General features: G+C 68.6%; 34 protein-coding genes and 2 pseudogenes (1 of these 36 cut by a window edge). 18 read left to right on the forward strand and 18 right to left on the reverse strand.

Annotated features, from left to right (window positions below):
- The 6 genes and pseudogenes from OM960_RS17215 to OM960_RS17240 all read left to right on the forward strand — a co-directional run.
- Positions 1–484 (forward strand): annotated as a pseudogene (locus OM960_RS17215) (carbohydrate ABC transporter permease) (it extends 388 nt beyond the left edge of the window).
- Complete coding sequence (locus tag OM960_RS17220) at positions 485–1,336, forward strand: carbohydrate ABC transporter permease (protein WP_264772819.1); 852 nt, start codon at positions 485–487, stop codon at positions 1,334–1,336.
- 24 nt (positions 1,337–1,360) lie between these two features.
- Positions 1,361–1,633 carry a DUF2160 domain-containing protein gene (locus OM960_RS17225; RefSeq protein WP_263339479.1) on the forward strand — a complete coding sequence of 91 codons (273 nt, stop codon included), beginning with the start codon at positions 1,361–1,363 and terminating at the stop codon, positions 1,631–1,633.
- A gap of 82 nt (positions 1,634–1,715) precedes the next feature.
- The gene (locus tag OM960_RS17230; RefSeq protein WP_264772820.1) at positions 1,716–3,434 is read left to right on the forward strand and encodes an ABC transporter substrate-binding protein; all 1,719 of its coding nucleotides are present in this window, start codon (positions 1,716–1,718) and stop codon (positions 3,432–3,434) included.
- A gap of 80 nt (positions 3,435–3,514) precedes the next feature.
- Positions 3,515–5,002, forward strand: a complete 1,488-nt coding sequence (gene glpK, locus OM960_RS17235) for a glycerol kinase GlpK (protein ID WP_264772821.1) — start codon at positions 3,515–3,517, stop codon at positions 5,000–5,002.
- A gap of 3 nt (positions 5,003–5,005) precedes the next feature.
- Positions 5,006–6,163: an iron-containing alcohol dehydrogenase gene (locus OM960_RS17240; protein WP_263339486.1), complete on the forward strand. Its 1,158-nt coding sequence runs from the start codon at positions 5,006–5,008 to the stop codon at positions 6,161–6,163.
- A 91-nt stretch (positions 6,164–6,254) separates the two neighbouring features.
- Here OM960_RS17240 and OM960_RS17245 read toward each other — a convergent pair whose 3' ends face one another.
- The 8 genes from OM960_RS17245 to leuB all read right to left on the reverse strand — a co-directional run bounded on the left by OM960_RS17245 (position 6,255) and on the right by leuB (position 16,241).
- On the reverse strand, positions 6,255–7,103 hold the full coding sequence (locus OM960_RS17245; protein ID WP_263339489.1) for an HTD2 family dehydratase: 849 nt from the start codon (positions 7,101–7,103) through the stop codon (positions 6,255–6,257).
- Between the two features lie 3 nt (positions 7,104–7,106).
- Positions 7,107–8,426 carry an MmgE/PrpD family protein gene (locus tag OM960_RS17250; RefSeq protein ID WP_264772822.1) on the reverse strand — a complete coding sequence of 440 codons (1,320 nt, stop codon included), beginning with the start codon at positions 8,424–8,426 and terminating at the stop codon, positions 7,107–7,109.
- Entirely contained in the window at positions 8,423–9,466 is a 1,044-nt protein-coding gene (locus tag OM960_RS17255) for an Ldh family oxidoreductase (RefSeq protein ID WP_264772823.1), read from the reverse strand. The genes OM960_RS17250 and OM960_RS17255 overlap by 4 nt, the downstream gene beginning before the upstream one ends.
- Before the next feature lie 10 nt (positions 9,467–9,476).
- Positions 9,477–10,313 carry a 3-methyl-2-oxobutanoate hydroxymethyltransferase gene (locus OM960_RS17260; RefSeq protein WP_264772824.1) on the reverse strand — a complete coding sequence of 279 codons (837 nt, stop codon included), beginning with the start codon at positions 10,311–10,313 and terminating at the stop codon, positions 9,477–9,479.
- A gap of 81 nt (positions 10,314–10,394) precedes the next feature.
- Positions 10,395–11,876 (reverse strand): aldehyde dehydrogenase family protein, encoded by a 1,482-nt coding sequence (locus tag OM960_RS17265; RefSeq protein WP_264772825.1) that lies wholly within the window; start codon positions 11,874–11,876, stop codon positions 10,395–10,397.
- Positions 11,864–13,471: a 5-guanidino-2-oxopentanoate decarboxylase gene (locus OM960_RS17270; RefSeq protein ID WP_264772826.1), complete on the reverse strand. Its 1,608-nt coding sequence runs from the start codon at positions 13,469–13,471 to the stop codon at positions 11,864–11,866. The genes OM960_RS17265 and OM960_RS17270 overlap by 13 nt, the downstream gene beginning before the upstream one ends.
- Entirely contained in the window at positions 13,468–15,159 is a 1,692-nt protein-coding gene (locus OM960_RS17275) for a GMC family oxidoreductase (protein ID WP_264772827.1), read from the reverse strand. Before OM960_RS17275 ends, OM960_RS17270 begins: the two co-directional genes overlap by 4 nt.
- On the reverse strand, positions 15,156–16,241 hold the full coding sequence (gene leuB / locus OM960_RS17280; RefSeq protein ID WP_264772828.1) for a 3-isopropylmalate dehydrogenase: 1,086 nt from the start codon (positions 16,239–16,241) through the stop codon (positions 15,156–15,158). The genes OM960_RS17275 and leuB overlap by 4 nt, the downstream gene beginning before the upstream one ends.
- Before the next feature lie 103 nt (positions 16,242–16,344).
- Here leuB and OM960_RS17285 point away from each other — a divergent pair, with 103 nt between their 5' ends.
- A complete protein-coding gene (locus tag OM960_RS17285) occupies positions 16,345–17,268 on the forward strand; it encodes a LysR substrate-binding domain-containing protein (protein WP_263339506.1) in 924 nt (307 codons plus the stop codon).
- A 2-nt stretch (positions 17,269–17,270) separates the two neighbouring features.
- Here the strand turns inward: OM960_RS17285 and torT are convergent, their stop codons facing one another.
- Positions 17,271–18,254 carry a TMAO reductase system periplasmic protein TorT gene (torT, locus tag OM960_RS17290; RefSeq protein WP_263339509.1) on the reverse strand — a complete coding sequence of 328 codons (984 nt, stop codon included), beginning with the start codon at positions 18,252–18,254 and terminating at the stop codon, positions 17,271–17,273.
- On the opposite strand from torT, the gene OM960_RS17295 reads away from it, so the two are divergent.
- Positions 18,253–21,021, forward strand: a complete 2,769-nt coding sequence (locus OM960_RS17295; RefSeq protein WP_264772829.1) for an ATP-binding protein — start codon at positions 18,253–18,255, stop codon at positions 21,019–21,021. The genes torT and OM960_RS17295 overlap by 2 nt on opposite strands.
- Here OM960_RS17295 and OM960_RS17300 read toward each other — a convergent pair.
- Positions 20,991–21,695, reverse strand: a complete 705-nt coding sequence (locus OM960_RS17300; RefSeq protein ID WP_264772830.1) for a response regulator — start codon at positions 21,693–21,695, stop codon at positions 20,991–20,993. The genes OM960_RS17295 and OM960_RS17300 overlap by 31 nt on opposite strands.
- A gap of 114 nt (positions 21,696–21,809) precedes the next feature.
- Here OM960_RS17300 and OM960_RS17305 point away from each other — a divergent pair, with 114 nt between their 5' ends.
- The 3 genes from OM960_RS17305 to OM960_RS17315 all read left to right on the forward strand — a co-directional run bounded on the left by OM960_RS17305 (position 21,810) and on the right by OM960_RS17315 (position 26,027).
- Complete coding sequence (locus OM960_RS17305; protein WP_264772831.1) at positions 21,810–24,476, forward strand: molybdopterin-dependent oxidoreductase; 2,667 nt, start codon at positions 21,810–21,812, stop codon at positions 24,474–24,476.
- A 71-nt stretch (positions 24,477–24,547) separates the two neighbouring features.
- Positions 24,548–25,591 (forward strand): GTP 3',8-cyclase MoaA, encoded by a 1,044-nt coding sequence (moaA, locus tag OM960_RS17310; protein WP_432759526.1) that lies wholly within the window; start codon positions 24,548–24,550, stop codon positions 25,589–25,591.
- 118 nt (positions 25,592–25,709) lie between these two features.
- Positions 25,710–26,027, forward strand: coding sequence for a carboxymuconolactone decarboxylase family protein (locus OM960_RS17315; protein ID WP_263339519.1), 318 nt, complete (start codon positions 25,710–25,712; stop codon positions 26,025–26,027).
- 22 nt (positions 26,028–26,049) lie between these two features.
- Here OM960_RS17315 and OM960_RS17320 read toward each other — a convergent pair whose 3' ends face one another.
- Positions 26,050–26,757: a response regulator gene (locus OM960_RS17320; RefSeq protein ID WP_264772832.1), complete on the reverse strand. Its 708-nt coding sequence runs from the start codon at positions 26,755–26,757 to the stop codon at positions 26,050–26,052.
- A gap of 156 nt (positions 26,758–26,913) precedes the next feature.
- On the opposite strand from OM960_RS17320, the gene OM960_RS17325 reads away from it, so the two are divergent.
- The 4 genes from OM960_RS17325 to OM960_RS17340 all read left to right on the forward strand — a co-directional run bounded on the left by OM960_RS17325 (position 26,914) and on the right by OM960_RS17340 (position 31,556).
- Entirely contained in the window at positions 26,914–27,855 is a 942-nt protein-coding gene (locus tag OM960_RS17325) for an ABC transporter substrate-binding protein (RefSeq protein WP_264772833.1), read from the forward strand.
- Positions 27,856–27,919: 64 nt separating this feature from the next.
- A complete protein-coding gene (locus OM960_RS17330) occupies positions 27,920–28,948 on the forward strand; it encodes a quaternary amine ABC transporter ATP-binding protein (protein WP_264772834.1) in 1,029 nt (342 codons plus the stop codon).
- The gene (locus tag OM960_RS17335) at positions 28,948–30,915 is read left to right on the forward strand and encodes an ABC transporter permease (protein WP_264772835.1); all 1,968 of its coding nucleotides are present in this window, start codon (positions 28,948–28,950) and stop codon (positions 30,913–30,915) included. Before OM960_RS17330 ends, OM960_RS17335 begins: the two co-directional genes overlap by 1 nt.
- Before the next feature lie 74 nt (positions 30,916–30,989).
- Entirely contained in the window at positions 30,990–31,556 is a 567-nt protein-coding gene (locus OM960_RS17340) for a tetratricopeptide repeat protein (RefSeq protein WP_264772836.1), read from the forward strand.
- Here OM960_RS17340 and OM960_RS17345 read toward each other — a convergent pair.
- From OM960_RS17345 to OM960_RS17370, 6 genes are all read right to left on the reverse strand, one after another.
- Positions 31,544–32,239, reverse strand: coding sequence for a hypothetical protein (locus OM960_RS17345; protein ID WP_264772837.1), 696 nt, complete (start codon positions 32,237–32,239; stop codon positions 31,544–31,546). The genes OM960_RS17340 and OM960_RS17345 overlap by 13 nt on opposite strands.
- A 9-nt stretch (positions 32,240–32,248) precedes the next feature.
- Entirely contained in the window at positions 32,249–33,076 is an 828-nt protein-coding gene (locus tag OM960_RS17350; RefSeq protein ID WP_264772838.1) for an ABC transporter permease, read from the reverse strand.
- On the reverse strand, positions 33,073–33,936 hold the full coding sequence (locus OM960_RS17355) for an ABC transporter permease (RefSeq protein ID WP_264772839.1): 864 nt from the start codon (positions 33,934–33,936) through the stop codon (positions 33,073–33,075). The genes OM960_RS17350 and OM960_RS17355 overlap by 4 nt, the downstream gene beginning before the upstream one ends.
- 39 nt (positions 33,937–33,975) lie before the next feature.
- Positions 33,976–34,473, reverse strand: coding sequence for a hypothetical protein (locus tag OM960_RS17360; RefSeq protein WP_264772840.1), 498 nt, complete (start codon positions 34,471–34,473; stop codon positions 33,976–33,978).
- Complete coding sequence (locus OM960_RS17365; RefSeq protein WP_264772841.1) at positions 34,470–35,597, reverse strand: ABC transporter ATP-binding protein; 1,128 nt, start codon at positions 35,595–35,597, stop codon at positions 34,470–34,472. Before OM960_RS17365 ends, OM960_RS17360 begins: the two co-directional genes overlap by 4 nt.
- A 72-nt stretch (positions 35,598–35,669) precedes the next feature.
- Positions 35,670–36,791 (reverse strand): extracellular solute-binding protein, encoded by a 1,122-nt coding sequence (locus OM960_RS17370; RefSeq protein WP_264772842.1) that lies wholly within the window; start codon positions 36,789–36,791, stop codon positions 35,670–35,672.
- Between the two features lie 253 nt (positions 36,792–37,044).
- Here OM960_RS17370 and OM960_RS17375 point away from each other — a divergent pair, with 253 nt between their 5' ends.
- The 3 genes from OM960_RS17375 to OM960_RS17385 all read left to right on the forward strand — a co-directional run bounded on the left by OM960_RS17375 (position 37,045) and on the right by OM960_RS17385 (position 40,208).
- On the forward strand, positions 37,045–38,604 hold the full coding sequence (locus tag OM960_RS17375; RefSeq protein ID WP_264772843.1) for an HD domain-containing phosphohydrolase: 1,560 nt from the start codon (positions 37,045–37,047) through the stop codon (positions 38,602–38,604).
- A 103-nt stretch (positions 38,605–38,707) separates the two neighbouring features.
- Positions 38,708–38,980 (forward strand): hypothetical protein, encoded by a 273-nt coding sequence (locus OM960_RS17380; protein ID WP_264772844.1) that lies wholly within the window; start codon positions 38,708–38,710, stop codon positions 38,978–38,980.
- Between the two features lie 82 nt (positions 38,981–39,062).
- A complete protein-coding gene (locus OM960_RS17385) occupies positions 39,063–40,208 on the forward strand; it encodes a substrate-binding protein (RefSeq protein WP_264772845.1) in 1,146 nt (381 codons plus the stop codon).
- Between the two features lie 93 nt (positions 40,209–40,301).
- Here OM960_RS17385 and OM960_RS17390 read toward each other — a convergent pair.
- Positions 40,302–40,410 (reverse strand): annotated as a pseudogene (locus OM960_RS17390) (IS481 family transposase); the annotation flags it as partial.

A 40,410-nucleotide genomic window follows, 5' to 3' on the forward strand; every position in this document is an offset into this window, starting at 1 on the left:
TTCTGGGCCATACGCTCGACGCGTTCGGCATCGACTACAACTACACGCAGGGCTTCATCGCCGCCTGGGCCACGGTCATCGTGATGGATGTCTGGCACTGGACCTCGCTGGTCGCGCTGCTCGCCTATGCCGGCCTCCAGTCGATCCCCGACGCCTATTACCAGGCCGCCAAGATCGACCAGGCGAGCCGCTGGAAGGTGTTCCGCTACATCGAGCTGCCGAAGATGCAGGGCGTCCTGATGATCGCGATCCTGCTGCGCTTCATGGACAGCTTCATGATCTACACCGAGCCTTTCGTGGTCACCGGCGGCGGTCCGGGCAACTCGACCACGTTCCTCTCGATCGACCTCGTGAAGATGGCGCTCGGCCAGTTCGACCTCGGCCCCGCGGCCGCCTCTCGATCATGTACTTCCTGGTGATCCTGCTGATCTCCTGGGTGTTCTACACCGTGATGACCAACCTCGACAAAAGCGAGGGCAAGTAAATGGCCGACATGACGCTCAACCAGACCGCGCCGCGCGGCCTCGGCCTTCCCCGCGTGAACGGCCGGGCCGTCGTGATGACGCTCTATCTCGTGTTCCTGCTGCTGCCGATCTACTGGCTGGTGAACATGAGCCTCAAGACGAACACGGAGATCCTGAACGTCTTCTCGCTCTGGCCGCGTAACCTTACCTTTGCGAACTACGCGAAGATCCTCACGGATTCGAGCTGGTACATGGGCTACGTCAACAGCCTGATCTATGTGGTGATGAACACCGCCATCTCGATCACGGTGGCGCTGCCGGCGGCCTACGCCTTCAGTCGCTACTCGTTCCTCGGCGACAAGCACCTGTTCTTTTGGCTGCTCACCAACCGCATGGCGCCGCCCGCCGTCTTCGCGCTGCCGTTCTTCCAGTTCTACTCGTCGGTCGGGCTCTTCGACACCCATATCGCGGTGGCGCTGGCGCACTGCCTCTTCAATGTGCCGCTGGCGGTCTGGATCCTCGAAGGCTTCATGCGCGGCGTCCCGAAGGAGATCGACGAAACCGCCTATATCGACGGCTACAGCTTCGGGCGCTTCTTCATCCGCATCTTCACGCCGCTGATCGCCAGCGGGATCGGCGTCGCCGCCTTCTTCTGCTTCATGTTCTCCTGGGTCGAACTGCTCCTGAGCCGCACGCTGACCTCGGTGAACGCCAAGCCGATCGCCGCGACGATGACCCGCACGGTCTCGGCCTCGGGGCTCGACTGGGGGGTGCTGGCCGCGGCGGGCGTGCTGACAATCGTTCCCGGCGCGCTCGTCATCTACTTCGTCCGCAACTACATCGCCAAGGGCTTCGCCCTCGGCCGCGTGTGATCCCGGGAAAGGGAGGAAAACCGCATGAGCTGGATGGCTTGGACCGTACCGACCGCGATCTTCTTCGCCGTCATCGCCTGCCTTCTCGTCACCTTCACGATCCTCGCGATCAGATCTCCCGAGACGCCGCGCGTCGGCGTGCTCCGGATCGAAACGACCCGTGGTGACCGCCTGTTCATCACGCTTCTGGGCTCGGCCTTCATCAACCTGGCCTGGCTCGGTCTTGTCAGTGCGCCGCAATGGGGCGCCCTGATCGTCTGCCTGATCTACGCCGCAGCGGTGTTCCGCTGGGTCTGAAAGGGCGCTGTCAAGGAGGTGGTCCGCCGGCGGGCAAACCGGCGGGCTGCTTGATAATATCAACGTTCTAAGGGAGGAACACATGAAATTGCCATTCAAGTCGACGACAGCGATGGGCATGGCGCTCGCGCTCCTGTCCGGTCCGGCCTTTGCCGGCATGGACGAGGCGAAGGCCTTCCTCGATGCCGAGATCGGCGACCTCTCGACGCTGAGCCGCGCGGAGCAGGAAGCCGAGATGCAGTGGCTCGTCGATGCCGCGGCGCCCTTCGCCGGCATGAGCATCAAGGTGGTGTCCGAGACGATCCCCACCCATGAATACGAATCCAAGGTTCTCGCTGCCGCCTTCACCGCGATCACCGGCATCCAGGTCACCCACGACCTGATCGGCGAGGGCGACGTCGTCGAGAAGCTGCAGACCCAGATGCAGTCGGGCGAGAACATCTACGACGCCTACGTCAACGACAGCGACCTGATCGGCACCCACTGGCGCTATCAGCAGGCACGCAGCCTGACGGACTGGATGGCGGGTGAAGGCGCCGACGTCACTTCTCCGACGCTCGACCTTGAAGATTTCATCGGGCTTCAGTTCACCACCGCGCCGGACGGCGAGCTTTACCAACTCCCCGACCAGCAATTCGCCAATCTCTACTGGTTCCGGTACGACTGGTTCAACGACGCGAAGAACAAGGAGGACTTCAAGGCCGCATACGGCTACGACCTCGGTGTTCCGGTCAACTGGTCGGCCTACGAGGACATCGCCGAGTTCTTCACCGGCCGCGATCTCAGCCACATGGGCGTCGAGGGCGAGATCTACGGCAACATGGATTACGGCAAGAAGGACCCGTCGCTCGGCTGGCGCTACACCGACGCCTGGATGTCGATGGCCGGTATGGGCGACAAGGGCGAGCCGAACGGCCTGCCCGTCGACGAATGGGGTATCCGCGTGGACGAGAACTCGCGTCCCGTCGGGTCCTGCGTTGCGCGGGGCGGCGCCACCAATGACGCGGCGGCGGTCTATGCGGTCACCAAGGCGATCGAGTGGCTACAGAAGTATACACCGCCGGCGGCGATGGGCATGACCTTCTCGGAGGCCGGCCCGATTCCAGCACAGGGCAACATCGCCCAGCAGATGTTCATGTACACCACCTTCGTGCCTTCGCTTGTCGAGGAGGGCATTCCGGTCATGAACGAAGATGGCACGCCGAAGTGGCGTCTGGCTCCGTCGCCGCATGGCGTCTACTGGTCGGAAGGCACGAAGATCGGCTACCAGGACGTCGGATCGTGGACCATTCTGAAGTCCACTCCGGACGACCGCGCCAAGGCGGCCTGGCTCTATGGACAGTTTGTCACCTCCAAGACCGTCGACGTGAAGAAGTCGCATGAGGGGCTGACCTTCATCCGAGAGTCCACGATCCAGCACCAGAGCTTCACCGACCGCGCGCCAAAGCTCGGCGGCCTGATCGAGTTCTACCGCTCGCCGGCCCGCGTGCAGTGGTCGCCGACCGGCACGAACGTGCCTGACTATCCGAAGCTGGCGCAGCTCTGGTGGCAGAACATCGGCGATGCGATGTCCGGCGCCAAGACCCCGCAGGGTGCCCTCGACGCGCTTTGCGAGGAGCAGGAGAAGGTGCTCGAGCGGCTCGAGCGTGCCGGCGTCCAGGGTGACATCGGTCCGAAGATGAACGAGCCGAAGGATCCGCAGGAATGGCTCGACGCGCCCGGCGCGCCGGTCGCCAAGATCGACGAGGATCCCACCCCGGAGACGATCGGCTATGATGAACTGATCGCCTCCTGGCAGTAACCTGCCCCTGGCCGGGGCTTTCGGGCCCCGGCCATCCGGTCCTTCCAACCGGCCAGTTCACAAATTGACAGGGCGGCCCCATGACCCATGTTCTCGCCATCGACCAGGGCACGACATCGAGCCGCGCCATCGTCTTCGACAGCACGATGCGCATCGTTGCGGCAGCCCAGGAAGAGTTCCCGCAGCATTTCCCGGCCAGCGGCTGGGTCGAGCATGACCCGGCGGACCTCTGGTCGACGACCGCCGGAACCTGCCGCGCCGCCATCGAGCGGGCTGGGCTGAAGCCTTCCGACATTGCCGCCGTCGGCATCACCAACCAGCGCGAGACGACCCTTGTTTGGGACGCGAAGACCGGTCAGCCGGTTTACAACGCGATCGTCTGGCAGGACCGCCGGACGTCGGATTTCTGCAAGGAGCTGCGCGACACCGGCTTCGCCGAGACGATCACCGCGCGGACCGGGCTGCTGGCGGACCCGTATTTCTCCGGCACCAAGCTCAGATGGATTCTCGACCATGTCGACGGCGCGCGTGAGCGCGCGGCGCGGGGCGAGCTGAAGTTCGGTACCGTCGACTGCTTTCTGATCTGGAAGCTCACCGGCGGTGCGGTTCATGCCACCGATGCGACCAACGCCGCGCGGACGATGCTCTACGACATCCACAAGGGCCGCTGGAGCCGCACCATCTGCGAGCGGTTCGGCATCCCGATGGCGATGCTGCCCGAGGTGCGCGACAGCGCGGCCGACTTCGGCCACACGCGCGCCGATCTTTTCGGTCGTGAATTGCCGATCCTCGGCGTGGCCGGCGACCAGCAGGCGGCGACGGTCGGACAGGCCTGCTTCGCACCCGGAATGATGAAATCGACCTACGGGACCGGGTGTTTCGCGCTTCTGAATACCGGCGCGACGCCGGTGGCCTCGAAGAACCGGCTGCTCACGACCATCGCCTACCAGCTCGACGGCAAGCCGACCTACGCGCTCGAAGGCTCGATCTTCATCGCCGGCGCGGTGGTGCAATGGCTGCGCGACGGGCTGAAAATCATCCGCGCGGCCGCCGAGACCCAGCCCCTGGCAGAGCAGGCCGATCCGACCCAGGAGGTGATCCTCGTGCCGGCCTTCACCGGCCTCGGCGCGCCCTACTGGAACGCGGAAAGCCGCGGCGCGATCTTCGGGCTCTCACGCAATTCCGGACCGAACGAGCTTGCCCGCGCGGCGCTCGAAAGCGTCGGCTACCAGACCCGCGACCTTCTCGACGCGATGTATGCGGACTGGTCGCAGGACGGCGCCAGCAGCGTGCTGCGCGTCGATGGCGGGCTCAGCGCCTCGGATTTCGCGATGCAGTTCCTGGCCGACATCATCGGGGCCCCGGTCGACCGGCCGCGCGTCCTCGAGACCACCGCGATGGGGGCGGCCTGGCTCGCCGGCCAGCGCGCCGGCCTCTATCCCGGGCGGGAGGAATTCGCCAAGGGCTGGGCGCTCGAGCGCCGCTTCGAACCCGCGATGGGCGACGCCACCCGCGCCGCCAAACATGCCAACTGGAAACGCGCGGTGCAAAGCACCCTGGGGTATTGACCGATGGCCGATGCCCCGGCGTTCTCGATCGCCTGCCCGACCCGCATCCGCTTCGGCCCCGGCACACATCGCGAATTGCCCGCATTCCTGCCCGCCGAAGCGCGGACCATCGCCTTCGTTCAGGGGCAGGGCGGCAGTGCCGCCGAACCCGTCCTGAATTGCCTGCGCGAACAGGGGCTTGACCCCGTGGTGCTGCGCTGCGCGGGAGAGCCCACGGTCGGCTCCGTCAACGCGGCCTGCGAGGCATTGAACGGCGCGGTGCCGGACGCGGTCGTGGCCTGCGGCGGCGGATCGGTCATCGACACCGGCAAGGTGCTTTCCTTCCTCCTCTCGCACAATCTGCGGCTCGGCGAGGATTTCGAGACCCTCGACGCCCACCTTCTCGCGACACCGGCACGGGTGCCCTGCATCGCGTTGCCGACCACGGCCGGCACGGGCGCCGAGGTGACCGCCAACGCGGTGCTCGGTGTCCCGTCCCGCGCCGCGAAGATCAGCTTGAGAGGGCGGGCCATCACCCCCGAGGTCGCCCTCGTCGATCCGGAGCTGATGCGCTCGGCCCCGATGCCCGTCAAGCTTCACTCGGGGCTCGACGCCGTGACGCAGGTGATCGAGGCCTATGTCTCCGCTGCCCGGACCCCCTTCTCCGACGCCCTGAGCCGCCCGGCGATCGCCGCGGGGCTCGACGCCCTGCGCCGCGTGATCGAGACGGACAGCCCGCAGGCGATGTGCGACCTGTCCTGGGTCAGCCTGTCCAGCGGTCTGGCGCTCGCCAATGGCGGGCTTGGCGCCGCCCACGGTCTGGCCTCGGTTCTCGGCGCATGCAGTTCAGCCCCGCATGGAGCGCTTTGCGGACGGCTCCTGCCGCCGGTCCTGCGCCGCAATCATGCGCTCGCCGCCGTGGGTGACGATGCGCAGCGCCGGCTGTCCGAAAGTGTCGGAGAAATCTCGCGCATATTCCCGCCGCATCACGGCGCGGATCCGCTCTCGGGGCTGGAGCGGTGGATGGACATGCAGGGCCTGCCGCGTTTGGCCGACTGGTCCATCCACCGGGAGTCGCTGGGCGACCTTGCCGTTGCCGCCGTCACCGCGTCTTCCAGCCGCAAGAATCCGGTGCCATTGACGGCGAAGGATCTGGCCGAGATTCTGCAGGACGCATTCTGAGCCGCCTTCGAGCCTCGGCGGCGATGCTCCGCAAGAGCCGTTCACCGGGTCGCGTCGTGCGGCGGCGCGGCGCCCCGGTTTAGGGGCCGCCTCAGACCGTCGCTGTCGCGCGCATGGCGAGCCCCGCGCCGGGGCGCGCGGCGGCAAGCTCGGTGGTCCCGTCCTGCTGCCGTGCGTTTAGCGTGAAGGCCTGACCGTCGCAGATCGGGCTGAAGGCGCGGAACTCGAAGGCGCGCAAGGTCGCTCCGGTGTTCTGGCGCAGCGCGAGGTCGGCGAGCATCGTCGCGATCAGCGGGCCGTGGAGCACCAGCCCGGCATGGCCCTCGACGTTGCGGGCATAGTCGCGGTCGTAATGGATGCGGTGGCCGTTGAAAGTCAGCGCCGAGTAGCGGAAGAGCATCACCTCCGAGGCCTTGACGGTCTCCGTGACGTCCCAGCCGCCCTCGTCAACCGGCGGCACCGGCGCGGCGTCGCCCGGACGCGGGTCCTCGCGGTAGACGATGTCGTGCTCCTCCCAGAGCGCCGGGCCGTCAACGGTCGCGATCTCGTGCCGCACCGTCACGAAGCAGAGCGCGCCGGAACGGCCCTGCTTCAGCGCCACGTCCTTGATCGTCGAGGTTTTCGTCGCCGTAGCCCCGATCCTCAGCGGGGCGGAGAAGCCGAGCCGCCCGCCCGCCCACATCCGCCGGGGCAACGCTACCGGCGGCAGGAAGCCGCCGAGCGCGGGGTGGCCGTCGCGGCCGAGGTCGCTGAGTTTCGCCGAGTGCAGGAAATAGAGCCAGTGCCAGAGCGGCGGCAGCGGATCGCCGTCGCGGAGCGCCGGGTCACGGTCGAGCGTCATCTCCATCAGGTTCGCGGGCTCGGCCCGGATCCTGTCCGACCGGATCTCGCTGCGGCCGATCCACTGGTTGAGGATCGCGGGGTCCATCGTTCGGTCCATGGCTCAACTCTTCTGCGTGAGGGGGGCGAGGGCAAGCCCCTCAAGGACGGGGCCAAGCCCGATGCGGGCATCCGCGTCCGGATCGAGCAGGCGCGCGGCGGTGGCGTCATCGCCGCCGCAGGCCGCGAACTTGGCGCGGATATCGGCCGGCGACATCGGCCGCACCGGACCGCCCGCGACATGGCCGACGGTTTCGGACAGGGTGCCGCCGCCGGCGAGATGCACCGTCACCCTGTCCGGGTGATCGGGGCTCATGTCGTCGAGCACGGGGCCGGGATCGTAGGCATCGACCTCGGTTCGGTCGAGAAGTGCGGCGATGGCGGGACGGAGGAATGCCTCGGACCGGAAGCTCTGCGGGCCCACGGCGCCGTCTACGAGGGCCGCGAGCGCGCAATAGGTCGCCGAGAACCGGGCCTCGTTGGCATTTGTGGGCCTGAGGAATCCCGAGACGCGGAAGTAAGGCTCGGGCATGCGGATGACGATCCGCACCCAGTCCGCCGGATCGGTCAGGCGGGGCCGGAGCGCAAGGCCCGCGTCGATCACCCGGTGGGTATAGGCGCAACAGGGCCAGGGCTTGCGCAGGATCGCATGTTCGGCGATCCCGAGCGGGCGGCCGATCCGCGCGAGGACTTCGCCGGGATCTGCGTTGGCGCCGTGATGCAGGGCGGCAAAGCCGAAGCGGCCCTCGAAAGCCCCGGCAGCACCGGTCGCCCCGGCAGCGGCGAGCCGCGCCGCCTCGATCCCCGCGCGGGCGGCAAGCCCGGCATGGAGCGCCTTGGCATCGGTGCCGAACTGCGCCTTGAGCCCGCCCGCAAGGCTCGCCGAGATCGCGAGCGCATGGGCGAAGGTGGGCGCGGGCAGCCCCAGGAGCCGCGCCGAGGCTGCCGCCGCGCCCACGCTGCCGAGCGTGCCGGTGGCATGCCAGCCGGCATTGTAATGGTCGTAGCGCAGCCATGCGCCGAGGCGGGTGATGGCCTCGAACCCCACGACATAGGCGTCGAGGAGATCGTCGAGCGGTCGGTTCCCCGCCCGCGTCAGGGCGAGGAGGGCGGCAAGGATCGGGGCGCTCGGATGGGTGGAGCCGGGAACCTCGTAATCGTCGAAGTCGAGCGCATGGGCGGCCGTGCCGAGGATCAGCGCGGTGGCGGTCGCCGTGTCCTCGGACGCGAAGGCCCCGCGCGCGGCGCGGGTCTGGGGCTCGTTCCAGCCCGCGATCATGCAGCCGAAGGTGTCGAGAAGGGCGAGCCGCGCCTCCTCCCGCGCCGTTTCGGGGACGATCACGCCCGAAGCCCAAAGTGCGAAGCTCTCGCAAAAGCTGCTCATGCCACCCCCAGCGACCGCGCCAGCGCGCCGATTTCGGCCCAGGTCGCCTCCGGCACGGCGATCTCGCCGCCCGAGGCCGCGCGATGGGCACGCTCGCGCTCGCCGGGGATCTCGACCCGGTCGAAGCCCGGCGCGGGCGGGCAGGCGCGGAGTTCGGACAGGATCTCCTCGGCCACGGCGGCCATGCGCGGCGCGGCGCGGAAACGGGTGGTGTCGATGCAGATCAGGAGCCAGTTGCACTCGGTGGCGGCGGGGCCGAGCATCGCCTCGCCGATCAGTTCCGCCATCAGCGCCAGCGCATAGCCCTTGTGCTCGCCTGCCGGCAGGATCGCGCCGCCGGCGAAGTAATCCTCCGGGTCGCGGGTCGGGTTGCCTTCGCGGTCGATGACGCAGCCCTCGGGCAGGAGCGCGCCCGCCGAGCGCGCGGCATAGATCCAGCCGCCGGCGATCTTCGAGGTCGCGAAGTCCATGACCACGGGGCCGTCGGCGCCCGCCGGAATCCCCACGCACCACGGATTGGTCGGCAGCATCGCCTTCGCCCCGCCATGGGGCGCCACCTGCCGCCAGGTCTCGCGGTTGCCGCCGCCCATGAGGAAGGTCAGGAACCCGTCCCGCGCGGCCTCGTCGGCAAAGGCGCCGTGCCGCCCGGTATGGCCGACATTGCGGATGGCGAGCGCCGCGATGCCGCTTTCCCGCGCCTGCCGACAGCCCTCGGCGAAGGCCAGCCGCATCGCCGGGATGCCGATGCCGCCTTGCCCGTCCACCTCATGCGTCCCGGTTGCCGTAGACCGGAAAACCGGCTCGGCCCCCGCCTTCAGATAGCCCGAGCGCATCTGCTCGGCATATTGCAGGACCCGCATAAGCCCGTGGCTTTCGATGCCGCAGAGACTGGTGTCGACGAGATGCTCCGCCACCTGCCGCGCGACGTCCTCCGTCGTGCCGAGCGCGCGGAAGATGGCGGCGGCACGCGCGACGGCCTCCCCAGCCGGTACAGACAGCCGGCCGCCGCGCAGGTCCAGCTTTGAGCGGGTCTCGGCCATTCGTCCCGCCTCAGGACGCCTTGTCGAGCGCTTCGAGGAACTTGTCCTTCTCGTCCGGGTGCATCGAGATATTCGTCTGCGGATAGGGGAAGTTCGCCGCCGCGACCTCGCTGTGAAAGGCGTTCAGGGCCGCCACCCGTTCCTCATGAATCTGCCTGTGCAGGCGGCCGACATTGCCGAACGCATGGGCGTGTTTCGGCGGCTTCGACTCCTCGCTCGCCTCGCCGCAGATGTCGGCGACAAAGGACATGATCACGTCGCCCGCCTTGCCGGACCCAAGCGAGAAGGTGACGATCGAGGTCTTGCCGTTCACCGCCTCCAGCACCTCCTCGGCGATGCATTCGGCCTCGACCGCGAAGACGCCCGCATCCTCCATCCGCTTCAGTGTGCGGTAGATCTCCATCGCCTCGTCCGCGGTGCGGCCGAAGGCGCGCAAGCCGCCGGAATAATGGCTGAAGGTCGGGATCAGGCCGATATGGCTCTGGACCGGGATGCCCTCCTTCGCCAGCGCCTCCATCACGTCGTAGGAGCGCAAGGTGTAATACATGTCGCCGCCCTTGCGCATCATCTCGAAGGCGTGGTCCATGATCTCGGGCAGCGTGCCGAACTGCGCCCAGGTCGAGCCGACCCCGGCGAAGTGATGCGGCGCGATCTGGCGCACCTCCTCGATCTGCTCGGCCCAGACCACCAGAAGGTCGATGCCAGCCTCGACGCAGGCGCGCAGTTCCGCGGCATTGGCCGGGTTCGACATCGACAGTTTCCGGCCGGAGCCCTTCAGCGCCTTGAGGTCGGCGACCGTGTAGTTGCGGGCCGAGGGCCTGCGCCCGAAGTCATAGATGCGTTTCATGTCCGTCTCCTGATGATCCGTAGATCCGTTTCTTGCGGTTGCGAGTGGCGGTGATCGCGCTTCGTCGCCATGTCCAAGTGCTCAGGCGGGGAAGGGGTCGGCCTGGTGCGGATCGGTCGCGAGCCAGACCGATTTCGTCTGCAGGAAGGCGCGCATCCCCTCCCAGCCATTCTCGCGGCCGTGGCCGGACTGCTTCCAGCCGCCGACCGGGCTTTGCGTCGCGGCGTTGAAGTAGTTGTTGATGTAGACCGTGCCGGCCTCGATCCGCCCGGCCATCCGCATGGCCTTCGCGACGTCGCGCGACCAGATCCCGGCGGCGAGGCCATAGGGCGTGTCGTTGGCGGTGCGGATCACCTCGGTCTCTGCGTCCCAGGCCTCGGTGGAGACCACGGGGCCGAAGACCTCGTTCTGCGCCAGCTCTGACGCGTTCGGCACATCGGCGAAGATCGTTGGGCCGATATAGTAGCCCTTGTCACGGCAGGCCGTGCGGCCGTCGAGCAGGAGCCGGTGCCCCGCCGCTTCGGCCGCCGCGATCCGTCTCAGGATCGCCTCGTAATGCGGGCGGTTGGCGATAGGACCGATCTGCGAGGCGGGATCGTCGGGCGGGCCGGTGCGGGCCTTCCTCACCACGTTGACCAGCCGTTCGGTGAACGCGTCGATGACCGAGCGGTGGACCAGGAGCCGCGAGCCCGAGATGCAGCTCTGCCCGCCCGCCGGGAAGATCCCCGCAGCGACGCCGTTGACGGCGAGGTCGAGATCGGCGTCGGGCAGCACGATCTGCGGCGACTTGCCGCCAAGCTCCATCACCGTCGGCTTCACCTGCCGCGCGGCGATGGTCGCCGCCGCCCGTCCCCCGGCCGCGCCGCCGGTGAAGCTGACCATCCGCACGTCCGGGTGGTCGATCAGCGGCTCGCCCGTGGTTGGGCCGAAGCCGGTGACGACATTCACCACGCCGGGCGGCAGATCGGCCTCCTCGAGCACCTCCATCAGCTCGAGCGTCGAGCACGAGGCCTGTTCGGAGGGCTTGATCACCACCGTGTTGCCTGCCGCGAGGCAGGGCGCGAGTTTCCAGATCAAGGTGCCTACGGGCGAGTTCCACGGCAGGATTAGCGCGACGACCCCAAAGGGCTCCCAGGTCAGGTAATTGTGCATGTCCGGCACCTCGGCCGGGATGAGCCGGCCCTCGAGCTTGTCGCACATGCCGGCGTAATAGTGGAACGAATCCACCTGCCAGCCGCCCGCCCTCAGCCCCGGCGCGATGTTCGGCAGCCGGCCGTTGTCGCGCAGCTCGACTGCGCCGAGCCGCTCGGCATGGGCACTGATCACGTCGCCGATCCGCCGCAGTACCCGGCCGCGTTCGGCCGGCATCATCCGCCCCCAGGGACCGTCGTGGAACGCCGCCTTCGCCGCCGCGACCGCGCGGGCCACATCCGCGGCGCCGCAATCGGGAACGCGCGCCCAGACCTCGCCCGTGGCCGGGTTCTCGCTCTCGAACCAGCGCCCGGTCGCGGGCTCGTGCCAGGCATTTCCGGCGAAGTAGCGATAGGTTTTCAGCTCAGCCATGCGTCGTTCTCCCTCACCACGATCACCGTGGGCCGGTCGGTTTCGAAGGCGCCCTGGAAGGCCTCGGTGAAAGCCGCCGCGCTGTCAGCGTAGGTGCCGTGGCAGTGGCAGGCTTGTGCGAGGGCGACAAAATCGGGGTTGATCCCCTCCACCCCGACCCGGGCGATGTCGCGCAGGTCCATGTCGTCCTGGATCTGCTTCAGCCCGCCGTTCTCCCAGATGACGATCGGCAGCGCGAGCCGCGCCTCGGCGGCGGTGACGAGCTCGGGCATGGTGAACATGAAGCCGCCATCGCCGGCGAGCACCGCGACCGGCGCGTCCGGTCGCGCCAGCTTCGCCCCGATCCCGTTCGGCAGCGCATTGCCGAGCGCGCAGAACCCCGCCGGATAGAACCAGTGCCGCGGCTTGCGCACCGGCATCGCGAAGGCGCCGGTATAGACGAGCTGGCAGGCATCGCCCGCCCAGACCGTGCCCTCGGGCGCGATCCGGTCGAGAAGTGCCAGAAACTTCGCGTGCCGGCGCTCCGAGCCGCTCAGGTTCGCGGCGATCCGCGCGCGCAGCCCCGCCACACGCGCCACGCCGTCCCGGTCCCGACCCGGGACCTCCGCCAGCGCCACCCGGAGCGCGGCCATGGCGGACCCGGCATCGGCGACAATGCCAAGCGTCGCGGGATAGAGATCGCTGATCTTCGCGGGGTCGATATCGACCCGGATGATCCGGCCCCTCAGCTCCATCCGCTCGATGAAACTGTCGGTCTCGGAAAGCTCCGTCCCGACGGCGAGGATCACGTCGGCCTCGGGAAGGAACGCCTGCACCTCGGGCCTGACGGTCGATGCCGAGAGCGACAACGGATGGTCGTCCGCCACGATCCCCTTGCCGGCGGTCGAGGCGATGACGACGGCCCCCAGGGTATCGGCAATGGCTGTCAGATCCCCCACCGCGCCGGCGGCACCTCCGCCGATCATGATCACGGGGCAGGTCGCGGCCCTAAGCATCCGCGCCGCCTCGGCGATCTGAGCCGGCGCTGGCGCGGGACGGGCGGGCAGGGCGACAGGCTCCCATATCTCCTCGACCATCTCGGCCTGCACGTCGATCGGCAGCGAGATATGGCAGGGACGCGGGCGCTGGCTCGCGAAGATCGAAAACGCACGGGCCATCAGGTCGGGAACATCCGCCGCCCGCCGCGCGGTCGCGGAAAAGGCGCAAAGCGGCTCGGTCGCCCGTTTCTGCTCGGTGATCTCGTGGAGCACCCCCCAGCCCTTGCCAATGGTCCTCGCCTCGGGCTCGGCCGAAACGAGAAGCATCGGCAGGCTGTCGGCATAACACTGGCCAACCGCCGTCGCGGCATTGGTGACGCCGGGGCCGGAGATGACGACGGCGACGCCGACCTCGCCGGTCGCCCGCGCCCAGCCCTCGGCCATGAAGCCCGCGCCCTGTTCGTTGCGGGTCTGGACATGGGTGATCGCCCCGGCGTTCTGCCCGCCCGAGAGCCCCCGGCAAAGATCGAGCGTATGGACGCCCGGTATCCCGAAGACCGTGGTGACGCCGTAGCGCGCCAGAAGCCGCATCGTCGCCTCGCCGCAGGTCATGCTCATGCCGCTGTCTCCTTCGGCTGTTCGGAGGGGAATTCGGGGGCCGGGGCGGGGCGGCCGAGGATCAGGTCGGCGGCTTTCTCGGCCATCGCGATCACGGTGGCGTTGAGGTTGCCGGTGATCTGGGTCGGCATCGCCGAGGCGTCGCAGACCCGCAGCCCCTCGCCCCCCCGGACCCGCAACCCGGCGTCAAGCACCGCCATCGGGTCATGGTCGCCCCCCATCCGCGCGGTCGAGCAGGGGTGATGGCCGGTATAGGTCGTGGCCCGCACCGCCGCCTCGATCTCGGCGTCGGTCCGGGCGTCCCGCCACGGCTCCAGCTCACCGGTGACATAGCGGGCGATCTGGGGCTGCGCCATCACCTCGCGCATCACCTTCACGCCGGCGACCAGTTCCTTGAGATCGCGGGGGTCTGCGTAGTAGTTCGGGTCGATCAAGGGATGCGCCCTCGGGTCGGCGCTCGCCAGCCGCACCGTGCCGAGCGACCGGGGCCGTTCCTGGTTGATGTCGATCTGCACCCCCGGTTTCGCCACCTTGCGGCCCCGCACCAGGAGCTTGCGGCCGAGCCATTGCGACCACGGGGTGCGCTCCCGGTCGCCGTTCGTGAGGTTCTCCTCGACGATCATCGGGGTCATGAAGACTTCCAGTTCCGGCAGGGCGGGGTCGTCGAAGGCGTGAAAGAGGACAGCCGAGAAGAACGCCCCGCCGCCGGGCCCCCGCTTGAAGAGAAGCCAGTTGGCCATGAGCGCGGCCGCCTTGTCGAGCCGCTGGTGGCGGGCGAGCGACAAGTCCATCCGGTCCGAGCCGTATTGCATCGACACATCGACATGGTCGGCAAGATGCGCGCCGACGCCGGGCAGGTCGGCCACGACCGGGATGCCATGCGCCGCCAGATGCGCGGCGGGGCCGATCCCGGACAGCATCAGGGTCTGCGGCGTCGCGAAGGCGCCCTGGCAGAGGATCACCTCCCGCCGCGCCTCGAAACGCTCGCCGGTCACGGTCTCGACCCCGGTCGCGCGGCTGCCGGAGAAGGTCACGCGCGCAACCTGCCGATGGGTCAGCACGGTCAGGTTTCCCGGCCGCCTCCCCAGATAGGCGATGGCCGAGGACTGGCGGATGCCGCGGTGGACGGTGGAATCGGTGCGGGCGACGCCGGTGCGGTCGGGGCCGTTGAAATCGTCGAGACGCCGGTGCCCGGCCGCCCGCGCGGCGTCGATGAACGCCTGGTCGAGCGCGCCGAAGTTCGCCGACAACTCGGTCTTCAGCGGCCCGCCGACCCCGTGCCAGGGATCGCGCCGGTCCCGCGCGCCCTCCGAGCGGCGGAAATAGGGCAGGAGGTCGGCATGGGACCAGCCCGGCAGGCCCATCTGCCGCCAGCCGTCATAATCCGCCGCCACGCCGCGCATGTAGATCATGCCGTTCATGATCGACGAGCCGCCGAGCCCGCGCCCGCGCGCGTAGTAGATGCGCCGCCCGCCGAGTGCCGCCTGCGGCACCGAGGAATAGCCCCAGTCATGCTTCGGATTGCCGAATATGAAGCCGTTGCCGGCGGGCATCCGGATGAAGAGGTCGCGACCCCCGCCGCCCGCCTCGACGAGCGCCACCGTCACCTCCGGGTCCTCGGCCAGCCGCGCCGCCAGCGCGCAGCCCGCCGATCCGCCGCCGGCGACGATATAGTCGAAGCCCGTCATGCGCGCAGCTCCGCGGTGACCGCGTCCGCGAATCCGCGAGTCGTGGCCGTGCCACCGAGATCGGGGGTCAGATGGCCCGAGACCAGCGCCCGCTCCACCGCCGCCTCGATCCGGCGGGCGACGGCGGGCAGGGCGAGGGAATGCTCGAACATCATCGCCACCGAGAGGATTGTGCCGGCCGGGTTGGCGATGCCCTGCCCGGCGATGTCGGGGGCCGAGCCGTGGACCGGCTCGTAGATGCCCTTCACGCGGCCTCCGGGTGACCCGCAGAGGCAGGCCGAGGGCAGGAGCCCGAGCGAGCCCGAGACCACGGCGGCGAGGTCCGACAGGAAATCGCCGATCAGGTTGCAGCCCATCACCACGTCGAAGGACAGGGGAGTTCGCATCATCTGGAAGGCGCAGTTGTCGGCGTACATGTGCGTGAGCGTCACGTCCGGGTATTCGGCCGCGACCTCGGTCACCACCGCGCGCCAGAGCTTGTAGCTTTCCATCACGTTGGCCTTGTCGGCCGAGACGAGCCGCCCCTTGCGCGTCCGCGCGAGGCGGAAGCCGGAATGGGCGATGCGGGCGATCTCGCCCTCGTCATAGGCGGCGGTGTCGAAGCCGTAGCGGCGGCCCGCGCGCCGCTCCTGCCCGCGCGGGGAGGCGAACATCACGCCGCCGGTCATCTCGCGCAGGACCATGATATCGGCCCGCTCGGCGAGCCCGGCGCGGAACGGCGTGAACCGCCCGAGCTCCGGCCAGGCGCGGGCGGGGCGCAACCCCGCATAGGCGTCGAGCGCCTTGCGGAGCCGCATCAGCCCGTCCTGCATCTCAGGGCCGCCGGGCACGCGGATATCGTCCCATTCCGGCCCGCCCACGGCGCCGACCAGAACCGCGTCGGCAGCCCTCGCCGCCGTGACTGTCTCCTCGCGGCAGAAGGTGCCGTGGGCCTCCCAGGCCGCGCCGTGAAGCAGATCCTCGGCGATATCGAGCCGGATGCCCGCCAGCCCGGAGGCCACCTCGGTCACGTCGAGCGCGGCAGCGAGAACCTCGGGACCGATCCCGTCGCCGCCAAGGGCAAGGATGGAGAAGTCCGCCATAGCGCAACCATTCCAAAAGGGTCTTCGGTGTGACGCTAGCAGGCTTGCATGGTTGGAAAAACGCAGAAAAAATGAATACAGATCATTCATCAAGGGAATGAATATGCGCGCCTATCCCGCCCTATCGCAGATCGCGGCCTTCGACGCCGCTGCGCGCCATCTCAATTTTTCGCGGGCGGCGACGGAGCTGAACGTCCAGCAACCTGCGGTCAGCCGGCAGATCGCCGCACTCGAGGCCGATCTCGGCCACCGGCTCTTCCAGCGCAGCAAGCCGCGGCTGCGGCTCACGCCCGAGGGCGAGATGCTGGCGACCGCGGTCACCGACGGTCTCGGCGCGATCCGCCGCGCCATCGACGCGCTCCGGGGGCAGAGGCGGCGCGACGTGCTGGTCGTCAACGCGGCCATCGGCTTCACGAGCTTCTTCCTCCTGCCGCGCCTCGGCGAGTTCCAGAGCGCCCATCCCGATATAAGGGTCGAGGTGGTCACCCGCGACCAGAACCCCGATTACGACCCGACTGCCTGCGACCTCGTGGTGACCTTCGGCGAAGCGCCGCCGCCCGGCACCGAAAGCCGCCCGATCTTCGGCGAGGAACTGATCGCGGTCTGCGCGCCGGGGCGCCTGCCCGCGGGGCGGCGTCTCGGTCCGGAGGAGCTGGTCCGAGAACGGCTCCTGCACATGTCGAGCGGCGCCCATGCCAGCGACTGGGACCGCTTCCTAGCGGGAACCGGGCTCGGCCCACCCGAGCCGCAGCCGATCGACCGGCTCTTCAGCTACATGGTCTACCTGCGCGCGATCCAGAACGGGCAGGGGATCGGGCTGGGCTGGCGCCACCTCGTCGACGATCTTCTGACGAGCGGCGCGCTGGTGCAGGTTTCCGACCGCGTCATCGTCACGCCGCGCGCCTATCACTGCTCGATCCTGCCCCATTCGGAGATGCGCGCCGACGCGCGGGTCTTTCTGGACTGGATCGGCGGGCTGGTGCCGCCGACGGGCGCCCGTGTAAAAACCGGTGCGGCGCAACTCTGACGCTACTGGATCGTTGGGAAGTAATCGTCCGGCGAGACCCGGACGTCGACCAACTTCTCGTCGCGGCCGACCAGAAGCACCACCTCCGGCCCGGCCGACCGGTCCGAGGGGCCGGGCGAGGTGACCGAGACGGCCTGATCGATGGCCATTTCGCCCTGCAACTCGGGATCGTCGAACGGCGCGGCCATGACGCTGCCGTTCATCAGCCCGCGCTTGATCGTGTGGCTGACATAGGTCGAAAGAAACTCCGGCCGCCGCCGCCCGGTATCCGCCGCGAGAAGCCCGATCGCGGCCTCGACCGCCGGGGCGCTGCCGATCAGGTAGTCGACGTCCGGATAACGGTCCAGGGCGGTCTGGACCTGCGCCAGCTGCTGGCGGAGCCCGGTATCGGCGCTGAAGACCTCGAGGATGGTCACGGCGCTTCCGGCGAGGCCGCGCCGCAGCCCATCCTCCAGCGGCGCCGTCCAGCCTGCCGCCGACGGGCCGGAGATGAACACTGCGGTCTTCGCCGCCGTGCCCTCTGGGTGCAGCGTGGCGAGGTGGCGCCCGACCGCCTCGCCCATGTCGCGCCAGTCGACGCCTATGCGGCCACTCAGCGCGTCCGAGTGCAGCTCGTTCACCAGGCCGAAGACCGGGATACCTTTCGCCACGCGGGCGATCTCGCGCATCAGGTCGGGATGGTCCGAGGTGACGGCGCCGATCAGGACCGCGTCCACGCCCCGCGCCGCGCAGGTTTCAAGCTGCTCGATCTGCCGCACCCGCGCGTTGTAGCCGCCCGCCTCGAAGAAGAGGAGCGCCACGTCCTTGCGGGCGGCCTCCTGTTCGAGCCCATAGCCCACGCTCAGCCAGTATTCGTCCTTGAAATGCGGAACCAGCACGCAGAAGAGCGGCCGCGCCGCCGCGGCCGCCGCCGTCAGCGACAGCGCCGCGGCGAGGAGCAGGGCCGCGATTGAACGGATGCCGGAGGCCCCGTAATGTCTGGCCATGCGGAGGACGAGATTTGACACGCGGCTGATCCAGATCCTGTCCGCCATGGGGGCGATCGCCATCATGGTGGGTGTCGCCGCCATTGCCGTCAACCGGCATCTCGTGCGCACGCATGACGCGCTGATGCGCTCGAGCCTTCCGGCGACCGAGCTGACCAGCCGGATCGATGCCTCGGCCGCGGTGGTGGGGACGCTGGCGCAGGCGCTTGTCCAGGCCGACACCAGCGCCGATCTCGACCGGATCGCTGAAGCGCTTGCCGGCGCGGTCGACAGCCTCGAGCGGGGGGCGCGGGAGCTTGGCGCGGTGCGGCGCGGTGCCGCGCCGCCGGGCACGGAGCGCGGTGCGGCCGGAATCGTCGCGCAGATGACCGGGGAAGGGCACGATCTCCTCCGGCTCTCGGACCGGATCGCGGTGCAGGCTGCGGGGATCGACGAGATGGGCGGGCGGCTCGACGGACTGATCGAGGCGCAGATCGACCTAGCCCGGCTGCGTGTCACGGCGGGCATCGCCGGGGTCTATTCGCATCCCGAACGCGATGCGCGGCGGATTCTCGACCAGCTCGCCGACCGCTACTTCTTCGGCTTCGAGCGGCTCGCGGAACTGGCGCGGATCGTCGATGCCGCGCGGCTGATGTTGCAGCAGGTTCCGGTCAGCGGGACCCCCGAGGCGCTGGCCGCTGCCGGGGCCGATCTGACCGACCGCCTCGGCCTCGCCGAGCGCCGGGTCATCTACATGCCGTCCCCGTCGGCGCGCGAGGAGGCGCAGGCAATCCTGGTCCGGCTGCGCGGCGCGGCCGGACCCGGCGGCCTCCTGTCGCTTCAGGCCGAGCGAATGGCCTTGCAGTCATCAATTGCCACCGGCAGCGAGCGGCTCCGCCAGATCATCGCCACGCTCTCGGCCGAGGCCCGGCAGGCCCGCGATGCGGCGCAGGCCGAGGCCCTGGCCGAAATCACGCGGGCCGAGCGCGTGTCCTCCTGGCTCGCTGCCGCGCTCTTTGTTCTGGTCCTCGCCTCGGTCGTCACCGCCTCGGCGCTGTGGCTCTATGCGCGCCGGCAGATCGTCACGCGGCTCGCGGACCTCTCGCGCCGCATCGTCTCCGTTGCGCGCGGCGATTTCGGCGCGCCGATGCCGATCAGCGGCCATGACGAGATCGGGCGCATGGAAAAGGCGCTCAACATCCTGCGGCGGCGGATGCGTGAGGCGGCGCGTCTCCGCGAAAGCCTCGAAGACGCGGTGATCGCGCGGACCGGCGACGTGGTGGCCGAGATGCGCGCCTCGGACGCCGCCCGCGCCGAGGCCGAGGCCGCGAGCCGCAGCAAGACCGAATTCCTCGCCCGGATGAGCCACGAGATCCGCACGCCGCTCAACGGCATCATCGGGATGCTCGGCCTCCTCGAGGCCGAGGTGACCGGGCCGGGCCAGCTCGAGCGGGTTCGGACGGCGCACCGCGCGGCGCGCGAGCTTCTGGAGATTACCAACGACATCCTCAGCTATGCCAGCAGCGAGGACAGGGCTAATCGCGGCAACGCGGTGCATTTCCGGCTGCGCGAGCTTGTCGGTCAGCTCGGCCACCAGCTCCACTCGCTCGCCGGCGCGAAGGGGCTGGAGGCGGTGGTGGACCTCGCCGAGCCGGCGCCGCCGGTCCTCTGCGGCGATGTCGTGAAGATCCGCCAGGTGGTCGGCAACCTGGTCTCCAACGCGGTGAAATACACCCGGCGCGGCACCGTCGCGCTGTCGGTCGACCATGCCGTCGAGGCGGCGACCGGGCGCCATGTCGTGAGCTTCACCGTCGCCGACACCGGCATCGGCATGACCCGCGAGGCGATCGCGCGCGCCTTCGACGCCTATGAACGCGCCGATTCTGCGCGCCGGTCCGGGATCGAGGGCATGGGGCTCGGCCTCGCCATCTCGCGCAACCTCACCGAGGCGCTCGGCGGGGCGCTCAGCGTCGAGAGCGAGCCGGGCATCGGCAGCCGCTTCACGCTGACCGTGCCGCTCCTGCCGGGCGAGCCCGACGCGGTCGCCGAGGACGAGGCGCCGCTGGCGGCACACGATTTTGGACGCGACGTGCTGGTGATCGAGGATAATGCGGTCAACCGGATGGTGGCGCGCGGCTATCTGGAACGGCTCGGCTGCCGGGTGGAGGAGGCCGAGACCGGCGCCGCAGGGATCCGGTTGGCGGCCGAGCGGCCTTTCGACCTGATCCTGATCGACCTCGACCTGCCGGACATCGAGGGTGGCGAGGTGGCGCTGCGCATCGGCGGCGGGGCGCGTCTTGCCATCCTGACCGCGCATCTCATTGAGGACACGGCGGAGAACCGCGCCCGCCTCTCGGTTGGGCGGATCCTGACCAAGCCGGTCTCGCCGCGGGCTCTGGCGGAACTACTCGAAGGATCGAAGCCGGCCCCGGTCGACGGCACGGCCGTGGCCGAGAGCCTGCGCGGTGACATCGCCGACCTCGGCGCCGACGTGACCGGGCGGATTGTCGGGACCTTTCTCGGCGATCTGCCCGAGGCGCTCGAGGCGATTGTCTCCGCCACGCCGGAGCGGCAGCGCAAGGCGGCGCACCGGCTGAAGGGGGCGGCGGCGAATTTCCGGCTCGCGGCGCTCTGCGACGTTCTGGGCCGGATCGAGGCCGCGCCGGAGGGGGCCGATGCCGCGCTCATCGGGCGGATGCGCGCGGCCGCCGACAGTGCCGCGGCGACCTTGCGCGCGGCAGCGGCTGCGGAAGGGCTTCAGACCGAGGCGGGATCGACGAACCTGTAGCCGCGGCCGTGATCGGTCAGGATCCAGTCCGGCGCGGCGGGATCACGTTCGAACTTGCGCCGGAGCCGCCCGACCACGACGTCGATCATGCGGTCGTTGGAGCGCATCGCACCCCGGCCGATCATCTCCGACAGCCGCGCCCGACTCAGCGTCTGGCCCGGATGGTCGGCGAGCGCGGTCATGACGTCGAACTCCAGCGGCGTCAGGCTCTCGACCCGGCCGGCCGAGACCAGCCGGTGGCGGATCCGGTCGAGCCGCCAGGGGCCGAACGTGTCGACCGGCTGGGCCGCTCGCGGCGCCTGGCCGATATCGGCGATCCGGGCGAGCAGGTTCTTCACCCGCGCCGCGAGCTCGCGCTTGTCGAAAGGTTTGGTGACATAGTCGTCGGCGCCCATCTCGAGCCCGACGATCTTGTCGACCTGATCGGACCGCGATGTCAGGAGGATGATCCCGACCCGCGACCGCGCCCGTTGCTCGCGGGTGATCGTCAGCCCGTCCTTGCCCTCGAGGTTGATGTCGACGAGCAGCAGTTCCGGAGGGTCGATGTCGATAATCTCGTCCATCGCCTCGGCGCCGTCGACCTCGGTCACGCGGTAGCCGAGCTCGCGCAGATAGGCCGCAAGACGCATCCGCGTGACGCGGTCATCCTCGACGATCAGGACATGCTGGGTCATGGTGTTGATTTACAATTCTTTACAACTTCGCACAAGCAGAATTGCGCCCCATCAAGCCCGTCGCGGTCCGGAAAGCCTAGGGTCCGCATCGAAACGCACATACAGGAGGCAACCATGACCTTTCTGAACCCCACCCGCCGCGGCTTTCTGATGGGCGGCGCCGCGCTCGGCGCCACGGGCCTGATGAACTCCACCGCACTCGCCGCGATCGACCCCAATTCCTTCGCGGACCGCACCTTCCACGCCACCCACTACGGCCCGTTCGAGGCGGTGGTGCGCGACGGCAAGCTCGTCGGCATCAACGCCGTGGCCGAGCTTGACGCCCGCCCGACCGAGATGCTGACCTACGGCATCATGGACCGCACCTACGACAAGACGCGGATTCTCTATCCGATGGTGCGCAAGTCCTACCTCGAAGGCTGGGAGAGCGGCGACACCAGGCCCGAACTGCGCGGCAAGGAGCCCTACGTTCGCGTCGACTGGGACACCGCGCTCGGCCTCACGGCGAAGGCGCTTCTCGATACCGCGACGACCCACGGCAACGAGGCGATCTTCTCCTCCTCCTATGGCGGCTGGGCCAATGCCGGCAACTTCCGCCCGAACGTCATGCAGGGGCGGCTCCTCAACCTGATGGGCGGCTGCACGAACACCCAGGGCGACTGGTCGGCCGGCGCCTCGCAGATCTCGCTGCCCCGCGTGATCGGCGACATGGAGGTCTATTCGCCGCAGACCGCCTGGGAGGTGATCCGCGACAACACCGAGCTTTTCGTTCTGGTCGGCTGCGACCCGATCAAGAATAACCGGATCGAGTACACGGTGGCCGACCACGGCATGTACGCGCCCTGGGAACAGATCCGCGACAACGGCTGCCGCTTCGTCTCGATCAACCCGCAGCGCACCGCGACCGACGAATATCTTGGCGCCGAATGGGTGAGGATCGTCCCCAACACCGACACCGCGCTCTTCCTCGCGATGGCCTGGCATGTGCTCGACAAGGGGCTCGAGGACCGCGCCTATATCGACAGATACACCGTCGGCGCCGACAAATGGATCGCCTATGTGAAGGGCGAGACGGACGGGACCCCGAAGACGCCGGCCTGGGCCGCGACGATCACCGGCATGGACGAGGCGAAGATCACCGAACTGGCCGAGCTTCTGGCCGCCTCGAAGACCCAGATCGCCGGCGCCTGGTCGCTGCAGCGCGCCCAGCACGGCGAGATGGCGCACTGGGCGATCGTGAATTTCGCGGCGCTGACCGGCAAGATCGGCAAGCCGGGGCAGGGCGTTGGCTTCTCCTGGCACTACGGCAACGGCGGCATGCCGCAATCGGGCAAGGCGACGCCCACCGGCATGAGCCAGGGCCGCAACTGGGTGAAGGGCATCTGCCCGGCCTCGCGCATCACCGAGATGCTGGAAAACCCCGGCGCGACCTTCACCTACAACGGCCGCGAAAGCACCTATCCGGACGTGAAGATGATCTTCAACGCCGGCAACAACTTCATGTCGCACCAGCAGGACACCAACCGGCTGATCCGCGCGCTGGAAAAGGTCGAGACCATCGTCAGCGTCGATGTCTGGTGGACCGCCGCGACGCGCTGGGCCGATATCGTCCTGGCCGCCTCCTCGACGCTCGAACGCGACGACATCAGCGTCGGCGGCACCTATTCGAACGACAAGGTCTTCGCGATGAAGAAGGTGATCGAGCCCCTGGGCGAGAGCCTCTCGGATTACGAGATCTTCGAGGCCCTGTCGGACAAGCTCGGCCTCTGGGCGCAGTTCACCGACGGCGAGGACCTGATGACCCATATCCAGCGGGCCTATGAACGCTCCGCCGCCGCCGAGCACACGCCGTTCGAGGCGTTCTGGGAAAAGGGCTACGCCCGCATGGAGGTGCCGGCCGAGGCCCGCAAGTGGACCCGCCACGGCAGCTTCTACGAGGATCCCGAGGCCAACCCGCTCCACACCGCATCCGGGAGGATCGAGATGTTCTGCGAGGAGATCGCGAACATGCAGCTCGAGGACTGCCCCGGCATGCCCGTCTGGATGGAGAAGCACGAATATCTCGGCAACGCACAGGAGGGGCAACTGCACGTCGTCAGCCCGCATCCGTGGTTCCGGCTCCACAGCCAGATGGCCAACTCCGAGACCTTGCGGAACCTCTACATGGTGCAGGGCCGCGAGCCGGTGCGGATCAACACCGAGGACGCGGCGGCGCGCGGCATCGCCGACGGCGATCTGGTCGAGCTCTACAACGACCGCGGCACGGTGATCGCCGGCGCGGTGGTGTCGGACGACATCATGCCGGGCGTCGTGTCGATCTACGAGGGCGGCTGGCCGCAGCTCGACAGCAAGGGCCGTTGCAACTCCGGGCTGGTGAACTTCATCACCTCGACCCAGCGCGCTTCGGGCCTCAGCCAGGCGACTTCGGCCAACACCGTGCTCGTCTCGATGCGCAAGTGCGAGGATCCGGAGGGGCCGAACCTCGCTTACGATCCGCCCGCGATCATCGAGGACATGGAGGTCGCGGCGCTCGACGACGAGAAGCTCGGCCTCGACCGGATCACCGCGATCACGGATGCGCTCTATGCCGACATGGATCCGGGCGAGAAGCTCTTCTACGAACGCTGCACCGTCTGCCACGGCCCGCGCGAGGTCTCGCACTTCACCCAGCTCCAGTGGAAGGGCATCACGCCCTCGATGTTCCCCCGCGCCGGTCTTGACGAGGCCGAACAGGCGCTGGTGATGGACTACCTGATGAAGAACGCCTCCGACGCGATGTGAGGCAGTGCCAAACCGGGCGGCCGGATGCGCCGGCCGCCCCCCCCCCATTTCTCCGGCCGAAAGCGATGACCATGACGATGCATCACGCTCCGGTCCCCGGCACGCCCTGCCGCATGGACCTGCCGCCGGCTCCCTTCGTCGACGGGTTCGGCAGGCGGGTCCGCTACCTGCGGCTCTCGGTCACCGACCGCTGCGACCTGCGCTGCACCTACTGCATGGCCGAGACCATGACCTTCCGCCCGAAGCGCGAGCTTCTGAGCCTCGAGGAACTGGCGCGGCTCTCGGCACTCTTCATCCGCCACGGCGTCAGCAAGCTCCGGATCACCGGGGGCGAGCCGCTGGTGCGGCGCGACGTGATGGATCTCTTCGGCGATCTCTCGCGCCACCTGCGCTCCGGCGCGCTCCACGAGCTGACGCTGACCACCAACGGCACGCTGCTGGCCCGCCATGCCGGGGCGCTCGCCGCCTGCGGTGTCCGGCGGGTCAACGTGTCGCTCGACACGCTCGACCCCGCGCGCTACCGCGCCATCACCCGGCGCGGCGACATCCGCATGGTTCTGGCCGGGATCGAGGCGGCGCGGGAGGCCGGCCTGAAGGTGAAGATCAACGCGCTCGCCAGCCGCGGCGCCTTCGAAAGCGAGGTCGACGACCTGATCCGCTTCGCCCACCGCCGCGGCATGGATCTCACGCTGATCGAGGAGATGCCGCTCGGCGAGACCGGGCTCGACCGCCGCGCCAGCGTGCTCTCGCTCCGCGAGCTGCAGGCCGACCTTGCGAGCCGCTGGACGCTCGCGCCCGAGCGGGCCGGCACCGGCGGCCCGGCGCGGTATCTGCGGGTGGCCGAGACCGGCGGAATGCTCGGCCTGATCTCGCCGCTCTCCTGCAATTTCTGCGCGCTCTGCAACCGGGTACGGGTAAGCTGCGACGGCCGGCTCTTCACCTGCATGGGCGACGAGGGCTCGGTCGACCTGCGCGCGCCGCTCCGCCGCTCCGAAGGCGCCGCCTTGCAGGCGATCCGGCAGGCGATCCGGGCCAAGCCGGAACGCCACCGGTTCGACCTCGCGCGGATGGCGGAACCCGCCGTTGCGCGCCACATGTCGGCGCTCGGCGGATGACACGCAGATGCGCGAGTGCCGCCCCGCGCTGCGGCACCGGAATACGGACTCGCACCGGGCGCGCGGCCACCACTATCCTTGAGAGGCCAGCAACGAAACGACACGGAAAGGACTTGCCATGACCCAGGATCTCCCCGGCGCCGCCGGCGACATCGCCAAGAGCCACCCCGCGGTCTGGGACGCCTACGCGGCCCTCGGCGCCGCCACCAGCACGGCCGGCAGTCTCAGCGACCGCGAGCGCCGCCTCGTCAAGCTCGCGCTCGCGATCGGCGCCGCCTCCGAGGGCGCGGTGCATTCCCACGCCCGCCGCGGCCTCGCCGAAGGTCTTTCCGGCGACGACCTGAAACAGGTCGCCCTCCTCGCGATCGGACCGCTCGGCTTCCCGCGCGCCGTCGCCGCGATGACCTGGATCACGGACGTCTCCGACTCCGCCTGACCGGCGCCGCACCGTTCCCGGATCATTCGAGCCGCCCGGTGAAGACGTAGCCCTCGCCATGCGAGGTCGAGATGATCTGTGGCAGCTTCGGATCGCGCTCGATCTTGCTGCGCAGGCGCCGGATCAGGACGTCGACGGTGCGCGGGTCGCCGCCCTCATGCCGGTGGGTGACCGCCGCGGCCAGCATCTCGCGGCCGAGAACCTCGGCGGGATGGCGGACGAGCTGCGCCAGGAGCTCGTACTCGGCGCGGGTCAGGCGCACCGCCTCGCCGGTCTCGCGGGTCAGCGCCCGCGTGGCGACGTTGAAGGTGAAGCCCTCGAAGCGGAATACGGTGCGGCTGAGATGGCGCAGCGCCATCGTGCGGCGCAAAAGGTTCTTGATCCGCGCCAGAAGCTCGCGCCGGTTGAACGGCTTGCAGACATAATCGTCCGCGCCCATCTCCAGCCCGACGATCCGGTCCACGTCGTCGGTACGGCCGCTGATCAGGATGATGCCGACCTCGGAGAGCGCGCGCTGCTCGCGGGTGATCTGGAGCCCGTCCTTGCCCTCGAGGTTGATGTCGACGAGCAGCAGGTCCGCGTTGTCACGGGCCAGTACCGCCTCGGCTTTCTCGGCGCTCGCGACCTCGGTCACGCGGTAGCCATGCGAGTCCAGGTAGCTCGTCAGGGTCGCGCGCGTGACCGGCTCGTCCTCGATGATCACGATATGCGGCTGGCGGTGTCCGGGCATGCTCCCTCCGATTTATCCTAGCAGTTAACATTTTTTCATAACTTGCGCGAGTCCGTTCATCGGCCCCGGCTGACCTGTTCACATCGCGTCCCTAGCGTCAGTCCGTCGGCAGCGCGGCGCCGGTCCGCACGTCGGCAGGTCAACAGGGAGCACACAATGAAAAAAGCCAGACTCATTCTCGGCGGAACCGCCGCCATCCTCGCCGCCGCAGGGGCGGCGCAAGCCGATTCCGACGACCCGATCATCATCCCGATCCACAACTGGTCGAGCCAGATTGTGATGAGCCATGCCGTCGGCAAGATCCTCGAAGATGTTGGCGCCAATGTCGAATTCGTCACGACCGACAGTCAGGCGGTCTACGAATCCGTGCGCCTCGGCGACGTGACGATGGAACTCGAGGTCTGGGAAGGCGCCTTCGGCGCCTCGTTCCGCGCCGCGCTGGAGAAGGGCGGGCTGCATGACGTCGCCACCCATGCCGCGACGACGCGCGAGGACTGGTGGTACCCGCTCTGGACCAAGGAGGCCTGTCCCGGCCTGCCGGACTGGAAGGCGCTGAACGACTGCGCGGCGGTCTTCGCGACGCCCGAGACCGGCGACAAGGGCCGCTTCCTCGGCGGCCCGGTCGACTGGTTGAAGCACGACCAGGAGCGGGTCGACGCGCTCAACCTCAATTTCGTCGTGGTCAACGCCGGGTCGGCGGCCGCGCTCTGGGCCGAGATCGGCGCGGCAGAGGCCGAGAAGAAGCCGATCGTGCTCTTCAACTGGACGCCGAATTTCGCCGAAGCCGTCTGGCCGGGCGAGTTCGTCGAGTTCCCGGCCTGGGAGGACGGTTGCGACACGGATGCCGCGGTGGGCCCCAACCCCGACATGACCTATGACTGTGGCAACCCCGCGGGCGGCTATCTCAAGATCGCGGCCTGGGACGGGATGAAGGAGAAATGGCCGACCGCCTACGAGACGCTGACCAAGGTCTCCTTCACCAACCCGCAGATCGCCGAGATGGCGAAGCTCGTCGATGTCGACGAGATGGAGCCCGAGGACGCCGCCGCCGAATGGCTGGCCGCGAACGAGGACGTCTGGAAGCCCTGGACCGAGTGAACGCAAGCGCGAGACCGCCATCGGGGGTTGCCCCCGATGGCTCGAAACAGGAGCCAGTGACCCGATGACCGACGCCGCACCCGTGATTTCCTGCCGCAATGTCTGGAAGCTTTTCGGAGCCGATCCCCACGGCTACCTCGCCAGCGCCGGGCGCGGCCAGAGCTTCGAGGAGATCCGCAAGGCCGGCTACATTGCCGCCGTCCGCGACGTCTCGATCGAGGTCGGGCGCGGCGAGATGCTGGTGATCATGGGGCTCTCGGGCTCGGGCAAGTCGACGCTGGTGCGCTGCATGTCGCGCCTGATCGACATCACCGGCGGCGAGGTCATCGTCGACGGTCAGGACGTGATGGCGCTGAACGAGCGCGAGCTGATCGAGCTGCGCCGCCGCAAGATGGGGATGGTGTTCCAGAGCTTCGGCCTCCTGCCGCACCGCACGGTGCTCGACAACGTGGCCTTTCCGCTCGAGATGCGCGGGCAGGACCGCCACGACCGGCGCGAGCGGGCGATGGAGGTGATCAAGCTCGTGGGGCTCGAAGGACGCGAGGAGTATTTCCCGCGCGAGCTTTCGGGCGGCCAGCAGCAGCGCGTCGGCATCGCCCGCAGCCTCGCGATCGAGCCCGACATCTGGTTCCTCGACGAGCCGTTCTCGGCGCTCGATCCTCTGATCCGGCGCGAGATGCAAGACGAGTTCCTGCGGCTGCGCGGCATGCTCGGCAAGACCATCGTCTTCATCACCCATGATTTCGATGAGGCTTTGCGGCTCGCCGACCGTATCGCGATCATGAAGGACGGCGCGGTCGAGCAATGCGACACGCCCGACCGGATCGTGCTGAAACCCGCGACGGAGTATGTCGCGAAGTTCACCGAGGATGTCGAGAAGTCGCGGGTCGTGCATGCCAAGGTGCTTGCCCAGCCGATCAACGGCCATCCGGTCGACGGCCCCGCGGTGGCGGCCGACGCGACGGTGCTGCAACTCGCCCGGCAACTCGTCAACGAAAGCCGCGAGATGCTGCCGGTCGCCGACAAGTCGGGCCGGCTTATCGGCGCGATGAACCGCCAGGAGGCGCTCGACATATTGCTGGGGTCGGTCTGATGGCGGTCACCGATCTCACATCCGGCCAGGTGCGCCGCTTTGCCCGACCCCACACGGCCGCGGTGCTTCTGGCGCTCGCGGCCCTTCTGGCGCTCGCCAAGCCGGCGCTGCCGGAGTTCCTGACCCGTGTGCCGGGCTGGGCGGTGCTGCCCTATGACGTCTGGATGCAGGGGCTGTTCGACTTCATCAAGGACGATCTCGGCCTGATCCACGTCACGCGGACCATTTCGGCGGGGCTGGAGTGGCTCCTCGATATCACCGCCAACCTGCTCTACGGCAAGAACCGCTGGCCCTATCTCGGCCCGATCCCCTGGACCGCGGTCGCGGCGGTGGCGGCGGTGACGGGCTATGCGCTGAAAGGCTGGCGGATGGCGCTTCTCGCCGGCGGCACCTTCGTCTGGGTGGCCCTGGTCGGGCAATGGGAAATCGCCATGCAGACCATGTCGGTGATCGCGGTCGCCGCCCCGGTCGCGGCACTCGCCGGGCTCCTCCTCGGCCTCGCCGCCTGGAAGTTCCCGCGCTTCGAGCGCGCGCTGATGCCGCTGCTCGCGGTGTTCCAGACGCTGCCGTTCTTCACCTACCTCCTGCCGGCGGTGATCTTCTTCAAGGTTGGCCCGACGGCAGGCTGCGTCGCCACCGTCGTCTACGCGGTGCCGCCGATGGTGCTGATGACCGCGCTCGGGCTGAAGAAGGTCTCGAGCGAGGTGGTCGAGGCCGGCCACATGAGCGGCTCGACCCGCTGGCAGATGCTGCGCCATGTCTACATCCCCTCGGCCCGGACCGAGCTTCTGGTCGGCGTCAACCAGGTCATCATGCTCTCGCTGGCGATGGTGGTCCTCACCGCCTTCATCGGCATGCCGGGGCTCGGCGCGAAGCTCCTGTCGCTGATGAACTCGCTGAAGCTCGGGCGCAGCTTCGAGATCGGGGTGACGATCGTGCTGATCGCGGTGACGCTCGACCGCTGCTCGAAGGCCTGGGTCGTGAAGCAGCCCGAGCATTTCGAGCGCGGCACGCCGTGGTGGCGGCGCAACCAGGTGCTGCTGATCGGGATCGCCGCGTTCCTCGGTTTCCTGATCGTCGCCCAGTTCGTTCAGGTCGCAGACCACATCAAGCGTGACCAGGACTTCTCGATCGGCGCCGAGATCGACGGCGTGATCCGCGCGATCCTCTCCAACAAGGCGATCACCGGGATAACCGAATGGCTGCGCTGGTTCCTGATCACCTGGGTGCTGATCCCGTTCCGCAACGGGCTTCTGTGGCTGCCGACCGCCTCGGTCGTGCTCGCGGCGGCGGCGGCGGGCCATTTCGTCGGCGGGCGCCGCTCGGCGCTCCTCGCGGGAGCCTTCTTCGGGATCGTCGCGCTGACCGGCTGGTGGGACCGCTCGATCATCACGCTTTACGCGGTGATTTCGGCGGTCGTGCTCGCCGCCCTGATCGGCCTGCCGCTCGGGATCCTCGCGGCGCGGCGGAAGAAATGGGCCGAGCCGATCCTGCTCGTCTGCGACACCGCCCAGACCTTCCCGAGCTTCGTCTACCTGATCCCGGCGATCATGCTCTTCGGCGTGAATGACGTGTCGGTGGTCTTCGCGATCTTCATCTTCGCCACCGTGCCCTTGATGCGCTACACGATCGAGGGCATCCGCGCCGTCCCCGAGGAGCTACTGGAGGCGGCGGACATGTCCGGGGCGACGCGGCGCCAGAAACTCCTCAAGGTGCAGCTGCCGCTCGCGCTGCCGACGATGGCGGTGGGCTTCAACCAGGCGATCATGTTCGCCTTCTTCATGGTGATCATCGCCGCCTTCATCGGCACCCAGGACCTTGGCCAGGAACTGCAGAAGACCCTCGCGGGCAACCAGCTCGGCAAGAACTTCGTGCTCGGCATGTGCGTGGCGCTGATGGCGCTAAGCTTTGATCACATCATCATGCGCTGGTCCGCCAACCGCCGGCGGGCGCTCGGGGTGTTCTGAGGTCGTGCTCTCGGTCCGTGGCGGGTCTGCCGGCTGTCGCGCAACCGTCATCTTTCCCGGGCAAGGTGGCGGCCATGAGCAACCTCGACCGACTTCCTCACCTGCTGGCCGCTCGCGACTGGATCGCGGCGGAACGGCTCCTGCGTCGCGCGGTCGCCCTTTCGAGGGCGCCCGCAAGCGTTTTTTACAACCTCGCCAAGGTGATCGAGATGCGCGGCCGCGCGCCGCAGAACCTGCCGTGGCTGCGCAAGGCCGTCGCGGCCGACCCCGCCCACGCCGCCGCGTGGTTCGAGCTTGGCCGCACGCTGATCGGTGCGGGCGACCCCGTCGCGGCCGAACGCGCCTTCACGAAGGCCCTGGCGCTGACCCCGGGCGACGCCGACGCGCGCCGCAACCTCGCGCGGCTCCGGCTCCGGCTCGGCGACTGGCAGGCGGCGATCGAGGCCGCCCACGGCCTGCCCGAGGACCGCGAGGTGCTGGTGCTCAGATACCGCGCCGCCTGCGAGCTCGGGCAGGATGCGACGCCGCACCTCAAGGCGCTCCTCTCCGACGCCGCGTCGCGGCCCGAGGCGCTGACGGCGATGATCCGCGTGGCGAAGGGGCGCATCCCGCTCCGCCTTCCCGAGCTTCAGGCGCGGTAGCTCTTGCGGTAGTGGCCGGGTTCGGCCTGCAACGTCTCCTGGATGTGGCGGCTTTCGGCGATCACCGCCTCCGACATCGTCGCGATCTCCAGCCCCGGCTGGCTGCATGGCAGCGCGATCACCTGCGCCACCGGGGTGCCCGCCGGCAGCACGCCTTCGAACCCCGGATCGGTCCAGAGCGCGGGAAAATGGACATAGCCGAGCCGGAAGCGGTCGGCGCTGACCAGCCCCGAGAGCGTCCGGAACGGCAGGTCGGCGCGGTTCAGCGGATGGGTGAAGAGAAGATCCCAGCCCTCGGGCGCCTCCAGCGCCCAGAAGTTGATGAACTTGACCATCAGTTGGCCGTCAACCGGCAGCGGCGCCCCCGTCGCCTGTTCGGGAACATGGAGCCCGACCGGCGCCCGCGTGAGCGGGGCGTCGGCGATCACTGGCGGATCCCAGTCCCAGGCGATCTCTCCGCCTTCCACGGTCAGGTCCGTCGCGAGCGGGATCATCAGGCCGAGCGAGAGCGCGTCGATGAAGGGCAGGCAGTGCTTGAGGGTGCGGACCGTCATGCCGCTGAGCGTCGGCGCCGCGACCTCGGCGGGCATGGTGCGCAGCCAGTGGGGCAGCGCCCGCGCGGCGGGCACCGGCGTCGGCAGGATCGGCTCAAGGGCGGGATGGCAGCGCGCGATGATCTTCATGCGCGCGACCTACGCCCTTTCCCGCCGCCGCAAGAGGGTGTGGCCGAGCGCCGCCGCGAAGGTCAGGAGGATGATCACCGTGCCCACCGCGTTGATCACCGGTGGATGGCCGTTCGGATTGCGCGCCATCGCCCCGATCTCGGTCGCGAAGGTGCAGGCGCCGCCCTTGGCGAACATCGTCGTGTTGTAGTTCTCCATCGAGGCGAGAAAGGCGATCACCCCGGCCGAGACCAGCGCCGGCGCGAGGAAGGGCAGGGTGATGCGCAAGAAGATCCTGAGCGGCGAGGCGCCGAGATCCATCGCCGCCTCCTCCAGCTCCACCGGCTGGCGCTGGAGCCGCGCCATCAGGATCAGCATCGGATAGCCCGCGACGAAGGTGAGCTGCGCGGCGATGATGGTGAAAAGCCCCGCATCGACCCCGATCCGGCCCCAGAAGACCAGTGCGGACAGCCCGAGCACGATCCCCGGCGCCAGCATCGGCGACAGCAGCACCCACCAGAGAAGCCCGTTCGCCCGGCTCTGCCAGCGCGTCAGCATCACCGCGCCAGCAAGTCCGAGAAGCAGCGCCAGGGGTACGACGCCCGAGGCCACCTTCAGCGAATTGCCGAAGCAGCCGAAGAACCGGTCGCGGTCGATCGTGCGCAGGACCGCGTCCGCCCTCAGCGCCTCGTCGGGCATCCAGGCGAAGGCGTACCACTTGCCGGTGACGCCGTGCCATTCGGTGACCGAGGGCGGTGAGGTATCGTTGACCGAGGCCACGATCATCAGGAGGAGCGGCGCGAACATGAAGGCGAGGAACGCCCAGGTGTAGAGGTTGAGCAGCCTTTGGGAGGTCATTGCACCCTCGCGAAGTCTTTGAGCCGGGTCTGCATGATCCACATGAAGAGCCCCACGATGAGGAAGCAGACGAGCGTGTAGGCGAAGGAATAGGCCGCGCCGACGTTGGAGGTCTCGGATTCGAAGAACTTGTTGTAGATCGTCTGGCTGAACCATTCCGCCTGCAGCCCGCGGCTGATGATGCGCGGCACCGAGAAAGCGCCGGCGGCGAGCATAAAGGTCGCGATGCAGCCGACCGCGATGCCGGGCTTGGCATGGGGAATGACCACCCGGCGATGCACCCGCCACGGGCTCGCGCCGAGGTCGCGCGCGGCCTCGATCTGGTTGCGGTCGAGCGTGCTCATCACGTTGAGCATCGGGAAGACCATGAAGAGGACGTAAGTGTAGGCGATGACCACGAAGACCGTGCCCGGCATCCGCGCGAACTGGATCGGCTCGGTGAGGATGCCTGTCCAGATCAGCAAGGAATTCAGCACCCCGCGATTGTCGATGATCGTGGTCCAGGCATAGATCCGCATCAGCTCGGCGATGGCGTAGGGGATGATGAGGCCGAGCATCAGCCAGACCACGCGATGGGCCGGCGTGGCGAGCGCCACCTTGTAGGCGATCGGGTAGCAGATCGCGAGCGCGAGCGCGGTGGTCATGACCGCGAAGAGGAGCGTCCTTGCGAGGTTGGTCAGGCCGAGCCGTTCGTAGACTTCGCCGCTTTGCTCGTAGCGCAGGCCGAGAAGACCGTAGATCCGCTTGCCGATCTCCCTGCTCTCGGCCGCCTTCGCCTCCGCCGAGAGCGGGATCCTGGTGGCCGCGACCAGCACGTCGAAATTGGTGAGCGTCAGCTTCGGCTGGTCGGCCTCGCGCAACAGCAGCTTGGCGTTGAGGTCGCTGGCGAGATCGCGGATTCACCCGGCCGCGGCGATCTGCTCGGCGAGCGGCAGCGTGTCGTCGACATGGAGCCGTGGCAGGCCGTAGGCCTCGTCGAGCCAGGCCTCGCTGCCGTCGTCGCGGGCGAGGGTCTTGTGGGTGTCGGCGCGGTCGCATTGCAGGATGTAGGGTCGGATCGCCCCGGCGCTGCCGCCGAAGGACGGCACCGCGAGCGCCCGTCCGCCGCCGCCATCGGTGGTCGTCGGTGCCATGCCGCTGATCGAGGGCACCGCGAGCCCGCCACTCGTGCTCTCCTCCGCGGGCGCGTCATAGCGCGCGAGGACCGAGAGGCAGGTGGCGGCGTCGAAGCGCAGGGTGGCGGCGGCGGAGCTGTCGAGCAGCCGCTTCGGCGCGGTCAGGGCGCGCTCCAGCATCGTGACCTGCGGCAGGACGATCAGGAGCGCCGCCCAGCCGAGGACGGCGGCGACGAAGAGCGCGGCGAGGGCCCGCCCGTAGCTGCGGAAGATGCCCCTCATGCCGCGCCAAGCTCCTCGCGTCCAGTCCGGGCCAGCGGACCTTCGGGCAGGACGAGCGCGCTTTCACAGGCGAAGCCGATGCGCGCGGCGCCGTCCGGCATCAACGCGGGGGCGGTCCCGGTATTGGTCAGGTGCATCGCGACGGGCTGGCCGGCAGCTTCGGTCCGCATCTGGAAACTGATGAAGGCGCCCTCGAGGTCGCGGCGTTCGAGCCGCGCGTCGAGCTGGTTGCCGTATGCCATACCACTTGCCGACGCAAAGCCGACGTTTTCGGGCCGGACGAAGAGCAAGGCCGCCTCGCCCGGTTTCATTCCGCGCGGATTGCGGCACCGCATCCGGCCGAGCGGGGTCTCGACCTCGGCCATGTCGCCGTCGAGCGCCGTGATCCGGCCGGCGAAGCGGTTGACCTCGCCGACAAAGGAGGCGGCGAAGGCGGTGGCAGGGTTGGAGTAGACCTCGTCGGCGCTGCCGACCTGCTCGATCCGCCCGGCGTTCATCACCGCGATCCGGTCCGACATGGTCAGCGCCTCGGACTGGTCATGGGTGATGTAGATGAAGGTGACGCCGGTCTTCTTCTGGATCGCGCGGAGCTCGGTCCGCATGTGCTTTCGGAGCTTGAGATCGAGCGCCGACAAGGGCTCGTCGAGCAGCAGCACCGAGGGCTCGACCGCGAGCGCACGGGCGATGGCGACGCGCTGGCGCTGGCCGCCCGAAAGCTCGCCTGGCATCTTGCTGGCCTGGTCGCCGAGCGCCACGAGGTTCAGCAGTTCCTCGGCCTTCGCATTGCGCGCGCGCCGCGAGACGCCGCGCGCCTCGAGCCCGAAGGCCACGTTGTCGCGCACACTCATCAGCGGAAAGAGCGCGAGATTCTGGAAGATGAGCGCGGTGGGGCGCTGGTTCGGCGACTTGCCGGCCTGGTCTGCGCCGCCGATCAGCACCCGGCCGCGGCTCGGCTCGACGAAGCCCGAGACGGTCCTGAGGATCGTCGTCTTGCCGCAGCCGGAGGGGCCGAGGATCGAAAAGAACTCGCCCGCCGGGATCGTCAGGTGGGTCTCGTGAACAGCGGTGAAACCGTTGGGATAGGTGATGGAGACGCCCTCGAGCGTCACGTCGTTGCCGTGCATGTCCAGCCCCGGAATTGAAAGGGCCGGGAGGGGCGCCGAGGCCCCGCCCGGTATGGTTTGCCGACCGGCAGGTCAGGCGTTGGTGATGATCTCGACGAACTCGTCGCGCACCGGCGCGAAGAACGGCGTGTCGGCCTGCCACCACCACATGTTGGCGAGGACCGCGGGTGTATAGACCTCGTTGAACTGGCGCTTGAAGTCATCCGAGGCGAAGTCAGCGGCCCCGGCGACGGCGGAGTTGTAGCCGGTGTTGTCCGACAGCATGCCTCCGGTTTCGGGCTTGAGCATGAAGTTCATGAAGGCGATCGCCTGGTCGCGGTTCTCGGCGCCGCGCAGCATGCCGAAGCTGTCGAGCCAGGTGATGATGCCTTCCTTCGGCGCGCGGTAGACGTAGTCCGGCTCCTCGCGGCTCAGGATCAAGCCGGTCGTGTCCCAGGTCTGGCCGATGATGCAGCCGGCGTCCTTGAAGGCGGCGGTGGCTTCGGTCGCGTTGTTCCAGAAGGCACCGAAGTTCTCCCTGCGCGCGACGATCCACTGGGCGACCGCGCCCCAGACCCGACGGGCGTCGTCCTCGGACTTGTAGACGTCGAGCATCCGGTTCGACGGCACCTCGCCGGTCGCGTCGAGATGGAGGCCGACGCCCATGATCACCGATTTCTGGCGGAACGCGGCCTTGCCGACGGTCTCGGGGCGGAAAAGGTCGCCGAACGAAAGGTCGGCATCGGCGACGGGCAGCACCTTGCGGTTGAAGGTGATGCCCTCGGTGCCCCAGTTGAAGGGCAGGACCACCTGCCGGCCGTTGTGAACCCCGCCGAGCGTGGCGCTGTCGCGCAGGAAGGAGGGGATGACGGCGCCGGAATTCACTTCGGCCGGGATCTCCGCGAAGAAGCTTTCTCCGGCATCGTCGACATAACCGGGGGCGTTGGTGATCGAGGGGAAGACAATGTCGAAACCCTTGCCGCCGTTTGCGCGCACGGTCGACATCGCCTCGTCGTTCGAGCCGTAGGTCGTCAGTTCGAGCTTGATGCCGGTATCGGCCTCGAACTTGGCGGCGATGTTCGGCTGGACGTAGTCCTGCCAGGCGAAGACCTTGACGCTGCCCGACGAGGCGAGCGCGTCGGAGGCGCGCAGCACGAGCGGAGCGGCCAGGGCGGCGGCGGAAAGCTTGAGGACGTTACGGCGGGACAGGGTCATGTCGGATCCTATGTGCAAGCGGCCGCGTCAGGCAGCGGTCGGCCTTGCGGATAGGGGCGGGACGTAACGACGGCTTGACGGTTGCCGGAAGGTTTCGCGACGGCGCCTTTCCAAAAGCCGCTGGCGCTGCGCGGATTGCGGCAAAGTCTGGACTCCGGCGCCGGAGGGTCTCATCCTCATTGTGATCCGCCCAATGCGGGGACCGGAAGCCCGGCCGTCGCGTTCGGGGGGCGTGAGCTTTCGGGAGGCGTCGATGTCTGATCCGAAGTTGCGGCGTGCGGATTTCATGATGGTGCTGGCCTATGCCTCGGACCTCGCCACCGGGCAGTCGCGGGATTTCGCGCTGCGGTCCTGCGTGCTCGGGATGCGGCTGGCCGAACTGGCGGGCTTCGACGCCGAGCTGCGGCGCAATGTCTATCACCAGGCGCTGCTGCGCTACGTCGGCTGCAACGCCGACACCCATCTGCTGTCGGCGGCCTTCGGCGACGAGATCGCGCTCAGACGGGATCTCGCCGGGCGCGATCTGGGCGACGGGGCGCAGGTCGGTCAGGTCTTCGTCAACGCCTTCCAGCGGCTCTTCGCCCATCTCGAACCGGAGGCGCAGAAGCGCGCGATCGAGGCGGGGCTTGCGAGCGCGATGCAGGTCTCGGTGCCGATCCTCAACGCGCATTGTGAGGTCGCGCAAAGGATCGGCGAGCGGCTCGGGCTGTCGGAGGAGCTACGGCGCAACCTCGGCCAGATTTACGAGCGATGGGACGGGCACGGCCTGCCGCGCGGGCTTTCGGGCGAGGAGGTGATGCCCGCGGTGCGGCTGATCACGCTGGCGCAGGACGCGATCGCGCTGGCGGGAGCCCACGGCATCGAGGAGATGGCGCGAATCGTCGCGAGCCGCGCGGACGGTCCCTACGAGGCGCCGCTCGCGATGCTGATGTCCGAGAACGCCGAACTGATGCGCGGGATCGACGGCAGCATCACCCGCGAGACGGTGCTGGCGCTCGAGCCGGAGCCGGTCGCCTTTCTCGACGAGGAGGCCTGCGAGGCGGCGTTCATCGCGGTCGCCGACATGATCGACATGCGGATGCCCTTCACCCACGGCCATTCCCGCGCGGTTGCCGACCTGGCCGGGGCGGCGGCCAGCCATGCCGGGCTGCCGGCGGCGGACGTCCGAGACGCGCGCCGGGCCGGGCTGGTGCATGACATCGGCGAGCTTTCGGTGCCGGTCTCGGTCTGGATCCGCGAGGCGCCGATGTCGGCGCGCGAGGCCGATGAGGCGCGGCTGCACCCCTATCACGGCGAGCGCGCGCTGGCGGCACTCGGGAATGGCGGCACAGGCGTGGCGGCGCTTGTCGCACGGCACCACGAATGCCTCGACCGCTCCGGCTATCCCCGCGGCGTGGATGGGTCCGACCTGTCGCCGATGGCGCGCATCCTCGCGGCGGCCGAGGTGTTCGAGACCGCCCGCGAGCGCCGCCCCCAGCGCCCGGCGCTCGACGATGAGGGCGCGGCGGCGATGGTCCGGTCCTGGGTGCGCGAGGGCCGGCTCTGCCCGGACGGCGCCGAGGCGGTGCTGTCGGTCGCGGGCCAGCCCTCGCGGCGCAACATCCCCGCCCGCCTCGCCGGCATGACCCCGCGCGAGATCGAGGTCTTGCGGCTGATCGCGACCGGGCTCACCGCGAAGGAGGCGGCCGAGGAACTCGGCATATCGCCGAAGACCGCCGACAACCACATCCAGAGCATCTACTCGAAGATCGGCGTCACCACCCGCGCCGGGGCGGCACTTTTCGCCGTCGAGAACGGGCTCCTGATGCGCTGATCGCATGGCATAGGGAGTTCGCCCCATGTGCGCCGCCGGGCGTGCGTGCATCCTCCCGACAGAACCGGGCCACGGGGGTCCGGACGACAGGGAGGAAGAACAGATGTTGCTGGCAACGACGAGGGTGGAAGACGTCGATCACTTCATCGAGGTGTTCTCGACCAAGGGTGCCGCGAAGAGAAAGCTGCACGGCTCGAAGGGAAGCACGGTGTTCCGCGACCCGTCCGAAGCGGATCGGCTCTGGGCGATCTTCGACTGGGACGTGGAGGGCTGGAAGAGCTTCGTCTCGGATCCCGACGTGCCGCCGATCCTGCAGGAGGCGGGCCACAAGGGCACGCCCCAGGCGGCGATGCTGATCGGCCAGTTCGAGGCCTGACGCCATAGGGCGCGAGGCCGGACACACCGCAGGGCCGTGCCGGCATAGGCAGCCCTGCATTTTCAGGAAAAGGGAGAACGTCATGAAACGAACACCGATCAAGGTGGGCGTCATTGCCGAACTGACCGGCGCCTTGTCCTTCATGGGCATCGCCAACGCCAATGTCTGCCGGATGGTCATCGAGGACATGAACGAGGCCGGAGGCCTGCTCGGCCGGCCGGTCGAACTGATCATCGAGGACGGCCGGAGCGACGATGCGGCCGCCAGGTCGGCCGCCGCGAAGCTCGTGAATGCCGACAAGGTCGACCTTGTCGTGGGCGGCATCTTGAGCTCGACCCGCCAGGCGATCCGCAGCGAGGCGACGGAGAAGGGTGGAACGCTCTACATCTACCCCGAGCAATACGAGGGGCAGGAGGATGACCCCCTGATCTTCTGCACCGGCGCAGTTCCGGCGCAGCAGGTGGAGCCGCTCATCCCGTGGCTGATGAAGAAGACCGGGGCGAGGAAGTTCTACCTGCCCTCGGCCGACTACATCTGGCCGCATCTGCTCAACAAGGCCGCGAAACGGATGGTCGACGCGAACGGCGGCGAGATCGCCGGCGAGGAATACTTCCCGCTCGATCATACCGACTACCGGGAAACGGTGCGGAAGATCATGGCCACCGGCACCGAGGTCGTCTTCAACACGATCGTGCCGCCGGGCCTGACGCCGTTCCTCGCGGAGCTTCACGACGCGGGCTTTCTCGCGCGGGGTGGGAAGATCATCTGCACCTACTTCGACGAGAACTTCCTCAACCTCGTTCCTGCGGCGCATTTCGAGGGGCTCTACAGCTGCCTCGACTACTATCAGGCGGTCGACGATCCCTTCAGCCGGGAGCTTCTGAAGGATTACAACCGCCGCTTCCCCGGCAGCGCCATGTTCACAGCCGGCAGCGGCTGTTCGGGCCATTACAAGGGGCTGAAGCTCTGGGAGGCCGCGGTCAGGGAGGCCGGCACGACCGATCGGGACGCGGTCGTTCGGGCGCTCGACCATGCCGCGATCGGCCAGGCGCCGGGCGGTCCGGCAGCGATGGTCCCGGGCCAGCACCACCTGCGCCACAGCATGTACATCGCCCAGGCGCAGGGCGGGAAGTTCAGGATCGTCAAGAACCTCGGCGCCATCGAGCCGAAGGAAAAGCCGCACGGCATGGGTAGCAGCCCGGCTTTGACCGCCGCGTCGGCACGATAGACGAGGCGGAACATCCAATGCGGGCGGCCGGGTTCTCCCGGCCGTCCACTTGCCCATTGCGGGCCATCATAATTGGGCGTGTCAGTTGTCCACTTAACCTTCTTGACTGACGAATGACATGACGGTTTCGAGGGGTCGTTTGCCTTGGTTTCGGTATCCCAGATGCGGGCGTTCGGTGTTGTAGTGGACGAGCCAGGTGTCG

Source organism: Defluviimonas salinarum (assembly GCF_026013545.1).
In the GTDB taxonomy this organism is placed as follows: domain Bacteria; phylum Pseudomonadota; class Alphaproteobacteria; order Rhodobacterales; family Rhodobacteraceae; genus Albidovulum; species Albidovulum salinarum.

Coding starts and splice junctions, on each gene's coding strand:
- OM960_RS17330 (WP_264772834.1), top strand. CDS start 27,920: ATGACCGACGCCGCACCCGTGATTTCCTGCCGCAATGTCTGGAAGCTT.
- OM960_RS17230 (WP_264772820.1), top strand. CDS start 1,716: ATGAAATTGCCATTCAAGTCGACGACAGCGATGGGCATGGCGCTCGCG.
- OM960_RS17260 (WP_264772824.1), bottom strand. CDS start 10,313: ATGAAACGCATCTATGACTTCGGGCGCAGGCCCTCGGCCCGCAACTAC.
- OM960_RS17325 (WP_264772833.1), top strand. CDS start 26,914: ATGAAAAAAGCCAGACTCATTCTCGGCGGAACCGCCGCCATCCTCGCC.
- OM960_RS17370 (WP_264772842.1), bottom strand. CDS start 36,791: ATGACCCTGTCCCGCCGTAACGTCCTCAAGCTTTCCGCCGCCGCCCTG.
- OM960_RS17300 (WP_264772830.1), bottom strand. CDS start 21,695: ATGACCCAGCATGTCCTGATCGTCGAGGATGACCGCGTCACGCGGATG.
- OM960_RS17380 (WP_264772844.1), top strand. CDS start 38,708: ATGTTGCTGGCAACGACGAGGGTGGAAGACGTCGATCACTTCATCGAG.
- OM960_RS17305 (WP_264772831.1), top strand. CDS start 21,810: ATGACCTTTCTGAACCCCACCCGCCGCGGCTTTCTGATGGGCGGCGCC.
- OM960_RS17365 (WP_264772841.1), bottom strand. CDS start 35,597: ATGCACGGCAACGACGTGACGCTCGAGGGCGTCTCCATCACCTATCCC.
- OM960_RS17315 (WP_263339519.1), top strand. CDS start 25,710: ATGACCCAGGATCTCCCCGGCGCCGCCGGCGACATCGCCAAGAGCCAC.
- OM960_RS17320 (WP_264772832.1), bottom strand. CDS start 26,757: ATGCCCGGACACCGCCAGCCGCATATCGTGATCATCGAGGACGAGCCG.
- OM960_RS17360 (WP_264772840.1), bottom strand. CDS start 34,473: ATGAGGGGCATCTTCCGCAGCTACGGGCGGGCCCTCGCCGCGCTCTTC.
- OM960_RS17275 (WP_264772827.1), bottom strand. CDS start 15,159: ATGACGGGCTTCGACTATATCGTCGCCGGCGGCGGATCGGCGGGCTGC.
- OM960_RS17245 (WP_263339489.1), bottom strand. CDS start 7,103: ATGGACCGAACGATGGACCCCGCGATCCTCAACCAGTGGATCGGCCGC.
- OM960_RS17265 (WP_264772825.1), bottom strand. CDS start 11,876: ATGGCTGAGCTGAAAACCTATCGCTACTTCGCCGGAAATGCCTGGCAC.
- OM960_RS17225 (WP_263339479.1), top strand. CDS start 1,361: ATGAGCTGGATGGCTTGGACCGTACCGACCGCGATCTTCTTCGCCGTC.
- OM960_RS17350 (WP_264772838.1), bottom strand. CDS start 33,076: ATGACCTCCCAAAGGCTGCTCAACCTCTACACCTGGGCGTTCCTCGCC.
- leuB (WP_264772828.1), bottom strand. CDS start 16,241: ATGGCGGACTTCTCCATCCTTGCCCTTGGCGGCGACGGGATCGGTCCC.
- OM960_RS17285 (WP_263339506.1), top strand. CDS start 16,345: ATGCGCGCCTATCCCGCCCTATCGCAGATCGCGGCCTTCGACGCCGCT.
- moaA (WP_432759526.1), top strand. CDS start 24,548: ATGACGATGCATCACGCTCCGGTCCCCGGCACGCCCTGCCGCATGGAC.
- OM960_RS17270 (WP_264772826.1), bottom strand. CDS start 13,471: ATGAGCATGACCTGCGGCGAGGCGACGATGCGGCTTCTGGCGCGCTAC.
- OM960_RS17295 (WP_264772829.1), top strand. CDS start 18,253: ATGCGGAGGACGAGATTTGACACGCGGCTGATCCAGATCCTGTCCGCC.
- OM960_RS17220 (WP_264772819.1), top strand. CDS start 485: ATGGCCGACATGACGCTCAACCAGACCGCGCCGCGCGGCCTCGGCCTT.
- OM960_RS17340 (WP_264772836.1), top strand. CDS start 30,990: ATGAGCAACCTCGACCGACTTCCTCACCTGCTGGCCGCTCGCGACTGG.
- OM960_RS17255 (WP_264772823.1), bottom strand. CDS start 9,466: ATGGCCGAGACCCGCTCAAAGCTGGACCTGCGCGGCGGCCGGCTGTCT.
- glpK (WP_264772821.1), top strand. CDS start 3,515: ATGACCCATGTTCTCGCCATCGACCAGGGCACGACATCGAGCCGCGCC.
- OM960_RS17335 (WP_264772835.1), top strand. CDS start 28,948: ATGGCGGTCACCGATCTCACATCCGGCCAGGTGCGCCGCTTTGCCCGA.
- OM960_RS17240 (WP_263339486.1), top strand. CDS start 5,006: ATGGCCGATGCCCCGGCGTTCTCGATCGCCTGCCCGACCCGCATCCGC.
- OM960_RS17375 (WP_264772843.1), top strand. CDS start 37,045: ATGTCTGATCCGAAGTTGCGGCGTGCGGATTTCATGATGGTGCTGGCC.
- torT (WP_263339509.1), bottom strand. CDS start 18,254: ATGGCCAGACATTACGGGGCCTCCGGCATCCGTTCAATCGCGGCCCTG.
- OM960_RS17385 (WP_264772845.1), top strand. CDS start 39,063: ATGAAACGAACACCGATCAAGGTGGGCGTCATTGCCGAACTGACCGGC.
- OM960_RS17250 (WP_264772822.1), bottom strand. CDS start 8,426: ATGAGCAGCTTTTGCGAGAGCTTCGCACTTTGGGCTTCGGGCGTGATC.
- OM960_RS17345 (WP_264772837.1), bottom strand. CDS start 32,239: ATGAAGATCATCGCGCGCTGCCATCCCGCCCTTGAGCCGATCCTGCCG.